A 48,621-nucleotide genomic window follows, 5' to 3' on the forward strand; every position below is an offset into this window, starting at 1 on the left:
CTGAACGGTATTGACGGTATATTCCATCACCAAAGGAGTTACCTGAGCCAATAAAGCACCTACTCCCGTGAGAATAAAGGCACCGATTAAACTCTGACGGTACTTTTGAACAAACGGCCAAAGCTTTTTTATAAGGGTGACGGTCGACATGAACTTTAGGAGTGAGAAGTGAGGAGATAGGACGAGCGGCCCCGGACTAATTTTACAATTTCTGCATAAACTCACGGGTGTTGAGCGTAGCGTCTGATTCGTAATCATAAAATAGCTCAACCATAGAAGACACAATGTGCGGGTCGTCAGTGAGGAAAGCGGTCAATTTTGAAGGGCGGCCGCTGGAGTTGGATCCACTCCCTAAAATACACACACACAAGGTTTTCTGAATACCGGGTGTGTTTTCGCGGGGGGTGCTTATAAACAATTGAATGGGCAGCGTCTTGTTGACTTTGGTAACGCGAACTCCCAAGTCCAGCATTTCGCGCATGGCCTGTGAATGTTGGTTGTAGAGTTGACGAATCAAAACCGACTGTGCATCGGTTTCTTCTTGGCCGTTCATGGAAATCATAAAACGGTTGTGGTGAGGTATAGTTTCATTAACGGCCAGCGCTGCATTGCTACCACTACGGTAGGTTTCGACCGACACATGTTCGTTGAATATTTTGCCTAAATATTTTAGAAAGGCGTGGCTTGAACCTTCATTTTGGTCATTGAGGGTTACAAATTCTACGCGGGCACCGCTACCGATTTTTTGCAGATAAATGGCCGTTTCTTTGAGTTTATTTTCAACATCGGTACAATCCCGCAATAGCGCTTCAGCGCGGCGGGCGTAGTCAAACTGCGTAGCATGGCGCAGTTCATGGGGTTTTAAATCGGCGTGTTTGGCCACCAAATCCATCCGAAAAGGGGAAATAGCCTCAATTTTGGCCGTATTTGACAGCACCAATAGGCTATTTCCCTGCATTTTTGAAAGCTCTATTACTTTATCAATACCTTCCAACACATCTTTGGTGCCTTCCATGAGCTGCACTTTCTCGTTGACCTTGCCGCTCACTTCCATCATGATGCCGTTTAGCGACTTGGTCGCCTGCACCAACAACCCTGTTTGGGTTTTAATGTGGTCCATTTCCTGTTGATTGAGGCGTTCTTTTTGCCGATTTATTTTCTCGGTAGTAACCGTCAAAAACAACCCAATAAAAATCCCGACAATACCCCCCACCAAACCAGCGATGTCCAACTCACGAATGTACTTATCAATGCCCGGGCTGAAATAATTTTGGGGGTCAGTCCAATTACCATTGACAGATTGAAAATCAGACAGGTAATGCATCGTATCGTAAAAAATATAATACCACTTTAAGCCCAAAGAAATGAGCAAGATGATGAAAGGAATCAGAAAGAAGAACGTAAAAAGCAGCGTGTGTTTTTTGGTAATGTCAAACAAAACCGCAAAAAAGCCCTCATCATGGGCATTGTTTGAATGAATTTGAGGCTTAGAATGCTCTATTGGCGCAGCGTTGGATTCCATGAGTGAAAGCAATTTTATCGTTATGATTGAACGATACAAAGTTCTTTCAAAACCCAATGCCCGTAAATCCGGAATCACCTACATTTAGAATACAGGAAAACATACATTTAGAACGTACAGGTTTTCCTATAGAGAAGCAAAAATTAAATAATTCCCCACCAGCCAAGCCCAAAACTCACCGCGTTGGCAACCAATCCAATTAGGAAGCTTTTTGACCAATTTATTTTCCATAAGCTCCTTATCCACAGGCCCTCCACAAGTGTAACGAGTAGTTCTAAAAAATAAATATTACCTCCGAATTGATAATAATAGTAGACAAGAAACGTCCAGGTAGATACGTTAATCAGGACACCCAGCCCAACAATAGACGTCAGGCGGTCGTTATGGTGCAAAAACAGCCAGAGGATGGGAATCTCCACCAGCCACGTTTTTAGAAGATGAATCCACATATTAATGCTTTTGGCGGGCTCGGCGGTAGCGCACAAACAGCAACACGGCAATAGACAAAACACCAACCAATAATAATACATCAGAAACTGGCGCTGGCGAGCCAGTCGGTACTTCTACGAGATCTGCAAATGCAACGCTGGAAGCAACCATCAAGAAAAGAAATAAAGTAAGCTTTTTCATAGAGGATAGTTACGATAAATATTTAATAACCAATACATTAAAAGCATATACATTCCAAAGTCAAGGCTTGTTTCGAGCGCGACGATAGCGGATATAAAATAACGCAGCGATGGCCACCACTCCCGCCACTACCAACAATTCTGTACTACTATCACTGGATTGGCTCGATTGATTATAATTCCCAACCTCATCAGCCCAAACCGACGATACCATGAATTGTGCAACCAGAAAAAATAACTTTTTCATGAATTGTAAAGGGTTTTATGAAGTTTGAACGCGTAGAAATATAACCCCCAAGCGCACAGTCCTAACAAGATTAATTGAGGTAAAAAATAAATCTCTGACATCAACGAAGAATAAGGAATAACTCCCCCCAAGGCAATAGCCAAGCCAAATGTTGCCCCGCTGATGGTAGCGGGTAGTTTTGGAAACACCCGTTGTAACGCCGTCACGCTCACGGGGGTAACCGACTGTAGTAAACCAGTTCCGAGCATTAACCAGAACAATTTCCGATACCCCCACGACAACGCAGGAACCGCAATCGCTAAGGCCGTCAGCGTGTACAATCTCGCTCCAATGCGGTCGGCCAACCAGCCTCCGGCGAGTTTTCCAATCATGGCAGCCAAGGCGGTATAAAACAGCCATTCGTATTGATGCGTGTACACCAACTGAACAAAATTCCAGACCGCCGACCGCATGGCAATGGCCACCAGCAACAAAATCATGAGATAATCGTGTGTATCGAGCAGCGGTTGCTCTTTCCATTGAGTGTCATTTTTTTGAGCATCAGGGAATTTTGCCCAACCCAAAAACAACATCACCAAGGCTAATCCCGCCATCAGAAAATACATAACCCACTGCCAATGCAGGGCCGCCGCCCATCCGCCCAATGCCAACCCCAAAACCCCAAATGCCGAAAACATACCCACAAAAACCGACTTTTGGGGAAAACTCATCAACGTTGTACCGCCACCAGCCACGTGATAAAAAGCCGAACTAATGCCCGCCAACGCCGTAAAAAACCAAACATTTGTCGTTGAAAAGAAAAGTGCAGCAATCATGACCACCAATGAAATCACCGAAGCAGCCCGAAACTGACCGATTCGGTCCAGCCATATACCAGCGGGAAGTTGACCGCCAAAAGCCAATACATTGTAGAGCATCACTACTCCTGCAAGCTCCCCAAAATCGGCCCTATGGGCCAAGCCTCCCATCAAATATCCCGCCGCCGCATCCGAAAAACCATGCCCAAGCCCTAAGGCAAAGACCGTAGGTTGGCAGTGTTGAAAAAGAACGTTTTTTTTTGCGAAAAACATTAGTTTAGGCGGAGTTTTACTTTGGGCATCAAGTTGTTATCAAATATCAGATAAATGCTGTATTTAAGCAAATTTACCCAACTGAAATGCATGGCATCAACCATTTGCATTTCTTTTTTTATTCAGGAACCCCTCCGCCCAAACTCAGCACTGAAGCATCCAGAATCACCTATATTTTAGCTATAGGAAAACCTATATATTTGGGCTATTGGCTTGGAAATGATTACGTTTTGTACTTATTTTCCTTATTCTACAATCAATGGAAGTCGATGAAAAAATGTTTGTTTTGCTTTTGCTGTCTTTGCTTTTCGGCTCACGCCCAAAAAACCGATTCCTTGCTACGGGTATTGGCAAAAACAGCGGTTGATACCCATAAAGTAAACGTTTTGTACGACCTAGGACGGGCTTTTTGGCTTCAGGGAAACGATTCATTGGGAAAGATGTACTGTAATCAATCAGTGCTTCTAGCGCAAAAGCTTCATCATTTGCGCGGCGAAGCCAAAGCAAGGTTACAATTGGTTCGAATTGAAAATGAATATCTTACCGACCTAAACACCGCTTACACCCACCTCGACGCCACCTTAAAAATTGCAAAATCTCTTCCTGATAAATCATTGGAAGGGCAAGTGTATTTTCGTCGGGCCCAACTGTATGAGAGTTTTTTCGAGAAACAATCACAAGTAAATCAACTGCTTAATCAGGCCTTACGATTATTTATTGAAACCAAAGATAAAACCTGGCAGGGCACCGTGTATGCCGAAATGGCTCTTTTGCTCATCAGCGACGGTAAATACGCTGCTGCCATAGACTTGATGCTCAAGGCGCGCAGACTTCAGGAAGAAACCAATGACCTGATGGCCTTGCGCTCTACCATTCCCAATTTAGGGAGTTTTTACCGCGAAATGGGCCGTTACGAAAACGCCTTGGCCTGTTTCAAAGAAGCCGAAGTCATTGCCCAAAAACTTAATGACGAACGCCTACGGGCGTACATTTTCAGCCAACGGGCCGAGATTTTTGAAAACCAGGGTAAATACAAAGAAGCATTGGATTCGTATCAACGCGCGGCCAAAATCCACGAGTTTTCGCAGGCAACTCAGTGGTTACCAAGAGCGTACGGACGAATTGGCGGGGCATATTTTAAATTAAAAGAATACGAAAAAGCACTGCAATACACTCGTGCTGCGGATAGTTTATACAAAAGCCAAATAGACTCTAACGAATCCTTAGATCACCTTTCACAAATCAATTTTGGCAAGATTTATTTGGTTTTTAAACAATACCAAAAAGTAATTTCGTATGCCCAAACTGGGTTGGAATGGGCGGCAGGTTCGGAGCCACCGCTGCGCAAGGAAATGGCCGAATACCACCGTCAACTGGCCCAAGCCTATGAGTCGTTGGGCCAATCTCAAAAGGCGCTTTTTCATTTCAAAAACTATAAAGCCGAGTCAGACAGTATTCTTAACAACGAGGCGCTCCAAAAAATCACCGTTTCTTCCATGACCTATGAATTTGAAAAACAACAACAAGCCAACAAACTTCGCATTCAAACCCTTGAAAACGAACAGCTTACCCAGGCGCGCAACATTCTTATTGGACTTTCACTTTTGGGAGTACTAGGGTTTGGGTTTGTGTTGTGGTCCAATCGTAGGCTAAAAACCAAAAATGAAGAACTGAAAACGAAAAATAGAGAAATAGAGGAAGCGCTTTTCAAAGGACAAAAAATTGAACGCAAACGCGTGGCTTCCGAACTTCACGACAACCTCAACACCAAACTTGCCGCCGTCAGATGGCATTTGGAAGCCATGCAGGCCGAAGACTTTAATCCTTTTAACCAAAAGATTCACAGTCGGTTGATAGATATGGCCAATGATGTTTACGCCGATGTCCGGCTAATTTCGCACAATATGCTCCCAGCCGAACTAGAAACCCACGGACTGGTCTCTGCTTTACAAAAATTGGTGGAAAAACTGAACGTAAACACAAAAACCGAATTTCATTTTGTAGCTGATGCAGACCAAACGCGCCCTCCGTCGCAGGTAGAACATGAGCTTTACAACATCGCACTGGAATTGGTCAACAATGTGCTCAAACACGCCCAAGCCACAGAAGTATGGATAAGTTTGAGCCAAACTGAAACCCAACTCTCGCTGACCGTCAGCGACAATGGCGTTGGAATGCCCACCGAAAGTCAATCGGACGGAATGGGAATGCAAAATTTACAAAACAGAGTGGACGTTTTGACCGGAAAGCTAACGCTTGACAGTTCGCCCGAAACTGGCACCAAAGTGAGCGTTGAAATACCTATTCAATTATGAAAAAAACCGTATGCTTCCTTCTTCTTTTCCCCTTTTCCTTGGGTTTTATGCAGGCCCAAAACCCGCTGCTAGACAGTCTTATCCACCACATAAACGACTTATCCACAAAAAAGGCTTCTATCCAACGAGATACCAACATCATTCTGAGTCTGAGCTTACTGACCGAGCGCTCACTTAATATGGGCGATTCACGTAATCAGTTTTTTTTGGATTCGTTACAACGTTTTACAAAAAAAACCAATTGGCCCAAAGGCTTAGGCTTACATGAACGGGCTTTGGGAAAACAAAACGACGTGAAGGGAAATTATACCGAAGCGCTCAAGCATTACACCAACGCTATTCAACTCCTCAAAAAAGCAGGAGGGGATTCTTTTGAACTGGCGTACGCTTACGTATTGGCCGCTTTTGTTTTGAACAATAATGGATTGACAGACAAATGCCTTGAGATACTGAATGAAGCCCTGCCTTATGCCAACGCCACCAAAAACAAGAACAATTTGTGCTGGATTTACGATTTTCTAGGCGACTATAATTACTATGATTCATTTGGTGTCAGGAATTACAAAAAAGCCCTGTTTTACTATAAAGAAGTAGAAAAAAACATTCCCTACACCACCAGCCCAACGCTGAAGGCCGATAATCCGCATTGTCTGGCCAATGTGTACATGAAACTCGGTGACGAAAAAAAAGCCAATGACTACCGCGACAACGCCTTACGCATTGCCAAACAGTACAACAACCGAGTCGTCATTTTTGCTACTTACGCCGATTTAGCCGACATTTATGAACAACGAAAATCGTACGCAAAAGCCCTCGAATATCGCAAAGCTAGTCTTGAATATGCCCATAAATCAGGTTGGAAAGAAATGGAATCGCGGGCCGAAAACTACATTTATCAAACTTACAAGCACATAGGCGACTACAAAAATGCCCTCAAATACTACGAACTTCATAAAACCCACGAAGACAGTTTAGGCCGATTTTCGGTCCAGAAAGCCTACGCCGAACTTCAAGCTAAGTACGAAGCCGAGAAACAGCAATTGCGTATCACCGATTTAGAAAAAGAGCAATTAATTCAAACCCGAAATTTTCTAATCGGGCTCTCTATCTTAGGTGTATTGCTGACTGGTTTTATTTTTTGGTCCAACCGTAAGCTAAAGACAAAGAATCAACAACTAAAAACCAAAAACCGCGAAATTGAAGAGGCACTTTTAAAAGGACAAACAATTGAGAGAAAGCGAGTTGCATCAGAACTTCACGACAATCTTAACACCAAAATAGCGGCATTACGCTGGCGTTTGGAAGCACTTGATACCTCAAAATACCCCGAAGCTGACCAAAAAATCCACGCGGGTCTTCTCCAAACCCTCGAAGATGTATATGCCGATGTACGGCTTATTTCGCATAATTTGCTTCCGACCGAACTCGAAACACAGGGGTTAGTAGCAGCATTGCAAAAATTGACCGAAAAACTCAACGTTAATGCCAAGACTGTTTTTCATTTAATAGCCAACGGAATAACCGAACGCCTTAATCCTAAAATTGAATATCAATTGTACAGCGTTGCCTTAGAATTGGTCAATAACGTCCTCAAACACGCCCAAGCACAACAAGTTTGGATAAGTATTTCACAAAACGATGAAATAATAAGCCTGACCGTCAGCGACGACGGCAGGGGCATGTCAAACATTGAAAAAGCCACGGGAGTGGGCCTACGCAATATCAGTGCCCGCGTAGAAGCGTTGAACGGAACTTGGCTGATTGACAGTAAGCCAACGACGGGCACCAAAGTTAAGATTGAAGTACCCGTTTAAACCAATTTATGCCTGACGGCGTACTTAATGATTCCGATGGAGTTTTTTACGCCCAATTTGCGAAGAATATTATGGCGGTGGGTTTCAACGGTGCCTACACTGATAAAAAGATGCTCAGCGATTTCGGAGGTGGAAAGTTCCTGCGCAATGAGCCGAATAATTTCCAATTCGCGCGCTGTAACCGCAATCGGCTCGCCGGGCAATTCATTTGAAGGAGTGGAAGCCACCGCCGCTGGACTCAACAACTCTTTCATGACGGCTTCGCTAAAGTACTTTTCGCCGCGCGCGACGGTCTTCAGCGCTTTTTCCAACTCTGCCCGATTGGCCTTTTTCATGACATAGCCCGAAATACCCGCCTGAAACGCCTGACGAATGTTATCGGCATCTTCGGATACGGTTAACATCAAGATTTTTAAATCGGGAAATTTATCCCGGACCTGTAGCGTAAGCGCCACGCCAGTAAGGTAAGGCATGCTTAAATCAGTCACCAAAATATCTACCTCGTGGGTCTCCAAAAAGCCCATTACTTTGCGACTATCGTTGAGCGTACCAACAACTTCCATATCAGAAATGGTCGAAATAAGCAGCGAAAGACTATCCAATACAATCTGGTGGTCGTCGGTGATGAGTACTCGAATAGACATTTTTCATAAAACGTTAGGGTTATTCAAATGTAAAAGAAGATTTCGTTAAACCCAAAACCTTGATTTCAAAATGGTTCCTTCTTTGCCGAACCACTTTAAAACCCTAATTTTGCAGCCTTTAATTCATTCTTGTCGTTCTGCAAGAACCTAAAACTACGTCTAAGAGTGTTTTAGAGGCTTACAGCACGACAATTAAAGCAATCACTACTAAAATTATAAACGTGGGTCCGATACAGATTAAACAGATTCTCTCAGAAGCCAACGTCGGCAGCGAAGTCGTTGTCAAAGGCTGGGTACGTACCAAACGCGAGAGCAAAAACGCCATTTTTATTGCACTCAACGACGGTTCTACCATTCATAATATCCAAGCCGTAGCCGAGCCTGGCCAAATCAACGAGGAAACACTCAAGTTGATAACTACTGGCTCGTGTCTGAAAGTGACAGGAAATTTGGTTGAATCCGTCGGCTCAGGGCAAGCCGTGGAAGTGAAGCTCACCGACGTTCTCGTGTACGGTACAGCCGATCCAGACGTGTATCCGTTGCAACCCAAAAAGCATTCGCTGGAATTTTTGCGGGAAATTGCGCACCTGCGTCCCCGAACCAATACCTTCAGCGCGATTCTACGCATTCGTCACGCGTTGGCGTTTGCCGTTCATAAATATTACAACGACAACGGTTTTTATTACCTACACACACCCATCATCACCGCATCTGATGCCGAAGGTGCGGGAGAAATGTTCCGCGTAACGACCTTAGACTTGAATAAATTGCCGCGCACCGAAGAAGGCAACATTGATTTCAAAGAAGATTTCTTCGGGCGCGAAACCAACCTGACCGTTTCTGGACAATTGGAAGGAGAATTGGGTGCCATGGCATTGTCTAAAATTTATACGTTTGGACCCACCTTCCGCGCCGAAAACTCCAACACCACGCGCCACTTAGCCGAGTTTTGGATGATTGAGCCAGAAATGGCTTTCTTCGAGTTGGAAGACAACATGAATTTGGCCGAAGATTTTGTAAAATACGTTATCCGCTACGCCCTCGAAAACTGCGCAGATGATTTGAATTTCTTACAAAAGCGCCTAGAAGAAGAAGAAAAATCAAAACCTCAAAATGAGCGTTCACTGCCTTTGTTAGAAAAACTTCGTTTCGTGGTTGAAAATGCTTTTGAGCGCATTACGTATACCGAAGCGATTGATATTTTGATGAAATCCAAGCCATTTAAAGAGAAAAAATTCCAGTACGAAGTGGCATGGGGCGTAGATTTACAATCAGAACATGAGCGGTTTTTGGTCGAAAAACACTTCAAGAAACCCGTTATTTTGACCAATTATCCACGGGCCATCAAGTCGTTTTACATGAAACAAAACGAGCAAACGGCCAACGAACCCGGCCCCACTGTACGTGCGATGGACGTGTTGTTTCCGGGCATCGGTGAAATCATCGGTGGCTCGCAGCGCGAAGAAAACTACGATAAATTAATCACCCGTATGCACGAAGTTGGCATCGAGCCAGAATCAATGTGGTGGTTTTTGGAAACCCGCAAATTCGGCACCGCTCCGCATTCTGGCTTTGGCCTTGGCTTCGAGCGTTTGATTTTGTTTGTGACGGGCATGACCAATATCCGCGACGTGATTCCGTTTCCCCGCACCCCAAAATCGGCGGAATTTTAGACACAACTTTCCAGAAGTTATTGATAAACAAAAAGCACTTTCGTTAAGAGGGTGCTTTTTTAGTTATTTTTGCCAACAATAAACCAAATACCCTTATGCTTGACAATAAAAACGAGCCCGAACAGCAAATCAACGTCGAAATTTCGGAAGAAATGGCCGAAGGTGTCTACTCAAATCTGGCTATGATTGCCCATTCAAACAGTGAATTTATCTTGGATTTTATTCGCATGATGCCCGGCGTTCCTAAAGCCAAAGTAAAAGCCCGGGTTATCTTGACCCCCGAGCATGCCAAGCGATTACTAGCCGCCCTCAAAGATAACATCCGTAAGTACGAAGAAAACTACGGCGATATTCGCCATTCAGAAGACCCTGACATTCCTTTTATGAACTTCGGCGGACCGATGGGCGAAGCCTAGCATCAAACACCCACAGAATTTTACTTGAATACAAATACGCTGAATTATGATCGGGTACAATCCTAAAGATTGGTGGAAACTGATTTTTGCTTTTCACCGCAGTGATACATTTCGCTTTTTACTGCCAGGCATTGCTGGCGTAGCCGCTTACACGGGCGTGGTGGCTTATGTTGAAAACGATGTGTTTCATGCATCTTTCAAAAATACCACGGTTGTTCACTCTTTGGTGGGTTTTGTGCTTTCGATGTTGCTCGTTTTTCGTACCAACACCGCTTACGAGCGTTGGTGGGAAGGGCGTAAATTATGGGGGAGTTTTGTTAATAATTCTCGCAATTTAGCCCTCAAATTACACGCGATTTTACCCAAAGACAGCGCCGAAAGGGAAACGTTCAGGGTGTTGATTATCAACTATATATTTGCCGCTAAAGAGCATTTACGTACGGGAGTTCATGTCAAAAAACTCGCCCAAACTGGCCCTTATGATACTGATTTCTATAAACAAAAAAAGCACGTTCCCAATCAAATTATGGGGGCTATTTATCAGGAAATCAACAACTTGTATCATAACCAAAATATTACGGGTGACCAGCTCATTGTTTTAAATTCCGAACTTCAATCATTCACCGACAATCTAGGCGGCTGTGAGCGCATCAAACGGACGCCGATTCCTTATGCTTACAGTCTCTTTTTGAAAAAAGTGATTTTTCTGTACGTTTTTACCATGCCCATCGGCTTTGTCATTGAGTTTAAGTACTGGGCCATTCCTATCGTTGCCATTATTTTCTACGTTTTTGCCAGCATTGAGGTCATTGCCGAAGAAATCGAAGATCCTTTCGGAACGGATGCCAATGATTTACCGACCGATATTATTTACGAAACCATCAAAGACAACCTTGAAGAGATACTTTAATTCCGTTTTTCAAGGTTTTTATGGCTTACTATTTCGCAAACTTGCAGGGTTTTGTACCTTTGCAAAACTTTCTTAGTGCTTCTGACTATGTCACAACTTTCTGTACGGCACCTTTTGGGCATCAAAAACCTCACCGAATCAGACATTTACAGTATTTTAGATACCGCTGCTCAGTTTAAAGATGTCATCAATCGTCCCATCAAAAAAGTACCTTCGCTACGAGATGTAACCATCGCCAACGTTTTTTTTGAAAATTCTACCCGAACACGATTATCGTTTGAGCTGGCCGAAAAAAGGCTTTCCGCTGATGTCGTCAATTTTTCCGCTTCGGGCAGTTCTGTCAAGAAAGGGGAGACGCTTTTGGACACCGTTAACAACATTTTGGCGATGAAAGTCGACATGATTGTCATGCGGCACAGCAGCCCCGGAGCGCCTCATTATTTGTCCCAACGGATTCCTGCCAACGTAGTCAATGCTGGCGACGGTACGCACGAACACCCTACGCAAGCTTTGTTGGACGCTTTTTCTATTCGAGAAAAAATTGGAGATTTGGCCGGCAAAAAAATCGCTATCATCGGGGATATTCTGCATTCACGCGTGGCGTTGTCCAATATTTTTTGTCTTATAAAATTAGGCGCCGAGGTGCGGGTTTGTGGGCCCACAACGCTCATTCCCAAATACATTTCTTCATTAGGAGTACAAGTAAGTCACAACGTCAAAGAAACCCTTCAATGGTGTGACGTGGCCAACGTACTGCGTATTCAGCTAGAACGCTTACAAGTGAAATACTTCCCAAGCTTACGCGAATACTCGTTGTATTTTGGCATTAACAAAAAAATGCTGGATGAACTCGACCACGAGATTCTGCTGATGCACCCCGGGCCAATCAATCGGGGCGTGGAACTTACTTCCGACGCGGCCGATTCTCGTCAAAGCATTATCTTAAATCAGGTTGAAAACGGAGTAGCTGTAAGAATGGCGGTGCTTTATCTGTTGGCGCAACAATAGTCGTTGCAGCCCAGATAAAACCTATGCGCATGAAAAAGTTCTTTTTCAGCTTTATTTGCTGCATTCTTTGGGCAAATTGGAGCTTAGCTCAGTCCAAAACCTACTGCAATCCTATCAATTTGGATTATGGTTTTACCCCCATTCCCAATTTTTCCGAAGCGGGTCGTCATCGCGCGACCGCCGACCCGCTGATTGTCAATTTCAAAGGGAAATACTTCTTGTTTTCTACCAATCAATGGGGCTATTGGTGGAGTGATGATTTGTCAAAATGGAATTTTGTAAGTCGAAAATTCCTGTTGCCACACAACAAAGTCTACGACGAACTCTGTGCGCCAGCCGCTTGGGTCATGGGCGACACACTGTACGTGATTGGCTCTACGCACACCAAAGAGTTTGCCATTTGGAAAAGCACAAATCCGACCGTTGACGATTGGAAAATTGCCGTGCCAGCATTTGAAGGTGCCGCATGGGACCCTGCATTTTTGTACGATGACGATAAGCGGCTCTATTTATACTACGGCTCCAGCAATACATATCCGCTTTATGGGTGGGAAATCAATCCTAAAACATTACAACCCATCGGAGAACGAAAAGAATTGGTTCGCCTCCATGATGACCAACACGGTTGGGAACGTTTTGGCGATTACAACGACAATATTTTTCTAAAACCCTTCATCGAAGGCGCTTGGGTTGATAAACATAACGGTAAATACTACTTTCAATACGGTGCGCCGGGTACGGAATTCAACGGCTATGCCGACGGGGTGTACGTTTCAGATAACCCCCTTGGACCTTTTACGTATCAAAAACATAATCCATTTTGTTACAAACCGGGCGGTTTCATCAGAGGCGCTGGCCACGGAGGTTGTTTTAAAGACAATTTTGAAAACTGGTGGCACATTACGACGGGTGTAGTGACGGTTAAAAATAACTTCGAACGACGTTTGGTTTTGTTTCCAACGGGTTTTGATAAAGAGGGTATTATGTATTCCAACACGACATTCGGCGATTACCCGCACACCTTGCCCAATGGTAAGGCCGACCACTTAAAAAGCCGCTTTACAGGTTGGATGTTGCTCAATTATAATAAGCCGGTGCAGGTATCCTCTTCATTGAGCGGCTTTGCGGCCAATTACGCCGTTGATGAAGACATCAAGACCTATTGGAGCGCTGCTACCACCAACAAAGGAGAATGGATTCAGAGCGATTTGGGCGCTATTTCTACCGTCAATGCCATTCAAATCAACTACGCCGATCAGGATGTAGATTCTATGTATCTTGGCAAATTCACCAACATTTATCATCAATATCGGCTTTGGCACTCATTAGACGGCAAAAAATGGCAAATTTTGGTTGATAAAAGCCAAAATCGTACCGATGTTCCGCATGATTATGTGGAATTGCCGAAGCCCGTTGAAACCCGTTTTATCAAACTGGAAAATATTCACATGGCCACGGGCAAATTTGCCATCAGTGGGTTGCGCGTATTTGGGAAAGGCAAAGGAAATGTACCAAAATCAGTAAAAGGATTTATTGTATTGCGGCAGGAAGATGACAAACGGAATGCGTGGCTTAAATGGTATCCAGAAAGCGGCGCGCAGGGATATAACATTCACTTTGGCATTGCGCCCGATAAACTGTACAGCAGCATTATGGTGTACGGCAAAAACGAGCATTACTTAAAAGCAATGGATAAGAATACGACGTACTACTTTTCAATTGAGCCTTTTAATGAAAATGGCGTAGGTCAGAGAACAGAAGTGATCAAGGTAGAATAATCTGTTTTTGAAAAGACTTGGAAAGTTTTAAAAACTTTCCAAGTCTGCTTTTTGCTGTTTATGCCGAATTCCGTGCGGCATTGATGATTCCAAACATGGCACGCATCACCAACTTGCTGTAAACATCCACTTCTGCCGCAGGCAAATCTGCCGACTGAAGCTTTTGGAGCGCATATTGTTGAATCGTCATTAGTGGTAACACAATACGCTCACGTACAATGATGGACTCTTTTGTCACTGGATTTTGATTCATTAATTCTTTTTCGCCCGAAAACTCCAGCATTAAATTGATGCTTCGCTCGTATTCTTCAAACATCATGTTCCAGAGCGTACTAAATTCAGGGTTTTCCTTGAGGTATTTTGTAGCTGGATAATACGCCTTCATCAATGACTGCATGGAGTTTTCAACGAGTGTACGTACAAACAGTGAACGCTTGTACAACTTCTTCAACGCATCCATTTTGCCGTTTTTCTTCAATGTTTCGAGGGCAGAACCAAATCCGTAAAAACCTGGAACATTTTGCTTCATTTGCGCCCACGAACCTACAAACGGAATAGCCCTTAAATCCTCAAATTTGAGTCCACCGCCACTGCCGCGCTTATCGGGGCGACTCCCGATTTTGGTTTGTCCGTAAAAACGAAGCGGTGTAATTTTCTCCAAGTACGGCACAAACGTCTTATGATTTTTTAGTCCTAAATAGGCCTCATACGCCACGTTAGCCAGTTCTTCCATTAGGGCCTTGTCGGCATCAGAAAGCTGGTCTTTGGTATTTTTAGCCATAAAAAGGTGATTTTCAAGCCCCGCCGTAAACAACCGCTCCAGGTTGTACATAGCCGTTGGAACAGTTCCATAATTTGAACTAATGGTTTGTCCCTGAACGGTCAGCTGAATTTCTTTGTCTTCTATGTCTTTGCCCAACGAGGCATAGAAGGCGTGGTTGTTTCCACCCCCACGACCTGGAGGGCCTCCGCGACCGTCGAAGAAGGTGACCTTGACGTCGTATTCGCGCGAGATTTTCGTCAATTGTTCTTTGGCCGTAAAAATTGACCAGTTAGCGCGAAGGTAGCCTCCGTCTTTGGTTCCGTCCGAAAATCCAACCATAATGGTTTGCTGATTTCCGCGTCTAGCCAAGTGTTCACGGTAATATTTGTTCTCGAACAATTGCTTCATTACATCGGCCGCACCCGCCAAATCATCGACGGTTTCAAACAACGGAACAATGTCAACGCCGATTTCGGTCGTTTTCCAGACGTTTTTCATCAACGCCAATACTTCTACCACGTTTAAGGCACTGGCGCAGTTACTGATTACATAACGATGTGCGCCTGATTCTCCGTTGCGGCGTTGTATTTCACGAATCGCCAACATCGAACCGTAAATATCCTGCGTGATAGGGTCATGGAAATCTGTTTCTGTCAACTCGACCTGCAACGAAAGCAAAAAGTCTATTTTACGTTTTTCGTCCCAGCTTTGATAGTCGGTATACGTAAATACGGGTACCTGTTTCTCAATTTTGGTCAATACTTCTTCCCACGCCAAAGAATGTTTTGGGCTTACTTGACGAATATCTAAACTCGCAAAAAAGAACCCGAACAGTTTAATTTTTAGAATGGTATCATCCAGCGAATCCACAAAAAAGCTATCGTGATGTTTTACCAGAACCTCTCTGGCCTGTTGTAAATCACTGAGCAATTCTTCGGCGGTGGCATAATGTTCCTGCTCAGGATAATAGATAGCATTATTGACTTTTCTCTCTGCGGTAGCAATAAAATCTTCCACACCATCAAAAGTTAACCGGCGCTTTAGGTATTTTATATCGCGCCAATAACATTTAAGCAGAATCTGACGTAAGCGATCGGCTACTTGCAAGGTCACATCAGAAGTGACAAACGGGTTGCCATCTCGGTCTCCACCCGGCCAAAAGCCTAATCGGAAAAGCTCAGTGTGCTGCCATTTATTGATGGGAAAATTAAGCCCTTTCAATAATTTTTTCATAATGGCGGGAATCGCTTCGTAGAACACATTCTCCAAAAACCATCCCAAAGTCAAGGCTTCATCAAATGGCGTCGGCTTATTTTTATTGATAAACCCTGTCTTGCCTAATTGAAGGAGCAAATTATTGACCGTTACGAAATCATTGTCCTTGATGGCTTCCTCTAAATCGGTAATGATACCCAATACTTTTCCCGGATAAAATTGGGTAGGGTGGGCCGTCAAAACGATTCTCACGCAAAAATCATCCAATTTTTTGAGCAGTTTTTCACGCAGGTCATCACTGTCTACGCGGTTCAGAAGTTGCGTAATGGAGCCTGGGCCATTCAAATCATGCGTTTGGTCAAAACCAGCATCTTCTACTGAATCAAACAAAACTACCTGGCGCTCAATGAATTTGATAAAATTGAAAAGCATATCTCGCCTTTCGTGCTCGGTAGCGTGTTCGGTGTATTCTTCAAAAAAAGACTCAATGATTTGTTGCGGACTGTTTCCTGCTTCAAATCCCTCTTCGCTGGCCTGCACAAGCAGTGGTAAGAGTGTTCCTGTTCGAAAAATGTCATGAAACGGTAGACTCAGGAACAAGCTGTTGAAGATATTATACTTCGTTACAACAGCGTCTTGATAAACGTTTGGCATTGTGGGTTATTTATTAAGGTGGGTAATGAGAAGCGAAGAAAGAAAAAAAATTGTACATTTTCAAGAAAACACCTTAAATATCACTCAGTTATTTATAATTAACCAGTATTGGCGTGACTTTCAGTCCAAAATTGCTTCCAAATAACAAATCAGGAGAATGTTCAGGCATTGAGTTCTATTCAATTCCTTTCATCCACAATTTGTTAGCTTATGGCCCTATCTTTAACCAATAGATTGTTTGTAAGCTATTTATGTATGCCAATTGTTAGCATACTCTTTTTCATTTATTCAACATCTCAAACACAGGCCCAAGAGTTTAGGCGCCGAGAAATCGACCCTAATTCAGTGGTTCAAAATTTGCTTCCGATTCAGTCAGAAGACCTAAACTACAATGAAGTATACGAAAATCTGATTCAACTATATACCACTCCGCTTGACCTTAATACCTGCACCAGAGACGACTTAGCCTCGACTTATCTTCTTAACGAACGTCAACTCAATAGCTTTTTTACCTATCGTGAACAATTAGGGAAATTGGTCTCCATTTATGAGTTGCAAGCCATTCCTACATTCGACTTGCCCACGATTTATAAAATACTGCCCTTTGTTACCGTTATTCCTGAAAATAAATTGTTATGGAACGATTTGACGAATCCAACCGACCACTATATTTTAATTAGAACCGAACAATCATTGGAACAGAAACGGGGGTTTACCAACGATGTACCAATATCGCGAGATGGGGTGCCGCAACGCTTTGAAGGAAGTTCTACACAATGGTATGCTCGGTATCGTTATAGCAAAAGCAGAAATTTTAGCCTTGGTTTTACCATTGAGAAAGATGAAGGTGAAGCCTTTCGGTGGCAACCTTCTCAACACCGTTACGGGCCAGATTTTATCTCTTTTCATGCACAAATACAAAACAGAGGACGTATCAAAAACCTAGTTTTCGGTGATTATCAACTCCAAATCGGCCAAGGACTGATTTTCTCAGCGGGTTTTTCTTTGGGAAAAGGCATGGAAACTGTTTATACCATTCGCCGACCCACCACAGGCGCACGACCCTATTCTTCCGTTACAGAATCAGGTTTTTTTCGCGGTACTTCCATCACGTACACATTGAATAAACGGCTTCAATTAACGGCTTTGTATTCGAGAGTACGTCGAAGCGGCAGCGTTAGTATTTCCAACGACTTGACGGGCGAGGAGGTAATCAGTACCTTACAAACAGATGGTTTACACCGTATTCCAAATGAGTTGGCTATCCGCGCAAATGTCGTTGAACAAAATGCTGGAGCCCATTTACTGTATAAATTTGCACGCGGTGAAATAGGCGGTACCATGCTTTATACCCACTTCAGCCAACCGCTTCAACGTGCTGTGGCTGTGCGAAATGAGTATGAATTTACAGGTATACAGAATCTATTGACTGGTGTTCACGGCAACTATCTTTGGCACAATTATAATCTTTTTGCCGAGGTTGCACGTTCGCAAAGCGGCGGGGTAGGGGCAGTTGCAGGGCTTCTGGCTAGTATCAGCAAACGTTGGGATGCGACATTTTTATTTCGACATTTTGATAAAAGCTTTCATAGCTTCTATTCAAACGCGTTTAGTGAAAGTAGCCGTAACAGCAACGAAACTGGCGTGTATATTGGCGGTAAGTATACGATTCATAAGAAACTAAAAGCAGGAGCTTATGTTGATGGATATCGATTTCCATGGTTTCGTTATTTAGTAGATAAGAAACCCACCTATGGTTATGATTTTTTAGTGCAAGGTACGTGGACTCCCAACAAAAAATGGGCTTTTTACGCTATTTATCGACAAGAACAAAAGGAACACAATATTGCCTCTAAACTATCAAAACAAAAATTCGTAACCAACACTAATCGACATCAGCTTATCTTGAATACTGAGTACAATGCCTCTAAAATTTGGTCTTTTCGAACCCGTCTTCAAGGAAGCACATTTGCCTACAAAGATTTCAAAGTAGACAAAGGCTGGATGATGATACAAGAGATAAACGCTGATTTCGGCAAGATTTCGGCCCTCCTTCGATGTTCAATTTTTAATACCGATAGCTATGATTCGAGGCAATATGCCGTTGAGCGTGACGTACTTTATGCCGTTTCTATGCCCGCTTATTATGACTATGGCTTTCGTAATTTTCTTCTCATTCGATATACTCCGCACACTCGCACCGATATTTGGGTTCGATTTGCACGTACCGATATGCCCAATCAAAAAACACTAAGTTCTTATGTTGATGAAATCGATGCTTCCCATCGTTCTGAACTAAAATTACAGGTCAGGCATCGCTTTTAAAAAAGCAATCTGGTATATACTTCAAGATTGGCATAACTTTTGATAGACCCTTTTCGCTAAGGTTATAAACCTAAGTACTTGTTTGTCATTAGTTTCCCACTTATATGAAGCATATATATAAATTTGGAGTTTTAACATTAACCATTTCTGTTTCTTTAGCATGGGTTCTTAATTGTACCAGTTTTAATGAAGTACAGCCCCCCCCTCAACTCGCCAATTTCGATAACTTCAATATTATTACCTCTGAGTGGGTTGCTGCCGACCAATGGGTTGCCACCAGTGTTTTTGGCCTTCCTGCAAGAGCCTGTGAAATGAATCAATACCGACTCACAAATGATTTATTAGAGAAGAGTCAATTATATGTCTATTCAAAAATTGGTGATAACATCCGCCCTTTACCATTTACGACCAACACTTCAACGGCCGAAATACGCTATGATTACACCGTTCCTAAATCCTCCCAACTACGTATAGTAACGATTGGGCTGAAAGGGAAATTTACGCCTGCAGAAGAACAAAAATACCGTTATGTGCTGATTCCTAATTCATTAGCAAAGAAAATACCTGTAAATATGGGAAACTACGACGAAGTTAAGTGGGCTTTTCATTTAAATGATTAATTCCACATTCTTTTTTTAGAATTTTAGTAAAATTGCCTATACTTGCCACCAACGTGCCACGTATGGGCAATTTTGGCTTTATGCCTAACCAAATTCTATCATGCTTTACTACCTATTTTCTTATTTAGACAAAGAATTCAACTTCCCAGGTGCAGGAGTTTTCCAATATATTTCATTCAGAGCCCTTGGGGCCACCATCACCTCATTATTGATTGCCGCGATTTTTGGGGGGCGAATCATTAATTTTCTCCGCAACCAACAAATTGGGGAAACAATTCGCGATTTGGGCCTTCAAGGTCAGATGGAAAAGAAAGGGACTCCTACCATGGGCGGGTTTATTATCTTGGCTTCCTTGCTTATTCCTGCCTTATTGTTTGCCAAATTGTCCAATGTATATATTGTTCTCCTGCTGATTACAGCCGTTTGGACAGGCCTTATTGGTTTCTTGGACGATTACATAAAGAAGTTTAAAAACAATAAAGAGGGGTTACAAGGCAAGTTTAAAGTTGTGGGTCAGGTAGGATTGGGACTAATTGTTGGGATAACGTTGTCTTTCAATCAACACGTCAAAATTAGGCAATACGATAAGCCACTTATCAGTTCGGCTATTGGTGAAGTACAGCGTTATACCGATGTCATCAATCCGACAATCACTACTTTGCCCTTTATAAAAAACAATGAATTTGATTACTCCTCACTATTATTCGGCTTATTACCAGATAGTTATACATGGATAATTTATACCATTGTAGCTGTTTTTATCATTACAGCGGTATCAAATGGGGCCAATATTACGGATGGAATTGATGGTTTGGCCGCTGGAACATCCATCATTATTGCCCTGACACTTGGAGTTTTAGCCTACATCTCTGGAAACGCCAAATTCTCGCAGTATCTCAACATCATGTATATTCCCAATTCTGGTGAGCTGGTTATATTTATTGCGGCTTTTGTAGGTGCTTGCGTGGGTTTTTTGTGGTATAATTCTTACCCTGCGCAAGTTTTTATGGGAGATACGGGTAGTTTGATGCTTGGGGGCGTGATTGCGGTTATATCGCTGGCTGTGCGCAAGGAATTATTGATTCCTATCATGTGCGGCATTTTTCTGGTCGAACTTGTCTCCGTTATTTTACAAGTCAGTTATTTTAAGTATACCAAGAAGAAATTCGGAGAAGGCAAGCGTATTTTTCTAATGTCACCTTTGCACCATCATTTTCAGAAGAAAGGTTATCATGAAGCCAAAATTGTGGCCCGTTTTTGGATTGTGGGTATTATTCTGGCTATTGCTACGTTAGTTACCTTGAAATTAAGATAACACACTTATTATCAAATATTTACGGCCAAAAATCACTTCCGTGATTTTTGGCCGTACGTTTTTTCTTCCAAAGTAACTTTCTTTCCAAACACCCTTTTGTTAACTGTCACCACCAACAAATTATCATAATCTTCATGTACAATTTTAGGAATGGACGGCTTCGTGCCTAATCCTTGTGCTATTTCTAAAATGGTGTCGCTGTGGCCGACAACCAAGGCATTTTTTCCTTTTATTTTTGCCAACCGTTCTACAATAACACTGACGGGTTTGGGTTCATAAATCTCATATTGTTTCCCCAAGTGTTCCGTTAAAGGTTGTGCTGTATGGCGATTTCGTTGGTATTTACTAACAAAAATGTAGTCAATTCCTTTGTTGTACAGACTATCCGACAAGGCCTTTGCGCGCTGATGTCCACCTTCTGACAATGGCGTATCTGCGCTATCGTCTAATCGCTCAGCATGGCGTACGATATAAATTTTTGAGGTATAGCATGAATTCAAACTGGCTATTATGCCGATTGTCAACAATATTTTTTTAAACGTTACTTTTGCCATTCCACCTTAAATTGGTTGCTAAATAATATTCTTTTGGTTTTACAGGGTATCGCCCCGCAGTTGCCTGAATCGCTTTCTAGCATCGGCAGCGTAGATACTTGCTGGGTATTTTTCGAGCATTTTTTGGTACAACTCCATTGACTTGTCTTTGTCCTTAAAGCGATTCTGATACAATTCTGCCATCATAAAAAGGGCATCATCACCCAATATGTCGGTCGAGAACTTATCCACAATTACCTGCAAGTTATCCACTGCTTTTTGATTTTCTCCCATTTTAGCGTACGTCCGAGCTTTCAGCCACAGAATCTCATCGGCAAGCGGGTGATCTTTGTACCTTACAAACATCCCGTCTAAGCGGTCTAGCGCTATCTGTGTTTGATTTTGATAAAGAAGCAAGTCGATGGCTGCATATTCCTTCATCGCGTCTTCTGACGTGTCTAAACCCGTGTTATCCTGAATCAATAAGCTCAATGCTCCAGCGTCGTTGGCAATTTCTCTCGTTGTAGCCATTTTCAGGATGTCCAATAAGGCTTTTGATAACTCAAAATCTCCTGTATAATAAAATTGTCGGGCATTGCGGAGTTTGGCTTCGTAGCCAAGTGGGGTTTCTTTCTGTGATTTTTCAACCTGCGAATACAACAGGGTCGACTCCCATGGTTCATTTTTTAAGAGAAAAATATCGCCCAAGTCCAATTTGCACTTGTCCACAAAATCGCTTTCTGCCCGGCCTATTTTCACGGCATTCTGCAAGATGACGGTAGCGCTGTCTTTTTCATTCAGATAAAACGCGTACAAACTTGCCATACTTCGCATCGCTTCAAGCGTACGATTGTTTTGACCAAGTTCTCCCAACAACTTTTTATAATCTTCAATCAAGCGTCTCACCGACGTTATTTCCACGGGAAATGTATTTTTCACCTGTTCTTCTCGCGCTACAATCATCATACGCCGGGCATAAGGATAGAGTTGCCCTTGTGGATAATCTTTCACGACATATTCAAAAGACTGAATGGCCGCTGGGTAATCTTTGTTTTGTAGCGCCAAATTTCCTAAATCAAATACTTTCGTTCCGTTGTATTTAAACCGTCTATCCAACGCTCTTTCTTGGATGAAAGCTTTACTGAACTGTTTTTTTTGGGTCAAAAACCAAATCAGCATTTCGGCAAAGAAAGGCTCGTTGGGCTGACGTTGTATTTTTTCGTACAGAATCTTCTCAAATTTTGCCTGATCTTTTTCTTCTCGCAGAAAATCTTGAAAATAGTTTTGAATCACTTCCTTGCTTTGAATCGCCACGCCCAGGCTCAGCAATTCTTCAATCATCTGCTCTGTTTTTCCAGTTTGAGCGTACAAGGCCGCCAATTCCATTTTAAACAAATTATCATTTTTTGCCACATCTCTGGCTTTCAACAAAGTGCTGATGGCTGCATCCGTATTATCTATTTCTCTAAATTCATCGGCTAATTCTTTAAATGCATTCAAATCTTTTGCAGGTATTTGGGCAATACTCTCTTGGTATTTTTGAGCGGCGGGCGCTGCTTGCCCCATTTGCTCCAACATTCGCCCCCAGTAAAGTGTATAGAGGTATCCAACATTTTCATCGGATTTCTGCTGACGTTTAAAGAATTTTTCAGCTTCGTCAAAACTTTTGAGTTTGACCATACAGCCCACATACCTCCGCAAATAGATTTTGTTAAAATCTTTCCGCAAAACTTTTTGATAAAGTGGGGCTACTTTTTCACACTCACCTTTTTGAAAGTATGCATCTGCTAAGTCGGCATCACTTTGGGCGTGGCTTTCTGTAGACACCAAAAGTAAAATGACTCCAATAAACAGTATCCACAAACGATACAGAGTTGTACACATTTTTCTTGCACCCATTTTAATAATAATATATTTAATTTTTAAACTATTATAATCCATTAGCACTGGGGATAAGTGGATAAGAAAGTTATCCCCGCGTTATCCACTTCTTGTTAAAACGTAAATGTGTATAAGTAGTAGGTTTATCCACGTTGTTTTATTTTTATCCACAACTGAAATTACTGTTTTTCAGGCATATCTGCAACTATTCACAATTTGCCGTGGATTGTGGATAATTTTATTCACGTTGTGGATGATTATTTTTCCACATTTAAACATGTTTAAAACGGCTTGAAATGATGTGGGAAATTGGGGTACATTCCCACATTTGTATTGTTGATAAAAAGTTCTCCACATTATCTAAATGTTATCTACACGTTTTCCCACTACTTATCCACTTATCTATAAACACGCGTATGGGTTATCCACATACTTATTCACATCTTTTCCTCACTATTGTGTTTTTTGTGAAATAGATGTTTCACAACCCAAAACTTACCTAGCTATTTTTTACACTATCTCAAAAAGTGAACCAAACTATATAATAGCTTATCCACAGAGTGTGAATGATGTGGATTATTTTGTGGATAAGTCGATATCTATGCCACTCATTACAAAGTTTTTCTTCACTTTAACGGCTTCGGTGTGAAAAAACACGGGTTCGGCTAATTTATTGGCTTTTACATCGCCCGTATCCCATTGCCCGTTTCCGTTTTCATCCACAATAATGCGCAGCGTGTACGTTGCGGGTTTTAGATATGAAAAAACATAAGGAGTTTTATTACCAATAGATTTAACTACGTCAAATTTATCATCGAGCAGTTCGACGATAAATTTACTTTTAGCACCCTTTATTTCACCTTCCAATGTGCCGTAGTTTTCTTCATCCATGATGGGGAGTTTATAGGTTTTAGCGGGGATTGTATCGTTTTCTACGCTAAAAAAAGTGGCTTTAGGAATGATTACTTTGAGTTCGCGACGGGCGAGAATTGGTCGAGAAAGAGAAAGTATGGCTTGATTATTGGCCCAGGTAAAATCAGAAATTTTGATAACTTCGGCTTTTGTGCTATCGCTAAAAATCTGGATTTGATTAAGCCTTGCTTCGGCTACGGGTTTATTAAAGGTTAATTTTAGCGCAAAATTCCTAGGTTCTATTTCGCCATTTTCGGGAAAATTTGTCTTCATATCGAAGGGCTCGCGGTTGCTATCGGCGTTCTTCCCTCCTCCCCTAGCTTCCCTGAATTTTATTTTTTGGGTATGTTCAAAGGTCAATCCTACGGAGTCCACAATCGTTATTTTGGCTACAAGGGTATCCTTACGATTCTTTGTGTTATAGAACTTCAGTTCATTAGTCCCCGCCTGAAAGTGCGGTATTGAGTCTTCTGGATTGTTAAATTTTACTTTGTATTCAAGGAATCCTTTATCGTAGTTTATGGAGTAATAATTGGCCCTAGGCTGCGTATTTCGCACTTTTGCGGGGGTATTATTGGCCATAAACAGCCTCAACGAAACGCCTGAGATTTGCGTAGAATCAACAATTGTGATGCTATCTCTTAAATACGCGATTTTTTCGGCCCTTGGATTATAGCTTAAAGAGCGATTTTTATCGTCAAAAGCAAATAGTCTATACTTGTTCGGTCGAATATTTTCAATGCTGTATCGGCCTGCGCTATCCGAACGCGTAAAGTAACTTGGCTTCATTTTTTCAATATTCAGGGTGTCCGAATTTGGGTACAGGCCTACCAAAACATCCAACAATGGCTTATCTGAAAGTAAATCTTTTACCTGCCCACCTACAGATGCAGAGTCAATACCTATGCCCGTACTGAAGACAACGCGAAGATTTCGGGCTGGATTTTTTTCGCTGAAATCTTTGATGGCGTCACCAAAGGAAAGGGAATAAGTGGTGGCGGTGTCAAGTGATTTTTTAAATTTGATTTGCAGTCCGGTTGGTCTAGCCTTAAAATCATACTCCCCAGCATCAGGAGTTATCAAGAGTTTTTGCTGTAAATTCTCCGCAACAATGTATTCGTCAAACTCTAAGTCAACGGTACGCCCTTGGTAATTTGTTTGCTTATTGTCGGGGATGCTTGATATAAGATTTGGTGGTACGGTGTCCCTCTTTCCTCCCGTGGGAGAAATGGGCTGAGCGCAGGATGTAACCAAAATATACAGTATAAAATAGAATGTAAAGTTTCTCATTAGGTGATGTTGAGAATGAAGAACTGGTTTATAAGTTATCTTTATCATGCTTTTAGCAGACAGTTTTTTATGTTGTAAAAGGGTAATCATATTAATATAAGGAACGAAAGGTTTTAAAGTCTCTGCAAATTAACAGCTTTTAAATCCTGAATGAATTTAGGAGTGGATTGCAAAAATAAAAGGTGACCGTCAAGGCCACCTTTTATTAACATCTTTTAACGACTTGCCTGTATTTATCTCCCCAAGTAAATCATCAATACTGATACATCAGACGGACTGACTCCGCTTATTCTGGATGCTTGCCCAAGTGTACCCGGACGGAGGCTTTTGAGTTTTTGACGCCCTTCAAATGACAGAGCCGATACGCGGTCGTAGTCGAAATTTGGGATGATTTCAAGATCTTCTAATCTATTCATCTTTTCTACCATGAGATATTCTTTCTCAATGTAACTTTCATATTTCACCGTAATCATTGCCTGTTCCAACGCTTCTTCATCGAATTGATTCAGAAAACCTGCAAAGGAACCTTTTAGATTCTTGATGTCATCTATTTCAATATCGGGTCGTTTTAGCAACTGATATAAGGGCTGTTTTTCCCGAATCGTTGCGGTGCCCAATTGAACAAGTTGTTGGTTTATTTCTTCGGGTTGGGCTTTGATGGTTTTGAGTTCTTTTAAAATCAACTCGGTATTAGCCACTTTTTCACGAACGCGTTGGAGACGAGATTCCGCAGCGAGTCCGATTTTGTACCCTTTTTCTGTAAGACGAATGTCTGCATTATCTTGCCGTAAAAGAGTACGGTATTCTGCTCTTGATGTAAACATCCGGTAAGGTTCGTCGGTCCCTTTATTGACGAGGTCATCTACCAATACGCCGATATAGGCTTCTGAGCGTTTTAAAACGAATGACTCCAACTCGTGTGTATTTTGATGAGCGTTAATACCCGCGATTAATCCCTGACATGCGGCTTCTTCATAACCCGTTGTCCCGTTGATTTGTCCTGCAAAAAACAGGTTCTTGATAAGGTGGGTTTCGAGGGTTAACTTTAACTGTGTAGGCGGAAAATAATCGTATTCTATGGCGTAGCCAGGACGAAACATTTTTGCATTCTCAAACCCAGGAATCAATCGTAGTGCCTTGTATTGAACATCCTCTGGAAGAGATGTAGAAAAACCGTTTACGTAGATTTCAACGGTGTTCCATCCTTCTGGTTCCACAAAAATCTGATGTCGGTCTTTGTCGGCAAATCGGTTGATTTTATCTTCAACCGATGGACAGTAACGAGGCCCTAACCCTTTGATACGGCCCGAAAACATTGGTGATTTGTCAAACCCAGTGCGCAACGCAGCGTGAACTTCTTCGTTGGTGTAGGTAATCCAACAGCTTCTTTGGTGTTCAAGCTTTGGGGTTGACGTATACGAAAATTTAGCGGGATTCTCGTCTCCTGGCTGTTCTTCCATGCGACTATAATCCAACGAACGTCCATCTATGCGCGGTGGGGTTCCTGTTTTCATTCGCCCCGATTCAAAGCCTAATTCAATCAATTGCTCTGTTATTCCCGTTGCTGACTTCTCTCCTACTCTACCACCTCCAAAGTTTTTTTCTCCAATATGGATTAATCCATTCAAAAAAGTGCCATTGGTTAGGACTACCGATTTGCTTTGTATTTCAATTCCAAGGCTTGTTTTTATTCCAGCTACGACTCCATTTTTGATAATAAGCTCACGAACGGTGTCTTGCCAAAAATCTATATTGGGTGTTTGTTCAAGTGTTATTCGCCATTCTTCTGCAAAACGCACCCTGTCGCTTTGACATCTTGGCGACCACATAGCGGGCCCCTTTGAACGGTTGAGCATTCGGAATTGTATCATTGTTTTGTCGCTGATGATTCCAGACTGTCCACCAAGAGCATCTATTTCTCTTACGATTTGTCCCTTGGCAACACCTCCCATTGCGGGGTTACAAGACATCTGTGCAATGGTGTGCATGTTCATTGTAATGAGCAAAACTTTGGATCCCATGTTTGCCGCTGCTGCTGCTGCTTCACATCCTGCATGGCCTGCCCCAACCACAATTACGTCGTATTTTGGAAACATGTATTGTGCGTTTTAAATGTTGTAATTTTTATCCGTTTCACGCGTTTTTGTAAAAATCACCAAAACGTTCCACGTGAAGCATTTGTTATTGTGTTGATATATAGCAAGTTATGAGATTGTTAGGTAAAAGTCTTCTTTTGCTCTCATTTCTTGTTCTTGTTCATCTTCATGATCGTCGTAACCAACTAAATGCAAAATACCATGGGCTAAAACACGGCGAAGCTCTTCTTCGAAAGGCTTCTTGAGTTCTTGAGCGTTGTCTTTTACTCTGTCGATGCTAATGAATATATCTCCTTCGACAACAGCCTCTTCTTCGCTATTATCAAAAGTGATAATATCCGTATAAAAGTCATGCTCAAGGTATTGTCGATTTACGTTAAGAAGGTATTCATCAGAACAAAAAATATAGTTGAGTTGGTTCAACATAAAGCCTTCAGCTTTAATGATACTCTGAAGCCAAGATTTGGTTTTGCGGGGTTGCGGAACTTTAAAGTCCACATCTTCAATAAAAAACTGAATCATTTTATGTAGGTAAAATAGAAGAAATGGTTTTTAGATATTTATTCAATAACTATCTGAAAACCAATAATGATTTGCAAAATTAGGTAACTGAGCGGTAAGATTCAAAATAACTGTTTCCAGGTGCCTTTGATGAAGTTGTATTTAAGCGTACTTGGAAGGGCTTTCCACCAGTATTTGTTGATTTCTACGGCAAAAGAAGGCTGCATGTAGCAGTTGATGGCACAGCCTTCACAGGCAGGCAGGCGACCTTCAAGGGCAATCAATTTTTGAACTTCTTCTGACTGATACAGCTCTTCCAATTGATTTTCAATGGGGAATTCTTTTAAACCCAAATGATAGCAGGGGAGCACCAGCTTATTTTCAGGAGAAATGACAATGGTTGTGCTGCCTGCTAGGCAGACTGGATTGTCCACGTGGTTGCCTCCATCAATCCTAAGTTGAATAAAAGCGTCGTTTAAATAAATATTACGCTTTTTACCCCAATTTCGTAATTCTTGCAGCGCCGAAGAGGATAATTGAGAACCTATATTGTTATATTCAAAAACAGGATTCAATATCAATACCAAATCATTGGGCAGGCAAATGTTTTTCCACAACTGCTCAATTTGGTGGATATTGTTTTCAAAAACGGTGAATAAAATATCTGGACGTTCATTCAATGATTTTGCAATTTGAATAGACTCCATCACTTTATCAAAACACTTTACCCCACGCGAGGTATCATGCTCTTCCTGATTAGGTGAGTCGAGTGAAAAATGGAGCATGTCAATCAATCCGCGCAGTTTATGGGCGTATTTGGGATAAAGCAACCCGTTGGAAGTGACGGTAGTTAATAATCCTGCATTTTTTGCGGCTCGGAGAAGCTCATCTAATTGACGGTGGAGAAGAGGCTCCCCTCCTGTAAAATCAACCACCTTCACCCCAAGTTTTTTGAGTGCCTCAAAATTGGCTTTGGCATTTTCTAATGTAACATAAGGCGATGGTCTTTCCCATATATCACAAAAGCTACAGGTGGCGTTACAACGGTACGTCACGTAGTAATTGCATAAAACAGGGTGGGAAACAAGACGCATGGTTTCAAATGAAAAAGTGCATAAAAAGCAAAAAGGCCGCAACTACATCTTCTGTTATTGCGGCCTTTGGCGTAAAAATCAATTATTGCAGCATTCGCAACAGACTGGCCAATTTATCTTTTAAATCTTTTCGATCGACAATAAAGTCTAAAAAGCCGTGTTCCAATACAAATTCAGCACTTTGGAATCCTTTAGGAAGATCTTTTCCGATGGTTTCACGAATAACTCGCGGACCCGCAAAGCCGATAAGAGCACCTGGTTCTGCGATGTTAAAATCACCTAGCATGGCGTAAGAAGCCGTTACTCCCCCCGTTGTGGGGTCGGTCAATAAAGAGATATACGGAAGTTTGGCTTCTGACAACAGCGCCAATTTAGCGGATGTTTTGGCCATTTGCATCAATGAATATCCTGCTTCCATCATCCGCGCACCTCCCGACCGTGAAATCATCAGAAAGGGCTTTCTGTTTTGTAATGCATGGTCGATTCCGCGCGCAATCTTCTCCCCTACAACTGAGCCCATAGAGCCGCCAATAAAGTTAAAGTCCATACAGCTTACCACAATGTCAATATCGTCCATTTTGCCGTATGCGGTACGAACAGCATCTTTCAGACCCGTTTTTTTAACAGTATCACGAATACGGTCGGGATATTTTTTAGTGTCTTCAAATTCAAGAGGATCTCCTGAAATCATATCGGCGTCCAATTCAGTGTATTCGGCCTCGTCAAATAAGACACTGAAATAGGCTTCTGACCCGATTTTTTCGTGATAATTGCATTTTACACAGGTGTATGCATTGAGTTTATGCTCTCGTGAATGCATCACATGCTTGCAACTAGGACACTGGTACCAAAGCCCATCGGGGGCTTCGCGTTTCATTTCTGTGGGCGTTTGAATGCCTCTCTCTTTTCTGGTAAACCAAGACATAAAAAGTCAGCAGTTAACAGTTTAAAATATACAGTTTGGCGTTAGAGGTGTTAAATGCTTCACTTACAGCAAAATAATAACGAGTAACGCAGAAACTGCCGCAAAAGCGGCCTCAAAGATACTAAGAAATTTATCTATGCATCAAAGTGTTAAATAATACTTGCGTTTGGATTCAGGAAAACGCTCAATTGCGTAACGTAAAGCGGTACGGGGCATTTGTTTTATATGGATATCTAAAAACTCTTCTAGCACTAATTCATCACGTTTTCCTACTTCTCGAAGCATCCAGCCTACGGCCTTGTGAATAAGGTCATGGGTATGCGTAAGAAGAATTTCGGCAATTCGAATCGTATCAGAAAATTGATTTCGTGAAATAAAATACCAGGTTGACACAATCGCGACGCGTTGGGACCAAAGGTGAGGACGCTGAGCTAAATCGTATAAAATGCTCCTGTCTTTATTTAACAGATAAGCCCCGATAATGTCACGACAAGTGACATCAACCAAATCCCAATTATTGATGTAATCTAGGTTTGATAAATAGATTTCAAAAATAATATGTTGGGTGGTTTCGTCCTTTTTTGACTTTTGAAATCGTTTCATCAGCCCAATCAATGCTGCCATCCGAAATTCATGGAAAGGGCTGTGAAGCAGTTCGGTCCATTCTTCGATGGTTAGGGTGGGATATTTTTTTACAATTTCTCTGATTTCAGGCATTGTAATACCCATAAATACATCCCCTTCGCCGTATTGGCCTTTTCCTGTTTTGAAAAAGCGACAAAGAAAGGCAGCCTTTTCGGGGCTGCCTAGTTGTTGTAAATCCTTTTCTATTTGTGAAAGCATGGTATTCTTAACGCTTATGCTTGTCCAATTTGATGGGAATAAAAGCTTCATCTGGAATCGCTGGCTTTTGATGTAAAACCACGTTTTGACGCAAATAAGCAGGCCTTTCGAGTTCGCTTGCAGAATACTTGCCTTTAGTAATATCCTGAACAAGTTGCCGCAAAATAGAAGGGTCTTCGTGTGGCTCTGGGTTATCAATAAAAGGCTGTTTACTAACGATTTGATTCGTCTCTTGGTATTCAGGTTTGCTTGGTTCTTGCACCACTGGCAAATCAACCGTTTGAGAAACAGTTGGCTTCACTTCTACCTTAATTTCTTGTTTGGGTGGTGCTGGTGGATTAAAAGCCGTTGTTGGTGTAGAAGCTTCCAATTTTCCTTCTTGAGGGCTGTCAATTACAACTCCAGAAACGGGTGGTTTAGGAGATTCAACAACTGTTGGTGTATCTTTTTTTATGGATTTAAAACCGGTAGAATCGTAGTTAAAAGGTAAATGTGAATCTTCAAAGCCTGCGGCAATGACCGTAACGAGGAGTTTTTCTTTGAGGGTGTCATCAAAAATAACACCCACTTTACACATATCAGCTTCATCCCCAATGAGGCTTTCGATGTAATTTGTGATGGCCATTTGCTCATCAAGGGTAGCCATGTATTCTTCGTCCGTACTTGAAGCAAGCGTGATAAGAATTTTTTGAGCGCCCCGAATATCTCGGTTGTTGAGTAATGGAGAGTTTAAAGCCGCTTCAATCGCCAATTCAGCACGGTTTTCACCAGAGGCCGAAGCCGAACTCATCACCGAAGTTCCTGCATTTTCAAGCACTTTTTTCACGTCCATGAAGTCGGAGTTTACACTTCCATGAACCGTAATAATCTCAGCAATACTTTTTACAGCATTGGATAAAATATTATCAGCGTGTTCGTAAGCCCGTAAAATGGGCAACTTTCCGTATAACTTCGCTAATTCATCGTTCAGAATGACCAGAACTGTGTCACAGTGTTCTTTCAGGGCATTAATTCCTTCCAGTGCCTGGTTCTTCTTACTGCGTCCTTCGTGGCTATAAGGAGCTGTGACAACTGCCACAGTAAGCATACCCATTTCTTTGGCTACTTGCGCAATAACAGGGGCGGCTCCTGTACCTGTACCACCGCCCATCCCTGCGGTAATAAACACCATCTGAGTAGGTGGTTGCATCAATTGTCGGATGTATTCAATGCTTTCTTCGGCCGCTTTTCTTCCTGTAGCTGAATCAGTTCCCGCTCCGAGTCCCTTAAGCAAGTCAGCGCCTAATTGAATTTTATTTTCAATGGTGCTGCGCATGAGGGCTTGTTTGTCGGTATTACATACCACAAAGCCCACATCCTTAATACCCTTCACATGCATGTGGTTGACGGCGTTGCTACCTCCCCCACCTACCCCAATTACTTTGATAATCGGTGCGTCTTCTGAATATTTTGAATTTTCCATGACGTACTCGTAGCCGTGGTCAAAAACGTTTTTTCTTGCAAAAACCATAATTTTTTAATGAGAAACAATTGGTGAGGTCGAAATTAAATTTTTGGTGTTAGTAAGAATCTTTCCCCGCCATATCATCTTGCATTAGACCTTTCCATATAAATGTGCCTACATCCTTGATTTTCAGGTCTTTAATTCCAAAGCTACCCCAGAGCCCTCCTGTTTTCTTTTTTTCTTGTTCTTTCTCTGTCTTACTTCTTTTTACTACTCTTTTATCTAACGGTTTAATGCTCGACCATGCCAATCCAAGGGCGGTGGCAAAAGCAGGATCATTCATTAACGAATCATGTAAGGGGCCGTTGATTCGCTCTAAATTCTGTGGTTTCCCAATTTGGACGTACATACCTGTCACTTCTCTGAAAATAGAATCAATTCCGTTGATTTTTGCGGTACCGCCAGTCAAAACGACGCCTGCCCTCAACTTGTGTTCGTAGCCAGCTTTTTTTACTTCAGCAAAGACCAATGCGGCGATTTCACGAAGACGAGCCCGCGCAATAAGGACAATGTTTCGTGCTACAATCTCAATGGGCGGAATACCGTCGGCAGTAGGAACTACTAAGAGCGTATTCAGGCTACAGGCGTTGGGGTTTGTTTCGCTCAACGTTGTTTTTGCTTCTTCGGCACTTTCCTGTGTTAGATGGCAGCCTTCCCGAATATCATTCGTGATATGGTTGCCGCCAAACGGAAGAACAACCGTGTGGCGCAATAAACCTTCGTGATAAATGGCAATATCTGTGGTACCACCGCCAATATCCACCAACACTACCCCTAAATTTTTATGGTCTTCTGTCAGAACAGCCAGACCCGAAGCAAGGGGCGATGCCGCAAAACCATCTTCATTGTCAACTTGAATGTTGGCTTTTTGGAGAGAATCCTTTATTTGATACAGAGCCGTTTTTTTGGCGGTTATAATCTTAAAGTCTCCACTAAGTTTCAGACCGATATGACCTACTGGGTCGTCGATTTCGTGTTGTTCACCAACGGCAAATTTGAGCGGTAAGAGATGGATAATTTGGTTTGAATCGGAGTCGTAGGTTTGTTGCATATCCTCAAACAATACGGCTACATCTTCACCTTTGACCGAAGCAGATTTGCAGGTAACTGAGCCTGTTTCCGACATTGTTTCCAAATGTGTCCCACTTACGTTGACCGTGGCTGTCAAGGGATAATTAAGCAAATCAGGCCTCTCTGCTTTTCTCGCCGCTATTTCTAGCGCTTGCCTGATTGCTTCTTTTGTCTTTACGGGATTGTTAATGATTCCCCTATACACCCCTTCGTTACGTGCCGAACCGAGCCCTACTACTTCGAGCATGGTATGGTTGTTGTGGGTCTTTGGCTTAGCCAAAATCGCAGCAACTTTGGTACTGCCGATGTCAATTCCTAAAAAAATAACATTATCTGACATACTGAGTTAGGGTTTTACTCACACACAATTTGATTTCGAAACTTAACACTAACGCGCTTATATTTTTCCCATCCTTTCAGGGGTAAAATATTTTTATAAAATATTTTTAACTTCTCAAATTTTACCTCAAAATCATCGGGCAAGCCAAAGTCAATTTGGTGTTGCCCTACCTGAGGCATAAGGGTTAATTCACTGTCATTTGCCACAATTACTTCGGCTACTTGGGCTTTCCAAAACGGGTTTTGCTGAAGGGCTTTCAAGAAGTCAATCAGTTGCTTTCCCTTTTGGGAGGTTAAATTTTGTTTTTTAGCAAAAAACTCACCTGATACCAACACCGTTCTTGCCGCAAAACGTCCTGATAATGGAACTATTTCGCCCGTCTCGGTTAGGTACCCGCCCAGTGAGGCATTTAGTTGTTGCTCGGCGTCTGATGTTGAAATAAGACGTCCGACGGGCCGTTGCTGCACTATAGATACGACCAAATTTCCAGATAAATCTCGAAATACCTGACAATTATTTATCAAGCGGTTCTTCAAGACTCTTTTTTCCAAACCTTTTAGGTTTATTTCTGAAAAATTCATCCCTTCAATGACATCAACCCCTTTGAGCGTAATCAAATCTTTAATGTCTTGTTCATTAAAAAAAGGATACTCTGCTTTTTCATCTAATTTCACAATAATTCCCTTACAGCGCTTGCTTTTTTGTTGAAACTCAACAAAAAAAACAATAAGTCCAACAATGAATATTCCAAGAACAGCCCAAATCAAGCGTTTCATATAGGGGTCGATTTAGTAGTTTTTAATTTTAAATTACTAAAAATCAGTTTTTTAAAATTACTCGGATATTCCCGCTAAAACTTTTTTTATGGATTCAATGTAAGAATCAATATCGCCCGCACCAATCGTAGCCACGACGTCTAATGGACGATTTTTAAGTACGTCTATTAGACTTGACTTCAAACATTGAATTTTGTCACTTGTTATTTTATCAAAAATTAAATCAGAACTTACCCCTTCAATCGGTAATTCTCGAGCTGGATAAATATCCAAAAGAATCACATTGTCGGCTAGGGATAAACTTTCTGCAAATTCGTTCGCAAAATCACGCGTACGGCTGTATAAGTGCGGTTGAAAAATCGCCGTCACCTTCCGATTGGGATAAAGAGCTTTCAAAGAGGATAAAAATGCATGCACCTCGGCGGGGTGATGAGCGTAATCATCTATCAGTACGTGTTGGTCTGTTTTTAGATAATATTCAAAACGCCTTTTTACACCGCCAAAGGTTTCGATGGCGGCACGAATTTGGTCTCCTGACAGGCCGAGGGCGAGCCCAACCGCCGAGGCTGCCACGGCATTTTCTACGTTGTGAAAACCAGGTACGTGTAGAGTGATGTCATTGATTACACCATCAGGATGTACAATGTCAAAGACAAAACAGGCATTTTCGATTCGAATATTTTGGGCGTGGTAGGCGCCCTCGTTTAAACTGTATTCTTCAACTTTTGCCTTCGTTTTATTGGCCAACGTTAACCCTTTTTTCATAAACAGGCGACCGTTGGGTTTGATTTGGCTTACATAGGCTGAAAAAGATTCCAGAACAGAATCGTGGCTTCCATAAATATCTAAATGATCGGCATCGGTGGAGGTCACAATGGCAATATCTGGAAACAAAGTCAAAAAAGAACGGTCAAACTCGTCTGCTTCCACCACGCAGGGAACTTGGCTGAGCTGCGCGGTCGGCGCGTTGAGCAGCATATTGGTACCGTAATTTTGGGTTATTCCTCCTAAAAATGCGGCACAGTTTACTCCCGAATGACGAAGTAGATGCGCAGTCATGGAGGAGGTTGTGGTTTTGCCGTGGGTTCCTGCTACCCCAATCGTAAACATCCCCCCCGCTATCAGGCCCAGCACCTGAGAACGTTTCTGTAGGAAAAATCCATTGTCTATCAGGTAGTTGTATTCTGAATGGTTTTTTGGAATAGCAGGTGTGAAAACAACGAGTGTTTGATCTGGATTTTGCAAAAAAACAGCAGGTATTAAATCCACCGAATCTTCAAAATGTACAGAAATACCTTCTGCATGGAGTGTGTCGGTCAAGTGCGTTTGAGTACGGTCGTAGCCAGCTACCTCAAATCCATTCACGCCAAACCAACGCGCCAACGCACTCATTCCAATACCTCCGATACCGAGGAAATAAATGTATTTATAGTCTGTAATTTGCATTCTTCTTTCGATTCTTAATATTTGGAATAAAAGACCTATAATTAAGTGTTAAATTAGTTCTAAAACCGTTTCCGCAATTTCTTTTGCAGCATTGGGTTTGCCCAGTTTTTTGATATTTTGACTTAAAGTATGTTGTTTTTCAACGTCTTGCAATAATCGCAGCGCTGTTTGTACAAGTTCTTCGGGAGCATCTTTGTCTTTAATTAAAAGGGCGGCATTTTGCTCCACCAAACTCATTGCATTTTTGGTCTGGTGGTCTTCGGAGGCGTACGGGAAAGGAACTAAAATAACGGGCTTGGCCACTAAGCACAGCTCCGATACGGACAAAGCGCCCGCTCTTGAAACCACAACATCGGCCAACGCGTAGGCTAAATCCATTTCATAGATAAAATCAAAGGACTTAGCATAAGGCGTTTTGAGTGAGTTTATTGCGTTTGCGGCCTTTTCAGCATAGGGTTTTCCTGTTTGCCAAAGAACTTGGTATCCTGAATTAATCAGTAATTTTAATCCCGCCTCAATACTTTCATTGATTGTCTTAGCGCCAAGACTTCCGCCAATCACAAGTAGCGTTTTATGGTTGGGTTGCAGCCCAAAATGAGCATAAGCCTGTGTGCGCTTGTGGGTTACATCCAAAATGTCGCTTCTAACGGGATTTCCGGTCATTTTGAGCTTATTTTTTGGAAAAAACGAATCCATGTTTGGATAAGCTACACAAATGGCCTTAGCGCGTTTTGCGAGCAGTTTGTTAGTAATACCAGCATACGAATTCTGTTCCTGAATTAAGGTTGGGATTCCCAACAACGAGGCTACCATCAACAGTGGTCCGCTGGCAAAACCTCCTACGCCAATGGCTACATCGGGTTTAAAACTTTTAATAATACTACGTGCTTTTAACAAACTGCGCGTGAGTTTGAGGGGAAATGATAAGTTATCAACCGAAAGCTCTCGTTTGATTCCTGCAATCGGTAAGCCAATGATTTCGTATCCTGCTTTGGGGACTTTTTCCATTTCCATTTTCCCCAAAGCCCCCACGAACAAAATTTGAATGGTAGGGTCTATCACTTTGAGCGCATTGGCAATAGCAATGGCCGGGTAGATGTGGCCACCAGTACCACCTCCGCTGATGATTACTTTCTTTATCATACGTTTTTATGACCAGAAGGATGAAAATTTGATAAATTTGGGGATACCCTGTTATCATTTCTCAAGCCTTATAAATTTGTTTCTTCAATATCTCCTCTGCTTACACTCAGTACAATTCCGAGTGATATACAGGTAAATAAAACGGAGGTTCCTCCCATGCTTAATAAAGGCAACGGTTGGCCGGTAACGGGGAAAATCCCTACGGCAACTGCCATGTTTGTAAATGCCTGTAAACCAATGCTTAGCATAAGTCCTGCGGAGAGTAGACCGCCGAAAGCTCGATTGGTTTCATTGATGTTTTGGACTCCACGCACCAGCAAAATAGCATACAAAATCATGATAATAATCCCTCCGATAATGCCGTACTCTTCAATAATTATGGCATATATAAAGTCAGAATAGGCTTGGGTAAGGTAGTTTCGTTGGTGACTTTTGCCGAGCCCTTGTCCTAGTGTTCCGCCGTTGGCGATGGCAATAAAACCTTGCTTGGCCTGATACTCATCTCGTTTGAGAAATCGCTCAATACGTCCCTGGGCGGTGTCAAGGCGTTGTCCAACCACAAGACCTGTTGCCCCCGCAATGCCAATAGAAACGACCATCACGGCTAAATATTTGCCCGGCACACGGCCAATGTATAGCATCAAAAAGCACGAGAACCCCAACAAAACGGCCGTAGAGGTACTGGTAAGTGCAATAAAAAAACAGATAATTCCAACCCACAAAATCATTTTTCCGAAAATCTGCCAGTCATACTGCACGCGCTGACGTTTGGCAAGCATTGCTGCCAGATTGGCAATCAGCGCCAAACGAGCAAAGTCGGCGGGCTGAAAGGTTAAGCCAGTGCCTGGAATCGCCAGCCAACGAGTCGCACCGTTGATGGTAACCCCTGCTACTTTTACCAGAATCAATAAAGGAATAGAAATCAGGAGTGCAGCCCGCGATAATCGCGAAAAATAGGTGTAATTGATACGATGAACGGCCCACATGACCAGTAAGCCGATTCCCGTAAAAAAGGCGTGTTTAAACAGAAAAGATTCTGGGTAGCCTCCCCCCCGCTGATAGGCCAGCGTTCCCGTTGCGCTGTACACAATAAGCATACTTGTAAGAGACAGAAGAGCTACAATAATCCAAATGACAATATCGCCTTTCAGGTTTTGACGAAGCCATTCTTTGGCGCTTTGCCAGCGATCAAATGGAGAGGTGGACTGGGGTTGGGGCGTATTCATCTCGTTATTCATCGTTTTTTGGGGAATTAGGTGCAAAATCCAGAACGGCCGCTTTGAATAAATCGCCGCGGTCTTCATAATTTTTGAACAAATCGAAACTGGCGCAAGCGGGCGATAACAACGCCACGTCGTCAGGATGACCTAACGAAACAGCGTGAGCTACAGCTTTACTTACGTCCTGTGTCTCAATGATTACAGGAACGATAGGGGTAAAAAACGAGAGAAGTTTGCTATTGTCTTTGCCCAGACAGATAAGGGCTTTTACTTTCTGACGAACCAAGTCTTCGATTTGGGTATAATCGTTGCCTTTATCCACTCCGCCAGCAATCCAAATAATTGGGGTATCAAAACTGTTAAGTGCGTAATAAACCGAGTCTACATTGGTGGCTTTTGAATCATTGATGAACTTGATGCCGTTGATTTCTGTAACGGGCTCAAGCCGATGAGCCGCGTTTTGAAATGTCAACAAACCCTGACGAATTTGTTCATCACTTACTCCCGCCGCCATAGCTGCCAACGTTGCCGCCATGGCATTGATGGCATTATGAGGACCCTTAATCGGTAATTCATTCGCGCTTATCTCAAAAGTACGTGGATGGCGCGTCAGATGCAATATTCCTTCATGATAAAAACCGCCATTGCTATCCTTTTTTACGAAAGAAATGGGTAAGTGATTCACCATGAACGGTTTCTTGGCTAATTCAGAAGCGATGGCTTCATTATCTACAAAATAGATAAAATCGTCGCTCGGTTGCATATTTTGAAGTATCCGAAACTTTGAATCGACATATTTCTGAAAAGTATACTCGTAGCGATCTAGGTGGTCAGGGGTAATGTTTAACAATATACCAATATCTGCTTTGAATTGGTACATGTTGTCCAATTGAAAGCTGCTTAATTCTAGCACAAACCAATCAAATTTATCTTCGATTACCTGCTTAGCAAAACTTTCGCCGATATTGCCCGCGAGGCCCACATTAAAGCCCGCCGACTTCAATAAATGATACGTGAGTAAGGTGGTGGTGGTTTTTCCATTACTACCCGTAATCGCGATTTTTTTTGCTTTTGTATACCGCGCGGCAAATTCTATTTCTGAAATAACGGGTGTTCCCTGAGCATATAACTTTTTGACCAACGGAGTCGTATCGGGAATTCCCGGGCTTTTAATGACCTCATCAGCAGCCAAGATTCGTTCCTCTGTATGTTTCCCTTCTTCAAAATCAATGTCATGGACATTGAGGATATTACGATATTCTTCAGATAAAGTCCCTTTATCTGATAGAAAAACATCAAATCCTTTGGCTTGGGCGAGCAATGCTGCGCCTACACCACTTTCACCTCCGCCTAGAACAACGGTTTTAAAGGTATTTCGGGAAATCATCAATAAATAATAGAGTAAAGAAAGAAAACGAAACTTTAAGCCAAATTAAGGCTTTTTTGGAAGAAATAGCAAGGGTGAGAAAATGGCAAAAATCCTTAAATGGGCAAAATTATGTCGCATAATGTACTTGTAATTAACTTTCTACAAGCTCGTAATAAGGCATTTCTAAAGTATTTTATAAATAAAAAAATGCTTTTCGATGATAAAATGAAGAGGGATAATTTTATTCTTGGATGAATAAATAATATACTAAAATATACTTAAAAGGTAAATATCGTAACAAACACCCCATTGGGGGTTAATAGCCTCATTCGTTTGTCTATGCCTAACCAAGCGCTACGCATAAGCAACAGGCCTCGGATACCTAGTTAGGGTGGCCGTTATTTTAAAATGTAGATTATTTTTTCTTTCCTTCTTCTGCCTTGGGGGCTGTTTCGCCCGCTTTAATAAACTCCGCGATTTGTTGTTCGGTGATGCCAATCGTCACTTCCAAATTAGGTTTTGCTTGCTTCAATGCGGCAACACCGCCCTCTGTTACTTTTGATTGCCAAACGTGAAGGCTCATCAAGCTTTTTGAGGAAGAAAGCTCTTTTATACCTGCATCGGTTACCTGAGTATTGACCAAATTGAGGTATTCCAAATACGGTAAAGCTTTGATTTGGCGAATGGTAGCATCCGTAACCGCCGTATTTTCCAAGTGTAATTTTTGAAGGTTTTTTAACTTAGCAATTGTGGTTGCAGCTTGGTCAGAAATTTTTGTATCCCCCAATTTTAACCAAATGATTTGTTCTTTGAGGGGCTCCAGAAGTGCCACCTGACTATCCGTTAAAGCGCTGATATTTACCGCATTTATTTCTAACAAGTTGCTTTCATTAGCAATCGGCATTACCAAGAGACCGGCCTTTTTCAGTGCTTCTACGGCTTTCGTATCAGGGGTGGGCACTTTTAAGCTTAACACGGGAGATTCTTTGGACGTTGTGGTCAACTGAGAACTTCCAGCAGACAACGACGAACCGCTCAGCGCGGCCAATGCGGGCTTGATGGCATCGGTAGCTTTAAGGTCAGCCACTTTTTTATCAAAAGGCGCACCTTGGTCAATCCACCAGGAAAGTATCGCAACCTGATTGTCCGAAAGTTGCGTTTTGCCTTTTGGAGGCATATGGTTTTCATCTTCAAGGGGCAACAGACAACGCTTGATTAATTCGCTTTCACTGCCTTGACCCGCAACGAAAATCGGGCCGTTTTCGCCGCCTTTTTTCAGCAATTCAATCTGGTCCATGCGCAAATCTCCTTTTGATTTATTGGCATTGTGGCATTGAACACAACGGGCTTTCAGGATAGGATTTACGACTTCCTGGAAAACCATTGCATTGTTGACGTCAGCGATGGGTTTGATTTCATCCGAGCCTTTTTCGGCTTTGGGCTCCATGCCCAGCCAGCCGCGAAAAGGTTCTGGTGTTTCTTGGGTCAAATATCCTTCTCCGTGGGTCAAAGAGCCGCCATGATGCCCCGCAACCATGGTCAATATGGCCCCAACGGCCAACGCTGGTAAATAAAATAAGCTGCTGAAAGGAATTTTATTGACAAATAACTCCGATTTTGCCATCCAAGCTACCCAAGCGGCTACTGCCACCCATATTCCTTGCCATTTGTGTTCATCCAACAATTCGACTTCATAGCCCCCGCCCAATGACAACAGATATCCAGCTACGCAGGAAACCGTAGCGCCAATGGCTGACCAAAAAAGTACAAAGGTGATGGTTGATTCTTTGACTTCAATTTTGTTGGTCAATCGGCCGATTTCGAGCAACCCCGCCAAAATCAAAAAACCGATGGGTAAGTGAACCAATACAGGGTGAAAACGACCAATAAATGCGGCCCAATCAGAGGCTTGTAACAGAATCATAGTTTGATTTCAGCAATCGAATGAATAGCTAATTTGCTTATTATAAAGACTGCTCTACCATTTTTATACGCAAATGGCAGAGGTTTATTTTCGGGTTGTAACATCACCTGCTGAGGGCGTCGCGGTGTTTTAATCGACACTTGAAGGTTATAAAGCGGCGGAATTTCGTCGTTTGCGTGGATGGATTTGTTGGCGTGGTTACCCGCCATGTTGATAAGGTTTACGTAAGTTGTGCCATTTTTTTGATTCAAAGCCACGTTTACCAGCTTTGAGCCTTTGACCTCCACGTTGGGTTGAAAAAGTTTTTTTACCAAGGTTCCCAAAAAATCTCGGCCTACGTAGGTTTCCCGCTTGTAATGCTGTTCGCCAAAATTGAAATAAACGCCCGCAATTCTCCCTTTTCCTAGCGAAGCAACGGTAGCCACCGGCCCTTGGGCAAAACGAGTGTCTTCTTGACTGTACCATTGGCCAAATGGCTGTGTATTAGGCAATAATTGAAACGGTCGATAGGTTGCTTTGGTGCCAGTGATTAGGTTATCAAAGCCCCAAAAAGGAATAGTGTGGGTAGTTGGACTTAATGTAACGCCCAATTCTTTTTCAAAAATTTTAACGGTTTCGCTACCGACTACAACTAAATTTCCGCCTTGTCGGGCGTATTCTACCAGTTCATTTCGTAGCTGTTCGTTTATTTTTTTCCATTCTGGAACGACAATGACGGGATATTCCTTCGTATGTCCTAGAAGATGGTGTTCTTGTAGTATTTCTGTTGGTAATTGGCTGTATAATAAAGCATTGAGCGTGCCAATCATGGGGTTTTGCTTGCCATCCCCTGTATTGTAAACGGTTGTGATTTCGCTTTTATACCCCGTATTTGAATACAGCAGCCCTACCTGAGGAACGGGTTTGGTATTTTGGCAAAAAGGCTGACGCTCGCGGCAAAATTTAGCCAAATCGGCCATTGTTCCGTAGGCGTAGGTTTTAAGGCTTCCGTCTCGGTGTTGGGTCCAATAGGCTTGATAACCACCGCCCATCGAAATCACCTGTGCCGCTTCTTGAGAAAGTTGAGTGGCACTTTTGGCCGAGAAAACTTGGTCGTCCCAACCGTACCCAAAACTCCACGACATCAAATCCCAAGGTTTTCCCTGCGGTGCTAAACACCGTGCCTGAAACGCCGACTGATTGGCTCCGTTAAGCGGCTCGGTGTCGCCCGAAAGGAAATCGACGTTGATATCCACGGGTTCAGGCATCATGGCCGAAAACGACCAATTGCTGGCTACCTGAAAACGAGGGTTGTATTGATGCAAGGCATCCGTGTATTTGCGCACGTATCGACGAAAGGCCGTTCGGTGAAATTCTAGCCATTGAGAATAATTGGGATCTGTTTTCTTTTTAGGAATCTCCTGAATTCCTGTGCTCTTCCGAAACTCCTCTACTGCGGCTGCGCAATAATCAGGCTCGGTGGCCCAGCAATCGCCATCTATCCAAACGCCATCTATGCCGTAGTCGCTCATTTCTTTTAGTTGTGGAATGAGCAGGCTGTCAGAATACGCGCTCCAAAGCGATGTTTTTTTGTCGTCGCGTTTGCCTTCGGCATTGATTCTTGACCAATGGGGGTGATGCTTCACGGCTTCATTGTCCCACACGCCCGAATAATGCAAATAAAGCGCGACGCCGTGGCGTTTTGTCACGTCTCTAAATAGGCGAAGGATGTCTTTTTCGAAGCGCTTGGGCGTATGGCCCACTTTTGTAGGATAACTCGTTACGCCCGAATGTCCTTTACAATCTACCTGAATAAAATCAGGTTTTACCTTTTGCAAGAGCGAATCTACCATCCTGTCGGTAAGGGTTTTACCGATAAGTGTATCTTCCAACACCGCATGAAAATCAAAATGCAGCCCAAAAAAACTTTCGGAACGCCGCAAAGGTGTTTGGGCAAAAAGTAAAACAGGAAAGTGAAGAACAAGCAGAATACGCAGGAGTTTCATAGTGGTTTTATTTACTCATACTATCAAAGTTGTGTTGAAGGCTATTCTCCTTTGATAAGCTAAATAGAGATTGATTTAGAAGGACGATGGGGAGAAAAACACGTAAAGTGACCCAAGGGTTTCGCATAATTTATGTTTTCGTATTATCTTGCACGCCCAAACAAAAGCCTCAACAAACCATGACTTTCCCCGAAGAGCTTAAATACACCAAAGATCACGAATGGATTCGTTTTGAAGACGATGATACCGCAGTAGTTGGAGTGACAGATTTTGCCCAACAAGAACTGGGTGACATTGTTTATGTAGACATCACTACGGTGGGCCAAACCGTTGAAGAAGGTGAGATTTTTGGCAGCGTAGAAGCGGTTAAAACCGTTTCTGACCTTTTTATCCCCGTATCAGCTGAAGTCCTTGAATTTAATGATGAATTGGAAGCCGCGCCCGAGTTGGTCAACGAAGACCCTTATGGCAAAGGTTGGATGGTTCGTATCAAAATTACGGGTTCAACAGATAGTTTACTTTCGGTAGAGGAATACAAAGAATTGATTGGCGAATAAATAGAAGCTCCGAAAGGGGCTTTTTTTTTAGCCATTCACCCGTAATGTGAATAAGAGAAAGTTTTTAAATATATGCTACTGATTCGTTCTGTTAAGATTATTGATAGTCGCTCGCCTTACAACGGGCAAACGAAAGATATTTTGGTCGAAAATGGAAAAATTGCCCAAATTGGCGACCAACTTGACGCCCCAAATGCTGAAATTCTGACGGGCGACAATTGGCATATTTCTTCTGGTTGGGTAGATATGCGGGTATCTTCTCACGACCCAGGCCATGAGCACAAAGAGGATTTGACCACTGCCTGTGAAGCGGCCGCCGCGGGCGGTTTTACCGAAATTGCCGTGTTGCCCAACAGCCAACCAGCGTTGGATTCAAAAAATACGCTGGTTTATGTAAAGCAAAAAGCCGCCGACCAACTCGTGGCGGTACACCCGATTGGTGCGGTGACCAAAGGATGCGAAGGCAAGGATTTTACGGAAATGATTGACTTAACGCAGGCTGGTGCTGTGGCCTTTTCGGACGGTGTTCATGCCATTCAAAATACCCACATTTTCCTCAAATCGCTTCAATATTTGCAGCAAGTCAACCGGGTGTTGATGAATCGCCCCGAAGATTTTGACCTGACGGTGTTTGGACAAATGCACGAAGGGGAAGTCAGTACGTTGCTGGGAATGCGCGGTATCCCGTCGATTGCCGAAGAATTGATGATTATGCGAGATTTGAAATTGTTGGAATATGTGGGCATCAAAAGCCAAACTCCCCTACTCCATTTCTCGACCATCTCTACCGCCAATGCCGTGGCGTTGATTCGTCAGGCCAAAGCGCAGGGGTTGCCCGTTTCTTGCGATATTGCGGCGCACCAAATTGCGTTTGAAGATTCGCTTTTGACAGATTTTGACACCCATTATAAAGTCAACCCGCCGTTTAGGCAGCAAAAAGACATTGATGCCCTGTGGGAAGGTCTGGCCGATGGCACCATTGATGCCGTGGTCTCTGACCATAATCCTCAGGACGAAGAAGCGAAGAACCTAGAATTTGACTTGGCTGAATTTGGAATTATTGGGCTAGAAACAGCTTTTGGAGTGCTGAATACGTACAACAAAACGCTAAGTGTTGAGCAAATTGTAGATAAGTTTACGCACTATCCGCGCACTATTTTACGGCTGCCAGCGCATACAATTTCGGAGGGCAGTTTGGCCAACTTAACGCTCTTTAATCCTGACTTAGAATGGGTATTCTCCAACACTCGTTCTAAGTCAAAAAACTCTCCTTTTTTTGGACAAACCCTGAAAGGGAGGGCTTTATACGTAATAAATCGAAATAAAGTGGAGAAATGTGGATAACTCTGTGGATAAGTCATGGGAAATGTGATTAACTTTTTTAATAAGCCTATTTTAAAAATCCCGCTTGCTTTTGGCGTATTGGCGGGATTTGTGTGTTTTTTATTCTTTTTGGTGGTCCAAAACCTAGAGAAATTCTCGGGAACAGGCCGGGCGTTGGATGTGGGTTTTTTCGCCATTATTATTGCAGCGGCCTGTTGGTATTACCGTAAAAATATCGGAAAAGGATACATGCACGCGTGGGAAGGAATTTCAATCGGATACGTCGTTTGGCTGACGGGTGCATTACTCTGCGGGTATCTAACTTCTATGTTTTTTTACTTCTCACCCAGTGCGCTTGATAAATACAAACAAACGCTACGCACTTCGTTGGTCACCAATCAGGCTGAGGCCATGAAAGTGTGGGGAAAAGAGATTTATCAACAAAAACTGGCGGATATTTCACAACTTACACCTTCAAGTTTCATTTTTGATGAATTTCGGTTTACGCTGTTGTTGGTTATCATTGCCATCTTACTCATTGCATTGATTTTTCGTAAAAAGAACCCAGAAGAAACAAGATAATGCCTGCTAAAATTATCCAAATAACGAAGGCCAAAGCCGAACAGACGAAGTCGCAGAAAGAGTTTAATCGCTTGGTACAAAAAATTGAGACGCTCGAAAAAAGTATTGTTGAGTACCGGGAAATCATGGTCAAAATCCAACAACGTGCCCTGACCGAGTTGGAACCTTTACGTAAACAATATTTTGAGCAACGTGCCCAACTTGTGTACCGTTTTGACCGCGCTCATGACTCGTCGTTTTTCAAAAAGAATGAAAAGAAAAAGTTAGCCTATCTCATTCAGGACATTGCGTTTGAATTGATTGATGCGGCTGGAATGGAGGAATTTAAGCCGATTTATGATAAATACAGCAATGAGGGCAGCTTTGATTCCATCAACGAAGAAGCTAACCAAGAAGTAGCTGAGCGAATGAAAGACCTGTTTTCGGTGTTTGGAATAGATTTGGGAGATGATGTCGATTTGAAGGACCCTGAAAAGATGCAGGAAAAATTGCACGAAAAAATGGCCGAGCAGCAAGGTGCTTTTGAAGAACACAAACGCCAACAGGAAGAGCGGAGGGCCAAACGCCCTAAAACCCAAAAACAGATTGAAAGAGAACAAAAAAAGGAGCTCGAAGCCCGAAATATCACCAAGGCAGTACGAACCATTTACATGGATTTGGTCAAAGCATTCCATCCTGACCGTGTAACAGACGAAGCGGAAAAGGACCGCAAAACAGAAATCATGCAACGGGTGACAGAAGCCTACGAAAAAAATGATGTATTGTCATTGCTGCGTTTGCAATTGGAGTTTGAGCGTATAGATCAGTCGCATATAGAATCATTGGCCGAAGAGCACCTCAAATATTACAACAAAATACTGCGTGAGCAAACCAAAGAGTTGGAGGAAGAATACGATAATTTGATGGGACAGGCCCAAATGATAAGCGGACAGCCAGCCTACATGATTTCAACCCCATTTGGGTTAGAGTTTGGTTTTGACCGACAAATAAAAGAATTCAAAAAAGTAATTAAAAGCATCAAAAAAGATATAAACGATTTTCAAAGTGATGAGGTTGTGCGGGCTTTTCTCAAAGTTTTCAAAATCCCAAAACACAATGATATTGATGGGTTTGATTTTCTGTTTTGACAAGAATTGAGCTATTATATACTTTTCAAAACTTCGATTATTAAATAGCTCAGGGAAGCTAATCCCAATTGAAAAAGTAACCTCTCCTCTTCTTTTTTGCCCTACTTCAAAGGCAAAAGTACTCGCGCTATTTGGCATAATATAAGAAGTTTTATTCTTCAGTTTAAGGTTAGTTTCTTGACCATTAAACGGTTAAATATTGTTATTTTCTCTACTTTTTAAGCGCTCAGTTTTTGAAAATTTCCTCAGAAAAACATCAAGTAAGATAAATTTTTATAATTTATCTTACTTGATTTCTATGACTGAGTATTTATGTTGACATTTTAATTCTATTTTAATTTTGCTTTAATCAAATTCTAACCGTTAGTAGTGCTATTTGCAAAGAGAGTTATAATGATAACCAACAATCCCTTGCTTAATAGATATAAGTACTTGCCCCAAAAATAATGTTAACTCCTAATTGATTATGCAGGTTTTGGGTAAATTAGATTATAATGATATAGCATAAGTTATTAATAAAGAGTGTGTTATAAAAAATTAATGCCAAATAATTTTACACACCTGTTTCTAAAATTATTTACACCATGATAAAATTATTTAAATCTTTATTGCCGTTGTGTATTCTACTTTTGAGTGGATACGTTCAACATCATGGAGGTGCATTTTATGAACTTATTAGTCCTTCTGCTGTAAAAAATAAACAATATTTAGTTAGTAAACCTGTCTTATTTAATAAACAGAATCGTATAACTGATATTGAAGAAAAGGAAAATGAAATAATTTCTTTCAAAAAGTATTCTGCGTCCAGTAATAATATACATACTCCTTTTTACAATCAAATACCTGAACACTTCTTTCAATATACCCCAATATATTTATTCTTCATTAAGCAATTTTCTTATTATCCATCGTGCAAATCGCTATACCTTATATTTGAGGTAATGCAGATTTGATATGAATAATTAAGCATAAAACCAGTGTTTTCTGCTTCTCCAACTGCCATAAAATGCCCTATATAGGGTATAAAAAGTGTATGATAGTAGCCATACACTTTCGGGCGAATAATTATCAACAATCCATATTCTGTTAAATAAAAAATACTATCATGAAGAAAATTCTCATGCTCATAAGCCTGCAGGGCTTTCTCATAAAAAAAGGCAAGTAGAAGATTGCCGTATTTTTGTGGTGACTAAACTACAAAACTATGGTTACTGCGACTTGCCCATCCAAAGTTACACTATTTTTTGAGTGTTTATCCAAT

39 protein-coding genes (1 of these 39 cut by a window edge) are annotated in these 48,621 nt (G+C 42.2%); 14 read left to right on the forward strand and 25 right to left on the reverse strand.

Going from position 1 to position 48,621, the window contains the following annotated elements:
- The 6 genes from DVG78_RS22035 to DVG78_RS22060 form a co-directional block, all read right to left on the reverse strand.
- Nucleotides 1-150, reverse strand: the start of a protein-coding gene (locus tag DVG78_RS22035; protein ID WP_114463198.1) for an ABC transporter ATP-binding protein. Its footprint begins 1,656 nt before the window's first position; 150 of the gene's 1,806 nt are visible here — the first part of the coding sequence; it begins with the start codon at nt 148-150; its stop codon lies off the left edge, out of view.
- Between the two features lie 52 nt (nt 151-202).
- Entirely contained in the window at nt 203-1,522 is a 1,320-nt protein-coding gene (locus tag DVG78_RS22040) for a hypothetical protein (protein WP_147277143.1), read from the reverse strand.
- A 143-nt stretch (nt 1,523-1,665) separates the two neighbouring features.
- Entirely contained in the window at nt 1,666-1,971 is a 306-nt protein-coding gene (locus tag DVG78_RS22045; RefSeq protein ID WP_114463200.1) for a hypothetical protein, read from the reverse strand.
- A 1-nt stretch (nt 1,972) separates the two neighbouring features.
- Nucleotides 1,973-2,152, reverse strand: a complete 180-nt coding sequence (locus DVG78_RS22050) for a hypothetical protein (protein ID WP_114463201.1) — start codon at nt 2,150-2,152, stop codon at nt 1,973-1,975.
- A gap of 60 nt (nt 2,153-2,212) precedes the next feature.
- Complete coding sequence (locus tag DVG78_RS22055) at nt 2,213-2,398, reverse strand: hypothetical protein (protein WP_114463202.1); 186 nt, start codon at nt 2,396-2,398, stop codon at nt 2,213-2,215.
- Nucleotides 2,395-3,468: an MFS transporter gene (locus tag DVG78_RS22060; protein ID WP_114463203.1), complete on the reverse strand. Its 1,074-nt coding sequence runs from the start codon at nt 3,466-3,468 to the stop codon at nt 2,395-2,397. The genes DVG78_RS22055 and DVG78_RS22060 overlap by 4 nt, the downstream gene beginning before the upstream one ends.
- 269 nt (nt 3,469-3,737) lie before the next feature.
- On the opposite strand from DVG78_RS22060, the gene DVG78_RS22065 reads away from it, so the two are divergent.
- Both DVG78_RS22065 and DVG78_RS22070 read left to right on the forward strand, forming a co-directional pair.
- On the forward strand, nt 3,738-5,783 hold the full coding sequence (locus DVG78_RS22065; protein WP_158550075.1) for a tetratricopeptide repeat-containing sensor histidine kinase: 2,046 nt from the start codon (nt 3,738-3,740) through the stop codon (nt 5,781-5,783).
- Nucleotides 5,780-7,597 (forward strand): tetratricopeptide repeat-containing sensor histidine kinase, encoded by a 1,818-nt coding sequence (locus DVG78_RS22070; protein ID WP_114463205.1) that lies wholly within the window; start codon nt 5,780-5,782, stop codon nt 7,595-7,597. The genes DVG78_RS22065 and DVG78_RS22070 overlap by 4 nt, the downstream gene beginning before the upstream one ends.
- Here DVG78_RS22070 and DVG78_RS22075 read toward each other — a convergent pair.
- Nucleotides 7,594-8,241 carry a response regulator gene (locus DVG78_RS22075; protein ID WP_114463206.1) on the reverse strand — a complete coding sequence of 216 codons (648 nt, stop codon included), beginning with the start codon at nt 8,239-8,241 and terminating at the stop codon, nt 7,594-7,596. The genes DVG78_RS22070 and DVG78_RS22075 overlap by 4 nt on opposite strands.
- 221 nt (nt 8,242-8,462) lie before the next feature.
- On the opposite strand from DVG78_RS22075, the gene asnS reads away from it, so the two are divergent.
- The 5 genes from asnS to DVG78_RS22100 all read left to right on the forward strand — a co-directional run bounded on the left by asnS (nt 8,463) and on the right by DVG78_RS22100 (nt 14,026).
- Nucleotides 8,463-9,914 (forward strand): asparagine--tRNA ligase, encoded by a 1,452-nt coding sequence (gene asnS / locus DVG78_RS22080; protein ID WP_114463207.1) that lies wholly within the window; start codon nt 8,463-8,465, stop codon nt 9,912-9,914.
- 95 nt (nt 9,915-10,009) lie between these two features.
- Nucleotides 10,010-10,330, forward strand: coding sequence for a DUF3467 domain-containing protein (locus DVG78_RS22085; RefSeq protein ID WP_114068221.1), 321 nt, complete (start codon nt 10,010-10,012; stop codon nt 10,328-10,330).
- 46 nt (nt 10,331-10,376) lie between these two features.
- Complete coding sequence (locus DVG78_RS22090; RefSeq protein ID WP_114463208.1) at nt 10,377-11,240, forward strand: bestrophin family protein; 864 nt, start codon at nt 10,377-10,379, stop codon at nt 11,238-11,240.
- Between the two features lie 87 nt (nt 11,241-11,327).
- A complete protein-coding gene (locus tag DVG78_RS22095) occupies nt 11,328-12,248 on the forward strand; it encodes an aspartate carbamoyltransferase catalytic subunit (RefSeq protein WP_114068223.1) in 921 nt (306 codons plus the stop codon).
- 29 nt (nt 12,249-12,277) lie between these two features.
- A complete protein-coding gene (locus DVG78_RS22100) occupies nt 12,278-14,026 on the forward strand; it encodes a family 43 glycosylhydrolase (RefSeq protein ID WP_114463209.1) in 1,749 nt (582 codons plus the stop codon).
- 58 nt (nt 14,027-14,084) lie between these two features.
- Here the strand turns inward: DVG78_RS22100 and DVG78_RS22105 are convergent, their stop codons facing one another.
- The gene (locus tag DVG78_RS22105) at nt 14,085-16,658 is read right to left on the reverse strand and encodes a phosphoenolpyruvate carboxylase (protein WP_114463210.1); all 2,574 of its coding nucleotides are present in this window, start codon (nt 16,656-16,658) and stop codon (nt 14,085-14,087) included.
- A gap of 255 nt (nt 16,659-16,913) precedes the next feature.
- Here DVG78_RS22105 and DVG78_RS22110 point away from each other — a divergent pair, with 255 nt between their 5' ends.
- The 3 genes from DVG78_RS22110 (at nt 16,914) to mraY (ending at nt 20,918) form a co-directional block, all read left to right on the forward strand.
- Nucleotides 16,914-18,983, forward strand: coding sequence for a ComEA family DNA-binding protein (locus tag DVG78_RS22110; RefSeq protein ID WP_229598292.1), 2,070 nt, complete (start codon nt 16,914-16,916; stop codon nt 18,981-18,983).
- A 104-nt stretch (nt 18,984-19,087) separates the two neighbouring features.
- Nucleotides 19,088-19,603 carry a hypothetical protein gene (locus DVG78_RS22115; RefSeq protein WP_114463211.1) on the forward strand — a complete coding sequence of 172 codons (516 nt, stop codon included), beginning with the start codon at nt 19,088-19,090 and terminating at the stop codon, nt 19,601-19,603.
- A 100-nt stretch (nt 19,604-19,703) separates the two neighbouring features.
- Nucleotides 19,704-20,918, forward strand: coding sequence for a phospho-N-acetylmuramoyl-pentapeptide-transferase (gene mraY / locus DVG78_RS22120; protein WP_114068227.1), 1,215 nt, complete (start codon nt 19,704-19,706; stop codon nt 20,916-20,918).
- Nucleotides 20,919-20,950: 32 nt separating this feature from the next.
- Here mraY and DVG78_RS22125 read toward each other — a convergent pair whose 3' ends face one another.
- The 17 genes from DVG78_RS22125 to DVG78_RS22205 all read right to left on the reverse strand — a co-directional run bounded on the left by DVG78_RS22125 (nt 20,951) and on the right by DVG78_RS22205 (nt 43,771).
- On the reverse strand, nt 20,951-21,472 hold the full coding sequence (locus DVG78_RS22125) for a phosphoglycerate mutase family protein (RefSeq protein WP_114463212.1): 522 nt from the start codon (nt 21,470-21,472) through the stop codon (nt 20,951-20,953).
- A gap of 39 nt (nt 21,473-21,511) precedes the next feature.
- Nucleotides 21,512-23,335 carry a tetratricopeptide repeat protein gene (locus tag DVG78_RS22130; RefSeq protein WP_114463235.1) on the reverse strand — a complete coding sequence of 608 codons (1,824 nt, stop codon included), beginning with the start codon at nt 23,333-23,335 and terminating at the stop codon, nt 21,512-21,514.
- Nucleotides 23,336-23,908: 573 nt separating this feature from the next.
- A complete protein-coding gene (locus DVG78_RS22135) occupies nt 23,909-25,534 on the reverse strand; it encodes an Ig-like domain-containing domain (protein WP_158550076.1) in 1,626 nt (541 codons plus the stop codon).
- Between the two features lie 233 nt (nt 25,535-25,767).
- Nucleotides 25,768-27,630: a tRNA uridine-5-carboxymethylaminomethyl(34) synthesis enzyme MnmG gene (gene mnmG, locus DVG78_RS22140; protein ID WP_114463214.1), complete on the reverse strand. Its 1,863-nt coding sequence runs from the start codon at nt 27,628-27,630 to the stop codon at nt 25,768-25,770.
- A 108-nt stretch (nt 27,631-27,738) separates the two neighbouring features.
- Nucleotides 27,739-28,152, reverse strand: coding sequence for an rRNA maturation RNase YbeY (gene ybeY / locus DVG78_RS22145; protein ID WP_114463215.1), 414 nt, complete (start codon nt 28,150-28,152; stop codon nt 27,739-27,741).
- Between the two features lie 101 nt (nt 28,153-28,253).
- Nucleotides 28,254-29,225: a radical SAM protein gene (locus DVG78_RS22150; RefSeq protein ID WP_114463216.1), complete on the reverse strand. Its 972-nt coding sequence runs from the start codon at nt 29,223-29,225 to the stop codon at nt 28,254-28,256.
- 82 nt (nt 29,226-29,307) lie between these two features.
- Nucleotides 29,308-30,150: an acetyl-CoA carboxylase, carboxyltransferase subunit beta gene (gene accD, locus DVG78_RS22155; protein ID WP_114463217.1), complete on the reverse strand. Its 843-nt coding sequence runs from the start codon at nt 30,148-30,150 to the stop codon at nt 29,308-29,310.
- Between the two features lie 141 nt (nt 30,151-30,291).
- Nucleotides 30,292-30,993 (reverse strand): DNA alkylation repair protein, encoded by a 702-nt coding sequence (locus DVG78_RS22160; RefSeq protein ID WP_114463218.1) that lies wholly within the window; start codon nt 30,991-30,993, stop codon nt 30,292-30,294.
- A 7-nt stretch (nt 30,994-31,000) separates the two neighbouring features.
- Nucleotides 31,001-32,503, reverse strand: coding sequence for a cell division protein FtsZ (gene ftsZ / locus DVG78_RS22165; protein WP_229598293.1), 1,503 nt, complete (start codon nt 32,501-32,503; stop codon nt 31,001-31,003).
- Between the two features lie 49 nt (nt 32,504-32,552).
- Nucleotides 32,553-33,908, reverse strand: coding sequence for a cell division protein FtsA (ftsA, locus tag DVG78_RS22170; protein ID WP_114463219.1), 1,356 nt, complete (start codon nt 33,906-33,908; stop codon nt 32,553-32,555).
- A 14-nt stretch (nt 33,909-33,922) separates the two neighbouring features.
- Entirely contained in the window at nt 33,923-34,684 is a 762-nt protein-coding gene (locus DVG78_RS22175) for a cell division protein FtsQ/DivIB (protein ID WP_114463220.1), read from the reverse strand.
- Between the two features lie 57 nt (nt 34,685-34,741).
- Nucleotides 34,742-36,130, reverse strand: a complete 1,389-nt coding sequence (murC, locus tag DVG78_RS22180) for a UDP-N-acetylmuramate--L-alanine ligase (protein WP_114463221.1) — start codon at nt 36,128-36,130, stop codon at nt 34,742-34,744.
- Nucleotides 36,131-36,178: 48 nt separating this feature from the next.
- Complete coding sequence (gene murG / locus DVG78_RS22185) at nt 36,179-37,273, reverse strand: undecaprenyldiphospho-muramoylpentapeptide beta-N-acetylglucosaminyltransferase (RefSeq protein WP_114463222.1); 1,095 nt, start codon at nt 37,271-37,273, stop codon at nt 36,179-36,181.
- 68 nt (nt 37,274-37,341) lie between these two features.
- Nucleotides 37,342-38,511, reverse strand: coding sequence for an FtsW/RodA/SpoVE family cell cycle protein (locus tag DVG78_RS22190; RefSeq protein WP_114463223.1), 1,170 nt, complete (start codon nt 38,509-38,511; stop codon nt 37,342-37,344).
- Nucleotides 38,504-39,880 carry a UDP-N-acetylmuramoyl-L-alanine--D-glutamate ligase gene (murD, locus tag DVG78_RS22195; protein ID WP_114463224.1) on the reverse strand — a complete coding sequence of 459 codons (1,377 nt, stop codon included), beginning with the start codon at nt 39,878-39,880 and terminating at the stop codon, nt 38,504-38,506. Before murD ends, DVG78_RS22190 begins: the two co-directional genes overlap by 8 nt.
- A gap of 397 nt (nt 39,881-40,277) precedes the next feature.
- Complete coding sequence (locus DVG78_RS22200) at nt 40,278-41,786, reverse strand: c-type cytochrome domain-containing protein (RefSeq protein WP_114463225.1); 1,509 nt, start codon at nt 41,784-41,786, stop codon at nt 40,278-40,280.
- Nucleotides 41,783-43,771 (reverse strand): alpha-L-fucosidase, encoded by a 1,989-nt coding sequence (locus tag DVG78_RS22205; protein WP_114463226.1) that lies wholly within the window; start codon nt 43,769-43,771, stop codon nt 41,783-41,785. The genes DVG78_RS22200 and DVG78_RS22205 overlap by 4 nt, the downstream gene beginning before the upstream one ends.
- 179 nt (nt 43,772-43,950) lie before the next feature.
- On the opposite strand from DVG78_RS22205, the gene gcvH reads away from it, so the two are divergent.
- The 4 genes from gcvH to DVG78_RS22225 all read left to right on the forward strand — a co-directional run bounded on the left by gcvH (nt 43,951) and on the right by DVG78_RS22225 (nt 47,360).
- Nucleotides 43,951-44,328 (forward strand): glycine cleavage system protein GcvH, encoded by a 378-nt coding sequence (gene gcvH / locus DVG78_RS22210; RefSeq protein ID WP_114463237.1) that lies wholly within the window; start codon nt 43,951-43,953, stop codon nt 44,326-44,328.
- Between the two features lie 72 nt (nt 44,329-44,400).
- A complete protein-coding gene (locus DVG78_RS22215) occupies nt 44,401-45,672 on the forward strand; it encodes a dihydroorotase (protein ID WP_114463227.1) in 1,272 nt (423 codons plus the stop codon).
- A gap of 15 nt (nt 45,673-45,687) precedes the next feature.
- Nucleotides 45,688-46,233 (forward strand): DUF4199 domain-containing protein, encoded by a 546-nt coding sequence (locus DVG78_RS22220; protein WP_114463228.1) that lies wholly within the window; start codon nt 45,688-45,690, stop codon nt 46,231-46,233.
- Nucleotides 46,233-47,360, forward strand: a complete 1,128-nt coding sequence (locus DVG78_RS22225) for a hypothetical protein (RefSeq protein ID WP_114463229.1) — start codon at nt 46,233-46,235, stop codon at nt 47,358-47,360. Before DVG78_RS22220 ends, DVG78_RS22225 begins: the two co-directional genes overlap by 1 nt.
- The last annotated feature ends 1,261 nt before the right edge of the window (nt 47,361-48,621 follow it).

It is taken from the genome of Runella aurantiaca (genome assembly GCF_003339505.1).
Lineage (GTDB): Bacteria > Bacteroidota > Bacteroidia > Cytophagales > Spirosomataceae > Runella > Runella aurantiaca.

Coding starts and splice junctions, on each gene's coding strand:
- DVG78_RS22040 (WP_147277143.1), bottom strand. CDS start 1,522: ATGGAATCCAACGCTGCGCCAATAGAGCATTCTAAGCCTCAAATTCAT.
- DVG78_RS22045 (WP_114463200.1), bottom strand. CDS start 1,971: ATGTGGATTCATCTTCTAAAAACGTGGCTGGTGGAGATTCCCATCCTC.
- DVG78_RS22050 (WP_114463201.1), bottom strand. CDS start 2,152: ATGAAAAAGCTTACTTTATTTCTTTTCTTGATGGTTGCTTCCAGCGTT.
- DVG78_RS22055 (WP_114463202.1), bottom strand. CDS start 2,398: ATGAAAAAGTTATTTTTTCTGGTTGCACAATTCATGGTATCGTCGGTT.
- DVG78_RS22060 (WP_114463203.1), bottom strand. CDS start 3,468: ATGTTTTTCGCAAAAAAAAACGTTCTTTTTCAACACTGCCAACCTACG.
- DVG78_RS22065 (WP_158550075.1), top strand. CDS start 3,738: ATGAAAAAATGTTTGTTTTGCTTTTGCTGTCTTTGCTTTTCGGCTCAC.
- DVG78_RS22070 (WP_114463205.1), top strand. CDS start 5,780: ATGAAAAAAACCGTATGCTTCCTTCTTCTTTTCCCCTTTTCCTTGGGT.
- DVG78_RS22075 (WP_114463206.1), bottom strand. CDS start 8,241: ATGTCTATTCGAGTACTCATCACCGACGACCACCAGATTGTATTGGAT.
- DVG78_RS22085 (WP_114068221.1), top strand. CDS start 10,010: ATGCTTGACAATAAAAACGAGCCCGAACAGCAAATCAACGTCGAAATT.
- DVG78_RS22090 (WP_114463208.1), top strand. CDS start 10,377: ATGATCGGGTACAATCCTAAAGATTGGTGGAAACTGATTTTTGCTTTT.
- DVG78_RS22095 (WP_114068223.1), top strand. CDS start 11,328: ATGTCACAACTTTCTGTACGGCACCTTTTGGGCATCAAAAACCTCACC.
- DVG78_RS22100 (WP_114463209.1), top strand. CDS start 12,278: ATGAAAAAGTTCTTTTTCAGCTTTATTTGCTGCATTCTTTGGGCAAAT.
- DVG78_RS22105 (WP_114463210.1), bottom strand. CDS start 16,658: ATGCCAAACGTTTATCAAGACGCTGTTGTAACGAAGTATAATATCTTC.
- DVG78_RS22110 (WP_229598292.1), top strand. CDS start 16,914: ATGCCAATTGTTAGCATACTCTTTTTCATTTATTCAACATCTCAAACA.
- DVG78_RS22115 (WP_114463211.1), top strand. CDS start 19,088: ATGAAGCATATATATAAATTTGGAGTTTTAACATTAACCATTTCTGTT.
- mraY (WP_114068227.1), top strand. CDS start 19,704: ATGCTTTACTACCTATTTTCTTATTTAGACAAAGAATTCAACTTCCCA.
- DVG78_RS22125 (WP_114463212.1), bottom strand. CDS start 21,472: ATGGCAAAAGTAACGTTTAAAAAAATATTGTTGACAATCGGCATAATA.
- DVG78_RS22130 (WP_114463235.1), bottom strand. CDS start 23,335: ATGTGTACAACTCTGTATCGTTTGTGGATACTGTTTATTGGAGTCATT.
- DVG78_RS22135 (WP_158550076.1), bottom strand. CDS start 25,534: ATGAGAAACTTTACATTCTATTTTATACTGTATATTTTGGTTACATCC.
- mnmG (WP_114463214.1), bottom strand. CDS start 27,630: ATGTTTCCAAAATACGACGTAATTGTGGTTGGGGCAGGCCATGCAGGA.
- ybeY (WP_114463215.1), bottom strand. CDS start 28,152: ATGATTCAGTTTTTTATTGAAGATGTGGACTTTAAAGTTCCGCAACCC.
- DVG78_RS22150 (WP_114463216.1), bottom strand. CDS start 29,225: ATGCGTCTTGTTTCCCACCCTGTTTTATGCAATTACTACGTGACGTAC.
- accD (WP_114463217.1), bottom strand. CDS start 30,150: ATGTCTTGGTTTACCAGAAAAGAGAGAGGCATTCAAACGCCCACAGAA.
- DVG78_RS22160 (WP_114463218.1), bottom strand. CDS start 30,993: ATGCTTTCACAAATAGAAAAGGATTTACAACAACTAGGCAGCCCCGAA.
- ftsZ (WP_229598293.1), bottom strand. CDS start 32,503: ATGGTTTTTGCAAGAAAAAACGTTTTTGACCACGGCTACGAGTACGTC.
- ftsA (WP_114463219.1), bottom strand. CDS start 33,908: ATGTCAGATAATGTTATTTTTTTAGGAATTGACATCGGCAGTACCAAA.
- DVG78_RS22175 (WP_114463220.1), bottom strand. CDS start 34,684: ATGAAACGCTTGATTTGGGCTGTTCTTGGAATATTCATTGTTGGACTT.
- murC (WP_114463221.1), bottom strand. CDS start 36,130: ATGCAAATTACAGACTATAAATACATTTATTTCCTCGGTATCGGAGGT.
- murG (WP_114463222.1), bottom strand. CDS start 37,273: ATGATAAAGAAAGTAATCATCAGCGGAGGTGGTACTGGTGGCCACATC.
- DVG78_RS22190 (WP_114463223.1), bottom strand. CDS start 38,511: ATGAATAACGAGATGAATACGCCCCAACCCCAGTCCACCTCTCCATTT.
- murD (WP_114463224.1), bottom strand. CDS start 39,880: ATGATTTCCCGAAATACCTTTAAAACCGTTGTTCTAGGCGGAGGTGAA.
- DVG78_RS22200 (WP_114463225.1), bottom strand. CDS start 41,786: ATGATTCTGTTACAAGCCTCTGATTGGGCCGCATTTATTGGTCGTTTT.
- DVG78_RS22205 (WP_114463226.1), bottom strand. CDS start 43,771: ATGAAACTCCTGCGTATTCTGCTTGTTCTTCACTTTCCTGTTTTACTT.
- gcvH (WP_114463237.1), top strand. CDS start 43,951: ATGACTTTCCCCGAAGAGCTTAAATACACCAAAGATCACGAATGGATT.
- DVG78_RS22215 (WP_114463227.1), top strand. CDS start 44,401: ATGCTACTGATTCGTTCTGTTAAGATTATTGATAGTCGCTCGCCTTAC.
- DVG78_RS22220 (WP_114463228.1), top strand. CDS start 45,688: ATGGGAAATGTGATTAACTTTTTTAATAAGCCTATTTTAAAAATCCCG.
- DVG78_RS22225 (WP_114463229.1), top strand. CDS start 46,233: ATGCCTGCTAAAATTATCCAAATAACGAAGGCCAAAGCCGAACAGACG.